Source organism: Neorhizobium sp. LMR1-1-1.1 (assembly GCF_040675795.1).
Taxonomy (GTDB): Bacteria; Pseudomonadota; Alphaproteobacteria; order Rhizobiales; family Rhizobiaceae; genus Neorhizobium; species Neorhizobium cellulosilyticum.
Map to the genome: position 1 here is coordinate 1 of NZ_JBEGHE010000027.1, position 48,026 is coordinate 48,026.

Here is a 48,026-nt window from a genome sequence, read left to right on the forward strand (position 1 = left end):
CAATCGCATCAAACAGATGCGGGGCTTGGCAACCCGATACGACAGACGTGCCGACAACTATCTCGCCGCCCTCAAACTTGCAGCGACAAGGATATGGATCGCATCAGCTAATGAGTCCGCGTCCTAGTCCCATGACGCAGGCGCAGGTCGGAGAAATGTGGATCGCCGACCGACCCGCGCTGTCCTGCTATCGCCGGCATCTGGCGCTGCGTAACTTCATCATCGAGCGCGACGATGCGCTGCCAAGCGCCTATGACTGGGCCGGAAATCATGGCCGTAGGGGTTCTTCCTGATGCTGTCAGCTACGCTTTAGAGCATCTGGTGGCGCATCGAAGGCAGCACCAAACACCACCTCGTAGACCGCCTAAACATTGCAATCGCGCGTAGAAACTGGAGGGCTTTGTGGCTCTCCGCTAGTTCCTTTCGCAGAAAAAAGCTTACACGGCGATAGCCAGATCTAAATTTTTCCGGTCTACGCAACATTCGAAACGTCACAAAAAAATACCACGTCATCCCGCCCGCCGCCCTGCCGAGGAGGAGGGGTGAAAGTTGCGCTACCGTGCGTACTCAGCGAGGGAACAAGAACGCGCCTATTCGTCGGTATCTTGCATCGGTCAGTTTCTCAAAAAATGCTGCCGGATTTTGATCAAATTCTTCAACATCCTTAGCATTGCCCATCTTTTTCACAAATGGGCGTACAAGGGGCATCACAGCACGATGCAGTGATGTGGTGCCTATACTGCCGCGCCCTGATCGTGAGCCACCGCCAAGTGCTCCCCATTCCCGAATGGCTGTCTCTCCGGCCCGCCAATAGGAAGTGGTTGTGGGTCGGCCTTTTTCAAACGGCGACAGCAGGTACCGCACTTGCGCTCCGCTGAAGGCGTCCTCGATTTCGTGTCCTTCGAACAACCGCGCGTCCTCATAATGAGGATTTATCAAAAACTCATCGAGTATAGGTAAGGCAATGTCTGGCCTTAGCTCAGTAGTTCCAGCTTGAGAGCCGAGGACTCGACATAGATCATCGGCAAAGCTTCGCACTCCGTCTTGCACGGCTCTTATCAACTGCATGCGGTTGGGCAAGACAGCGCCGGCGTATCTAGGGAAAAACCTGCCATCTTCATCGACACCAACCCCCACGATGGTTGGGGTAACATCACAGAGCAAATTCTCTATCATCAGCCGTTCCGAGAGAACTGGCTTGTTCGCCGTTATCGTGCACCCTTCCAGATAGTAGGCGTGAATTCTGTGGCCCACAGCCGTCCAGCGCGAAGCCGGATCTAGAGTGGAGAAGTAATAGCCAGTAATAGGCTTTCCCAACATCTGTCCTAGGCTGCCTTGCATATTTGCGTGCCAGCCGACATCAACAACGGCGAAATCATCGCTGTCAAATAGTCCCTCCGACATGAGATAAGACCTATAGGCTTTGCGCTCTTTTGCGCTTATCTCAAGAATGTCTTCTTGGAACTCAGCGAGCAGTTTGAGAAGTTTCGTTTTGTCAGTTGTGTTAGAAAAACCCTTGTGCTGGAGGCTTTCAAACCCAACTTCCCGGATCTTTGCGACGTCGATTTTTGAGAGATCAAGTCCAAACCGACTAGAGAGCAGAGTGGCCAATGACGCGGTGCGGTCGACTGTCTGCCTGCCGACTTCGAGGATATCTTGCAAACTCTGCATCTGAGCGGTTCGAATTGCTCGCCGTGAACCCCAAAGATAATTCGAGCGTATGCCCGTTGGAGAAGCAAGCTCAATCCTGTCGAATACATCTTTGAAAATCCGCCCTTCGCGAGACAGAAAATGCAAAGTCTTTATATCTTGATCTACGGCGATCGTTCTTAACCAAACAACGAAGCCATAAACAAGTGGGCCGAGCGTTGCGTAGCCTAGACGCCAAGGATCACCTCCAGAGAGGCTTCTGTCATTCGATGGATCATCGTCGAACAAAGTTCGCGCGATTGCTGCTACAGTCACGCTACGCCCCAGGCTTGTAATCGGCTGCCTTTTGCCAAAACTGTTTGCAAGACGGTCATGCTTCCAGAGCGTCTCAACTGCACGAGGCACATGGAATGCGGTAACACCGGCTGCAACAGCGGATTCGATATCGGTGATTTGGTTGTCCCCGACGTGAACAATATCGCCTGTCCGAATCCGGTTCTGCTTGGCAATGTAGCTGAATAGGGAGCCAGATTTCTTGGTAAGCCCGACCTCACTTGACAGGTGTATTTGATCCGTGTCCCCGTAGCCGTTAGCACGAAGGATAGTGTCGATCGTGGCGCGCGGCAAATACATATCGCTTGTGACGCAGGTTGTGATGCCGCTGTCCTTCGCTATTGAGTACAATTCTCTTCCAATGGGCCTGACTTGGCAGGCGTTTGACTCGATCTCAAGCTCACGGTCCCGGAATTGCCTTACCTCCGCGAAGTTAAGACCTTCTGCCTGCGCAAATTCCTTGTAAATATCATCCAACGAGATCTCTTCGCTCTTTGCGTTGAGGCGAGCCATAAGTTCTGCAGCTCTTCGTTTTTCCGCAAAATCAAAGGGTGTAACTACGCCTGACTGCCGAATATCCTTCTCGAGAAAAGCGTACAAATCAGCCGGCTGCTCGAACCCTCGAGCAACAAGTGTATCGAAAAGATCAAACGATATGAGTTTCGGCTTCTTCGTCGTAAGGATCTCAGAGAACTTTCTCTGTTGGGAGCCGGAACGATCACTGAAACCCATTTTGAAGAATGTTTTTTTAGTTTCTTGCGGACGAAATTCTCGCATAAGTCTCGCAGAATAGTTGGGATCAATAACGGAAAAGTCTGGAAGCCGCTCCAGAATTGGGCGCTCACGCCGTCCTCGTATTTCTTCTAGTAGACCCGTAAGAAATTTTCCGTCTGAAAGGACCAATTTGCTCATTGGTTGATGACGAGTGAGAATGTAGCTGAGGACTTTTTCCCTTTTTTCCGGCGTATCGACAATGGCTTTGTCGAAGCCGATGAGGTGGGTGTTCCCAACGACATTCACAGGAATATCCCAGGCCATCGCTTGAAAGCAGAGGCCGGACGTAGCGGTAACGACCTCGTCGACGAATTGCAGGACGTGCTGAGATACCGATGGTACCTCTGAAGTTTGAGCGTCAAAAACTAAGTCTGATCTCCGCCGCTGCAAAAATGCTACGAATTCAGGAGTCATCACCTGATCTTTATACAGCCTAGAGACATATTCCGTAACATAGATCGCGGTGTCATCACTTACTCGCGTGATCGCTTCCGTGCAAAACTCTGCCTGCGATGAGAAGCCTGTTTCAGCGTTGAAGGCGTAATGGTCTGTGATTTGAAGAGGCAACAACGCTAAGCGCTTCCTGCCAGTGCGACTGAGGATTGCGTTTTTTGATGAATACGGGAATCGATAAAATACCTCACGAACTTTGGTCGTAAAGGATTTCGCAAGAGCGGATGGACTATGCGAAACTAGAATATCGCTCGTCGCACACACAAGAGAGCTGTCCCGATACAATCCTACGGGATCAAAAACCGTGGTCTGTGGGTAGGGAGCTCTAGCAAATGCACCGGGCATCTGACTAATGATGGTCGCTTCGGGATACAGGATGCGAAGATATGGGACAGGAGTTTCCCATAGCAGTACGAAGTCAACACTTTTCGGTAGTTTGGGTTGCAACCACTCGGCGATCAAGGAAGATAAGTTCGATGCAGGCTCGCGATATAGAGAAGCCGACGGATCATTCCAGCCACCAACGACGTCGATCGCTTCGAACGAATCGATTTCGACAACATTCAAACTAGCCAGGTGATCGCCAAGCCGGGGCTTGTAGGCGCTCGGGCACACTACTGTGACCTTCCAGCCCTGGGAACGCAGGGTCGAAGCCTGGACTACGAGGTGTTTGGAAAAAGAGTTGAAACCGAAAAAGAGGTCACCACCCTGGCCTGCCCATGGCGGGCACCAAATCAAAGCATGCATGCTTCTGTGTCCTAAGATATAACTTGAGGGGTAGGAATAGCACGTGCACTACGCTGTAGGCAGGCTGCGAATCTGATGATCTGTTGCCTAGTGCAGAACATCGACATTTCCTCTATTGCCGCGCTTTGGGGCGATTCAATCCGTGTCATCTCATCCCCTTCTATTCGCGCGCCTTGGATCAGATGCGCTCTCCTGATATAGCGATTTTGAATTTTGGAGCCGACATGAACATCCTTTTCTTTATAGAACCTAAAATTGAGCGGAATGACCCCTATTTCCGCTTGGCCACCATACGCAATTCTCTTATTCCACAGATCGAGGCCGCACGGGCTGAAGGTCATAGTACATTTCTGGTGTTCGGCGCCCATCTTCTGGGACGTATGATCAGAGAGGGCCTTGAAAGCAGGGTTGGCGATTATGGCATGGTTAGCGACGCTCAACTTTCTCGCATTGTCCCCCATCATAGAGCTTTCGCATCCAAGGGACGTCGGAACGACTTCACACCGGACCAGCGTAACCTTCTAAACGACATCATTAATAGCGCCATACCCGACGGCTTTGAACCTGATCTGATTGTAGTTTGGGAAAGTGCCGCAGAGTATCTCAGGACTGCATTTCCTAAGGCCAAGATTGTATACGAGCTGCCGGGACCGTTTTCTCGAGCTCCATATCCGGATTGCACTCTGTTTCTTCCAAATTTGCTGACCGATACCATGCGGCGGCCAAGAAGGGGGGCACACGGAAACTTTGACGCCGTTCGGCGGCAGCTTTCCCGCGGCGGCATGATTAAACCCGGCATTACGAGAAGAATCTCGGTGCTTCGTGAGAAGTTTAGTCAGTTAATTCTCTATCCGCTTCAAATCGACGATTATTTTATGGTTGATGAAGTCGTAGCGGGCTATGGCAATCAATTTGGGGCCATAGAGGCACTTCTTTCTCAACTGCCTGCTGACATCGGTCTTGTTACGACGCTGTATAAGTCACGAAGCGTGTCAACTGATACAATGACCGACGGGAACGTTCGGTACCTACGCGAAAGCTATCCGAATTTCATTTTGGATGATGACCTAAATTCCTACGATAATGTCTCGCAAGCTCTGACGCCCTTGGTTGACGGGGTAGTTGTAGCGTCTTCCTCGGTTGGTTTCCAGGCTGCTCTCTGGAGGAAGCCTTTGATGACCTTAGGCGTGTCTCATCTGAACCTGATGAGCACCGCGAAAACAGTAGATGATTTGGTTTCGCAGGTCCGGTCCGGATCCGAGATCGACCGCGATGCGTTTCTGGCACATTCCATCTCGACCTATTCTCTCCCTACCTCGTCAATCAAGTCTCAGCCGGATCGCTTCATTCGGCAGCTGTTGGACGTAGCCGAAAATGACGCTGAAAAGCTAAGTAAGCCTGCGGATGTCCTGCAGGCAGCGGACTTTTTGATTGCAGGAATTAGGCCCGAACCCCCGAAGAGAGGGGCGAACAGCAATGGCATCGATACAACCCCGTTCCAAGGTATCAGGGAGGTTGCTCGCCGGCGAAAAGTCATATCATTCGATATTTTCGACACCCTTCTAGTTCGACCACTCGCTGCTCCCTCTGATCTTTTCAGGTTGATGCACGAATTCGTTGAGCAGACTACCGGAAAGCGTCATATCAACTTTGTCGACGTTCGCCGCGCAGCGGAGAAAAAGGCTTTTAAAAAGGCTATTGATTCCGGTCGGCGAGAAATAATGATCTCGGAAATATATGCAGAGGTTGCCGAGTTTCTGGATATATCTCAAGATGTTGCAGAGAAAATTATGAGAGAAGAAGAGCGGCTTGAAGCTAAGCTGCTCTATCCTCGCCGAAGCATATCAGACCTTTTCCATGAATTGCGTTCAGATGGTAAGGAATTGCATCTGATCAGCGACATGTATCTCCGTGAGGAAACGCTTTCCTCGGTCCTGAAAGACAATGGCATTTCGGGCTACAATTCGCTGCTTCTCTCTTCCACGCACAACGCAAAAAAACAGTCTGGAGCGTTGTTTGACGTTTACAAAGCAAGCGTCGCCCATCCCGTGGACACGATGCTACATATCGGTGACAACGAGATTGGTGACCTAAAGCGTCCGCTTGAGCACGGTATAAAGGCTGCACACCTCAACAGGCCGTGGGATACATTCAAGGAAAGCTGGCATTATAAGCGGGTCTGGCAGAAGGATGACGATCGGCATTCTCTAGCGCTCCGCTCTATGCTCGCGGTCATTGCCAACGAGTGCTACGACAACAGGGAAGCTGGTGAAGTCGAGTGCCTGTTCCCACGTGGTCGATTCGATCTTGGTTTCGCGGGCTTCGGGCCGTTGTTGTTGTCATACAGTCATTGGTTGCTCAAGCGCGCGAAAAAGGACGGTATAAAGAGGCTGTTCTTCCTCTCGCGCGATGGTCTCATTATGAAAAAGGCCTATGACATCGTGGCGCGATACGATGAAGACGCGCCGGAATCGATCTACCTCCTTTGCTCCCGTAGAAGCGCGAACGTCGCCAAATTGAAGGATTTCGACGACATCATCGATTTGTTGATGGTAGATATCAGCAGTATGACGATTGAGCGTCTTCTGGAGGTTCGGTTCGGTTTGAGTCCTGCATCGATTATGCAGGCCGGAGTTTTTCCCGAATATGAGCGCGTGCGTCATGAGCGGATTAACAACGAAAGCCGCACTCTTGCGGTTCCGGCTTTGAAGGAACTTGAGCATTTAATCCTCGACAATGCACGTGATGAGCGCCGTGACTATGTTGGATACCTCGACAGCGTTGGCTTCACGGATTCTACGTCAAAGGCGATCGTGGATATCGGTTACGCCGGAACGATGCAGGAATCACTCTATGAACTGACCGACAAGAGAAGACCAATCTCTGGATACTATCTGGTAACCTTCCGGCCTGCGTTGGATAGATGCGAAAAGAATGGACTACCGACCGCTGGTTTCTTTGGTGATTTTATCGATCGACACGACACGCACTTGCCATTTTGCAGGCATGTACCCGTCTATGAGTCATTCTTCTCAAATGACGAACCTTCACTTCAGAGGATTAGAGCTACATCCGACGGTAGGTTCATTTCTGTGTTTCAGCCTGAAACGCCGGGTGAAGCTGATCGCAGAGTATTTTCGCGCCAAGTTCATCAAGGCGCGCTCAATTTCGTCGATCGTTTTGCCAGCGTGTTTGGAGAAATGCAGTTCCAGTTCGACCTGGAGCCAATGAAATCTCTGCGGGTACTCCGGGAGTATTTCGCAAGACCTACTGCGCAAGATGCAGAGCTGATGTTGGGCCTTGTCTTCGAGGATAACTATGGCGGTGGAGCAGATAAAGTCATTCTGAAGTCTGACCGAAACAGCCAAGTGCGATCTAACTGGGTTCAGGGCGAGGAGATACTATACTCTCCGAAGTCGACAGCGGCGCCTCAGGCCACGAAGAACGCTCCCGGGCTGAAACCTTTAGGGTGGAGAAAATTATTCAAAAAACCATTGCGTCCAGCAGTTAAGGCTCTTGGAAATGCCAAGGACTTAGCGAAATATGACGCACATCCGGCCCAATTCTTCGATGGTTTAACATCAACGAAGTATCGTGTAATAGGGCAGCTATTTTTCGGAAAACCGAAATATAAGAAAAGGAAGTAAATCTTGAATCACGATCGTGCCGCTTTCAATTTGTTCACTGTCGCGATGGAGCGAATGAGCGGCGCGATCAAAGCGCTGGGCGCGCGTGGAACTGGAGATCCAAACTTTGACATAGTTGTCGATGTCGGATCCTATAATCTGGCAATGCCTGATATTCTTTGTGACCGTATTCAAAGCTACAGTCAGCATGGCGAGGACGTGATTCTGGCGGGCCTCTTGCGAGCAATGGGTATTGAAGCCGGCGAGAAGCCGGTTATTCTGGAGTTGGGCTCCAACCATCCGGTCAATATGAGTAACACGTGGCTCCTGTACAAGCAGGGCTACCGAAGTGTTCTTGTTGAAGCCAACCCTCGATATGAGCGAGATACGGTTAAGGCCCGCCCGGAAGATACATTTCTGTGTGCTGGCGTGACCCCCGGAAACGAGCGAGAGGCTATCCTCTTTGTACCTCAACATGCTGAGGTCGCCAGCTTTTCCCTGCCTTTCGTATCATCGTGGTACAAGAGACGAGGATGGAAGGCTGAGATAATAGAAGTTAAGGTGCCGCTTCACAACATCAACCAGATTTTCGAGACATATTTCGATCGGCTTGGCCCCGCGATCCTTACATTAGATCTGGAAGGGTTGGATTTCCAGATAATACAGTCGATCGATTGGGAGCGTTGGAAGCCGCGTATCATCTGTCTTGAGAGAGATCGGAGGGCTCGGTCGAGCGCCGTGGCCAAACGTTACTTGGAAGAGAAGGACTATGAGCTGATCGCTGCCACTGACGTGAACGATATATTTAAGGCGCGCGATTAGCGCCCTTGCGACCTAATCGCTTCATCTAAGAAGGTTGTCAGGGCCGCGCCACATAATGCAATTGCTTCCGTGGCGCCAAAGCAGATCGGCCCGTCGTTAATGCGCGCGCTTGCTTGTTCCTCAAAGCCCCAGCTTACCGCGGCTACGTGCCGAGGTAGGAGGCGTTCAGCGAGCATTCTTGCAGCGTCAATGGAATGGGTGAACAGTGGTAAACGAGTAGGGGATCCGCCGGGATCTAACCAAAGAACTGTCCCGCCTGAATTCTGATCGTGCGTAGTCGTCGTGTAACCAATAAGCCGTCCTAATTCGATATTTAGGTCGGCAGTGGCGCTTCGGGCAGAAGCAAGGCGTGCCGCAAGTTCTCTTAGGTATTGCACATCCATTCGCATTTCTCCTAGCGTGGGATCGATAACATTGCCAAACCGCGGCGTCCACCTCCCGATTTAGGCTAGTTCATCCACACCCTCTTTTTCACTCGCCTTCTCGGTGCTAAATGTTATTGGTCCTGCTCCCTCGATCCGGTTACGAGGCGGTGGCGACGGTTTCGAGCCAATCGACAAAGCTAACAGCGGATGCTTAGGTGCCACGGATAATTGACAAGGGTTCAAACAACATACTGTTAGTTGATAAGCATGCTGTCATCGACGAAACGGTGAAGATCGAATTTAATGGCAGCAATAATCGCGTTTCAATCGGTCGCAAAACGCACATTCGGGCACCCAATGTAATCTCGTTCGTCGGCGACGGCCATTCCGTTAATATTGGGGAAGGTTGCAATCTTCGCGGAAGCATCCACATGCGTCAGCGACGATCCACCATATCCATTGGTGACGGTACCACGGCTGTTGCAGCGCATTTTTTTGCTATGGAGGGTCGTTCCATCAAAATTGGAACTGATTGCATGTTTTCGTCTGGCATATATGTGCGAACCTCCGACGAACATTCCATTTATGACGGCGAGACGGGGCAACGCATAAACCGAGCCCGAGACGTGACTATCGATAATCATGTCTGGATCGGAGAGGGTGCCACGATTGGAAAGGGAGTAGTCATCCCGCAGGGATGCATCGTCGCTGCCAGGTCCGTCGTCACTAAATCGTTGATCGTAGAGAACGCGATTTACGCGGGCTCTCCACCTCGTATGGTCCGTGCGGGAATAACCTGGGATCGAAGACTTCGCGAAGAGGACATGTAACCGCGGCGGTACGGCTTCAAGCCATTTAGATATGCAATACCTGCGGCGGACCTTGTTCAATTTTGTCTATGACTACCACGCCCCGCGCAAATCGAATGCTCGCGAGAGATTTTGCAATTTCGAAAACCGAGAATTCATTACGTCCACTCGGTTTGTGAACGATAAAATCTTGATAGTCGTATTGTTCAAAGATGCTATTCTGTATGTCTATCAGATACTTAAAAAAATCTACGGATGTTATCTCCGTGTCTCTGTATCCATCGGCGTTGCGCCAAAACATGCACTCGAGGTCTTCAACAAAGTATATTCCGTTGTCTTTTAACCCCGGCATGAAAAGTTCGTTAAAAGAGGCTATTTGATGCGAAGCAACATGGCTTCCATCGTCAATTATCAGATCGAACGGGCCATATTTCTCAACGACCATCCGGAGAAAATCGGGGTCACTTTGATCGCCAATTTCAACATGGATGTTGAAATCTGGATTATTGGACTTCGAGCATGCCGGGTTCAGGTCAATGCCCACTATGGTGGAGCCCGGACCGAAAAAACGACTCCATAAACGTAGAGATGCTCCGCGATAGACTCCGATTTCAAGAATCCTGGGCCTCTTTCCTCTTAGTCGAGAAAATTCGCGATCATAAATCGGGAAATAGCCGAGCCATTTGTGGCCGCCCGGAATGGTCGACCACATCTTACCGGATACAGTCGTCTCGATGCTTTCGTATGGAGGATTCTTATCCCCCTTCCAAATCGCTTTCTGTAGCATTTCGGGAGAAAACATTTTGTAAGTTTGATCGGTCGCCATAATTCTCTCGAGTAGCGGTCATTGGCGTTTTCTTTGCATGGCCCGACTTCGATGTCGAGCACCAACACGTATCGTTTTTGAAAGACGGACCCACTTGCTTTTTGAGGCGCCCGACGTCGTGGCAAATATAAAGGCTTAATCTACTGTCGTATCTAGGTGCCACCTCAAAACTCAATGATGGAGAATGACACCGAAGTGGTTATTGAGCTCGCTAACGCGGTGATGCATCTCGCGGCATCGGGTTTATAGTATTATACGTCACCATCAACCAGCATCGCGAATTGTGAATTTGAGGTGAGGCATAATGATCAGGTTCATCGAGACAAGAATACGCGCTGGCAGGCTCGCACTCAGTTCACCGACACGGAAGGGTATTTCGTGTCAGAGGCTTCGGGCTACCGCCTGCTCAAGGCCCATGACCTGATTACGTCACCAGCCTATATCGTCATCAAGGCCAACGACGAGTTCAAGGACGAGATCACGCGGCCGAACGGTATGTGGCAAAGCGACTTCACTTACCTAAAGGTCATCGGCTGGGGATGGTTTTACCTGTCGACCATCCTCGACGATTATTCTCGTTACATAATCGCCTAGAAGCTGTGCACCAGCATGAAGGTGGAAGATGTCACCGACACGCTCGATCTGGCACTGGCCGCCTCAGGCTGCGACAAGGTCAAGGTCGACACCGACCGCGACTGCTGTCGGACAATGGCCGTGTTACGTCGCCTCCGATCTCGGCGAATGGCTGGAGAAGTACAAGATCGACCAGGTCCATGGCGCTCCCGGTCATCCGCAAACGCAGGGCAAGATCGAACGCTGGCACCAAACGCTGAAGAACCGCATCCTCTTGGAAAACTACTTCTTCCAGGAAGACCTCGAAGCCCAGATCGCGGCCTTCGTCGAGCATTAGAATCATCGACGATACCACGAGAGCCTCGACAATCTCACTCCGGCCGACGTCTACTTCGGACGCGGCCAGACTATCCTGCTCGAACGCGAAAGGATCAAACGAGATACGATCAAACAGCGCCGCTTGAACCACCAAGCCAAAGCGGCTTAAATCGACCCGCAGACCGAGCCGGAAACTCCATTCTTCCAGCGCCCCAAAAGTCAAATCATCTGATGATGGACAATCGTACCCTGCGTCCGGTTCGCCAGTCGCGTGTTCCAAAAAATTTGGGAAGCGAAAGGAACTTCATTCGCAATCTTTAGTTTAGTGGAAGAAACCGGGGTTACCATATATGTCCGCTGAAGATGTCTTGCACTCGCACTGTTTTAATCAGGGGAGAAGAGCCGCTTGCATAGGCATGCCGCGCCACACCAATCCCTACATAGACTGCAGTGGTATAAAGCTGGACGCTTGGGTCGAAGGCTTCGAGACAGTGAACAATTCCGAGATCATACCGGTGGAGCGTATCCATCTATTTCATCTGGGCAGAGAAGCCGCGGAACGTGGCGATCCGGCATCTGTTTGCCCTTTTACCGAGGACGAAAACCCAGAGCGGATGGAAATTTGGCTCATCGGCTATGCTCCCCACATCGATCTGGAACTGGTCGCCAACGATAACGTTGCGCCCTGATGAGATTTCTGGAACGACGCCCGTTAGTTACGACCTTTCTCTTCTCTGCCGCGATAATCTTGTCGGTCTTTGTGGTGCAGACATGGATGACCGACCGGTTTGGCGCTGTAGACGGCAAAGCGCCTATCACCGACCCGCCAGGTTGAGATCCGGGTCCAGCGTGGTGATCACGAGCCAACCATGTGCACCATCCTGCAAGTGGAGCTGCCGATCGCCCAAACCGCATCGAGCATGTCGGCAGCTTCCATTGCTCCACTACATGAGCCGACAATTTCTGACGAGCCTCTAAAGATACTGAGGCGATACCGTATCCCTCTTACTTTCTCCGTTACAGCAGGGATCAAGCAAAGAAACATCCGCGCCGGGCACGGGCGCCTCTGCCTTACGGCATGCGCTGGCCCGGGCGGCTGTCGAGCGCGTCGTACAAGTCACCCAGAGCGTCGTCGAAGAGGATCATGGTGAAACTTGGCTCAACCTCGAGGCAAGACAAAGACACGATCGAGCGCTTATCGGCTGTGATTGGGGAGCTACGATCAAGGGACGCAGGAGCGCGGTCAGGCCAGGCTTGAGAAGTTGACTTTCGCGCTGGGCCTCATCGAGAGTAACGATCCCGCTGACGTAAAGGGGATCCCGTTTGCGCTCGGTGAATACGACGCTTTTCGGCAGATCTCATGCGGATGAATAGGGGTCGGCTACCAGGCCGGCTGCAGCCTATGGGATACTGCTCGTAAACGTGTAATCGATAGACGTTGGGCGCTCCCAAAGAATGGAAGCGCCCAACGCAACCAATGCCATCAAGGGTATTACGAAGAGGACAGCGCCGTTAATACGCATCATAAACTCCAGCAAAGTCGTCCCCTATCGGTGACTATGCTGGCAGTATCTTTAATGATCAGTTACCGCCGTGCCCCATATTGGTTCAGGCTTCGGGGCCCTTGCCGATCTTGTGAGCGTTTTCAGCTTCGCGGTAGATCCAGTCGTAGGTTGGCTCTTCCGGCGGAACCTGCTTACTGGGAGCTCGGCTCCGCCTCCAGCGGCTGTAGACCGCAATTGCTGCTGCGGCGAGAGCACAAACGAGTATCGCGGCAAGGATGCTCATGGGCAGATAAGTCGACATGCGGCCTCCAGTGGTTGCTGCACTGCAAACGGCGGACCGCGGCACAAGTTCCGAATTGGTCCATCAGAGCGGTCGCTTCCCGTTAGCGGCTTCGCGCTTCAGCCATTCGGCGGTCGGCTTGTCGGGATCGACCTGGCTAGGATTCCTCTCTCGCAGCTTTCCGCGACGGAGGATGATGAACGTGAAAATTCCGAGGGCAGCGATGAGAAAGATCGCAAGCGCCAGCATGGGAAGAAAGGTGAGGGATGTCACGGCCTAACCCGCCAGCTTGTAGTCAAAGGTGGTTACCAGCGCAGCTGAATGAAGGGCTGCCTCAAAGAGCTCCCGCGCCTCATCAGGTGAGGCTCGGCCATCCAGCGCGCGGAGGATGCACGCATCAGCTGCAGCGAAGTTCGAATCCTTCTTGTGCGGCCAGTCGGTCATCAGAAACCGTCGGGCCTCAAGAGGACCAAAAACCAACTTGCCGCCCACGACGACTGGCTTGTCCCAAATAACGTTTTGCATAGCCGGCTCCTTCACGCGGTGTTTCAGACATTAGTCTGCCGTCACCAAACTCGTGCGAAGGTCAATGGTTCCCAGACAACATGCCCGCATGAGGGCCGGAGCCGCTCCAGCAGCAAGAGGAGAAACATGAGGCCAGCCAGCAATATCTTTGAACACCATCTTGGCTACATCCCACACCTCGTCGGGGGGAAGCGGACGTCGACTGATACGCGTGAGCACTGCAATCTCTCCTCCACCAATATGATGGCGAGATCTTCGGAGATGGGATCATCGGAGCTGTGAAAGATGCAGTCAAGTTTGTCGGTCACGATGTCTCCGCAGCTTCGAGGCGTCAGGCAAAAAGCCACTATCGATGGATGGTCAAAGCGGAGGATTCTGAGCCGCTAAGCTGAACCTTCGGAAAGGTGAGCGCGTAAAAATCAGTAAAGCCGAGGCTAGGAAAATACTCGCTGCGGCCTACACTAACCCAACAGGCGTATCGGGAGTGCAGCGATGCGAAGACGGCTTTCCGTATGGCCCAAGCAACCTTCGCCAGCTCTTGATCGGTCGCCGAGAGGGAGCGAATGTTGAGAGCGGTTCGCAAGCTTAGCAGGAAATCTTCAACGAGCACGAAAACCGCGACACGTTCGGTCGTGCGCTCGATGTGATGCAGGATGAATACGTCCGCGTGCTGACCGAGGCGGCCACGACAAAGAGCATGGGCAGCTCGGAGAGGTCCGCGAAGGGCGACATGCGATCTACGCCGGGAGGCGACTGCTGATCGCGGCCAAAACAACTTCGAGGAGGCTAGGAGGCTGGCGGATTATCGGCGAAGACTCAAGGGAGGTTTCCGGCAACTGGTGCCCCTTTATGGGTGAAGGGGTCGCGCACTTAGCGCGATCCCAATCATCCATGCGCCCTGAACTCGGACCGGACGCCCCGTTATGCTGCACGTTGTTGAAGCTTCTGAACGCGGGCGTAAGTTTTACCGCAGCCCGAAGAAGCCCAAGATAGCAAGTACGATGACGACGGCTCCAACGAGCCAAACAATGTTGTTCATAATCATTTCCTTTGAAATGTAAGTGGCTAACGGAAGCGAGAATGCAGCAGCACAGCTTCTGTTCCATCGTAACTACAATCTGCAATGTCGAGCCGCGCTGCGGACAATGGCGGCACCGCCAACGGTACGCCGGACGCCTCATACCAATGCGCACCTGCTGGCGTCTTCCATCGCCTGGCGCTGCCTCCTCTCAGCAACGGGTAATCCTGCGGCGGTCTCCCCATTGGGTCGAGATCGCCGCTTTTGTTTTTAGGCCGCAATACGGCGGGCAGCTTTGTCGATGGCCTTACGGTCTGAGCCATATTGGTCAATGATCTTGGCCGCGTCTTCGACAGGTATCCTAAACTTCTTGGCTAGAACTTTTGGTTCATAGGCGGGCTCTGCCGCCGAAGCGACTCCTTGGTCTGTCATGGGTTGTCTCCTTGAGATGGAGCGGCCAGATGATGGCCACGCACCGTGGCGGCCGCTTGTAGTGACCATATGGGAATTAGAGGCGGTCATTCCAAGTGATGCGGTAGAGCTGCGTGGTAGCTCGCTTGGCTCCTGACCCGAATGCCGCAGGTTCAAATCCTGCCCCCGCACTGCGCTGCGGTACTCCATAAACGCCGAAGCTACGATCCGGTGCGATGCGTTTCAAAAAATACCCACCGGACTTGAATCTGCTTGTGCCCAATGTAAGGTAATCAGCTTGCTCCGGCGCGTATGACTTGGGTCACGCGCTCCGCCCTGCGAAATCTCCCCTTGAATCAACTCGGTCGGAATTATCATGTGGCGGGATGCGCCATCAGCGCCTCCCGGATCGCTACCAGCTTGCGATGGCACGAAACCGCGAGCCTCAGTCCGCCTGTCGGCATCCCCTCCAGTCCGCCAAAAGGACCTTTGTTACGCGGTGTTTGTGGTGTTCGCTTCGCTCCCTGTGTTTCGGCGGGGGACAATGAGCGTCGATTGAAAGCCCATCGCCCTTCCCCGACTTCGGCACGACGATGGCACTGCGCTCTGTGGAGTTGATCAAGCTGCCGGTAGACGAAGGAGTGCGTCGGCATTGCCGTGGGCGATGCGCTCCCGGTCTGCGGGAGAAACCGGCAGGCTGCTGAGAAATGCCGTGCCTGCGCGGTTCGTGGCGTACGGATAGTCGACCGAGAACAGGATGAGATCCGCATTGAAAGCGGTCAGCGCGGCGAGAAATGCGGACGTGTCGAAGAAGCCAACTGGTCGTGATCCAAACTTGATCCAGAATAGTTTGCGATACGGTCCGCTGCCGTCCCGCTTCTGCTCCCGTCCCGAAGGTCTCCTCAACGCGTTTGAGCAGCATTGGGAGTAACTCACCCAAGTGACCGATGATGAGCTTCAGGCCCGGGTTCCGATCGAGCGTGCCGGACAGGACGAGGCGCAAAATGTGAATGGCCGTTTCGGCATGCCAGCCGAAGCCTGCATTGGACAGTAGATATGATGAGATATCGCCCGGCAGTCCGTCATAGTAAGCATCCCGCACTGAACGGGGCGGGGTCCGGGATGAATATAAAGCGGGCACCCGAGCGCCTCGGCACACGACAGGATAGGTGCGAACCGCGGTTCGTGCAGGAACAGTCCATCCGTGGTCCCATTGATAGAGGCCCCGCGAAAACCGAGGTGTTTCACGCACCGTTCCAGTTCGTCCGCCGCCGCCGCAGGTTCTTTCATAGGCAAGTGGGCGAATGCCGCGAAACGATCGGGATGTCTTTCTACCGCAACAGCAAGTCGATCGACCTCCTTTATAACAATGTTCCGTAAGGCGTTGGGAACAACGCCGTCGCGATACTTCGACCGCACAGTTACCGATCCGCGAAGGCTTAGAAGGAAAAGTCAGCAAGCCGAATAGTTCGGTAAGTCGCTCAAAAGTTTGTCTCTCTGTTATCGATGCCCCTTGCTGCAAGGGCGTCTACAAGGCGATTTCCTACACTGAGAGGCGAGTGGCGGCGTCGCGATCAATGACCTTGAGAAGGATTGAGGACCAATTCACTTCAAATCGGCGTCTGTCTCTACTTAAATTGAGGCGTCCATCTTGCTCGATTCAGAGATTTCCGCCGCTGGCATTCCCGGTGCTGCTGTTTCCCTTGATCGGACCACCCAATGTGGCCTTGAACCACTCGACCACCCGGTCGATGATCGGCGGCTGATACCAGGTGAGATCGCCATGACCTGCGCCCTCGACAAGAACGTACTCAACCTTGTCGCCCTTCTTCTTCAGGGCCTCAAAGAGCTGCAGGCTCTGGAGGGGCGAAACGAGCGTGTCGGCGCTTCCATGCATGATGAGGAACGGCGGCTTGCTGCCTTCGACATGGCCCATGGGACTTGCCTGTAAGGCCTTCTCGGGGTCGCTACCGATCGATGCACCGGGGAAATCCCCAAACGCCGTGCCGTTCACCAGCAGCGCCTCGGTCACCGCCGGTGATTGATGCACCTTTGCGATATCATCCGGAAAGCCGTCGCCAATTTCCAGAACGTTCGAGATCCCATACATCGTCACGGCCGCCTGGACGTCGGAGGATTTGTCGAGGAACTGACCTTTGTCGAAGGCCTTTTCGCCATTCGTCATGCCCATCATCTGCGACACGTATCCGCCGGCTGAATCGCCAAGCACACCGATGCGTGCGGGGTCAATGCCATATTCACCAGCATGTTCGCGCAGATAGCGGATAACCGCCTTGCCGTCCTCGACAAGTGACGGATACTTGTCAGGAACCGTGCGGTATTGCGCGGCCGCGACCACGAAACCCGTTTTCGCGAGCGCCATGCGCAGATCGATGAATTTCTCATGATCCGCCGAGATAAAGCCGCCGCCCGGGAAATAAACGATCGCCGGCTTCAACTCGTTGGTCCGGGGGACCAGCAGCGACATTTCGAGCTGGGTAACGGCACGAACTTGCTTGATCTGCGTAAAAACCACGCCGCCGATCTCATCGATCTGGCCTTGCGTCTTTTCCACGCGAACCACCTGCGCACCCTCGGCGTAGCCAGGAAGCGAGGTCTTATCTTCAGCTTGGGCAAGATTGCTGGCCACTATGGTTGCTCCAAAATATAAGGTGCCAGAAGTATTCTCTGCTTCGTCTTCATTTCGATTTTCTCCCAGGGAATGTGGATTAGATCACCCGTTAGACGGTCGTTAATATATTGCAGAACAAGAGCGTGCCTAGCCGGCGGGCTCAGTCACGCTCATCGCTATGCCGGCTTTCGCTTGGATGCACTTTCGACGGTCGTCCAGAATTTCTCGGCCAATTCTGCCATGCGTGACCGGGATCGGATCAACACGATCTTGACCGGGACCATCCACTTCTCGTCGCCGGCGATTGCGAGCGTTCCTTCAGGCTCCAGCTCGGATTTGGCAAGGCTGCGTGGTATCCAGGCGACACCCTTCCCCTCGAGTGCCAACGCTTTCAACACCATGGCCAGATGAGATGTGAACACACGAGCGAGATGCAGTTCGCTCCCGACGTGGGGCAGATTAGCCGCCAGGATCCGCCCCATGCCTGATTTCTCGTCAAACGATATATGAGCGATGGGCTCGGATGGTGTGCCTGGCAGTTTATGGATCGGCGTTCCATTTTTATCTTTTTGCGCCACCGGGAGAAGAACGTCGCTGGCCAGTTCCACGTGCTTGAAATCGGCTTCATGCAACCGGATTTCGCTGTTCGGATGGAAGTGGCAGAGAAGAAACTGGGCTCGGCCTTCCGCCATCATCTTCTCACACTCGTTCATATTGTCCGAAAGGAGCCGGATCGGCACGGTAGCCACCGACGAGCCGAGGCTTTGGATCCAACCCGGGAAAAACGTGAAGGACAGAGCGTGCGTTGCCGCAAAGGTCAGGGTCGCGGTGGCGGATCGTTCCTGGCTCAAGTCGTGGACGGCCCGTTCGATCCTTTGAAGAATATCGTTTGCGGCATCCAGCATGATTTCGCCAGCAGGCGTGATCCTGATGCGGTGCGTCGACCGGTCGACCAGAACGGATCCGCTCCAGTCCTCGAAAGCCTTGATCCGACGGCCAAACGCGGGCTGGGTAATGTTGCGCACCTCCGCCGCTCTCGAGAAATTCAGCGTATCGGCGAGTGCCCGCAAATCCAGAAGCCAGGCTGTATCCATCTCTTTTCCTCACTTGCGGCACCAATTGAAGCCGAAACGGCATTGGACCGTCAATCGCTTGTTCGCGAATGTTGCATTGAGGAGTGCCGTTGCTGGAGACGACGGCAAATGGGAGGAAGACATGAAGCTACTTTCAACAATAGCTGCCTTTACGCTAGCAGTCACCCCGGTTTTTGCGGCAGACTATCCGGAACGCAACATATTTATGGTCGTTCCCTATGCGGCGGGTGGGCCAACTGACACTATTGCCCGACTCACCGCAGACGCAATGTCCAAGTCGCTCGGTAAGCAAATCATCGTTGAAAACGTCCCAGGCGCCGGCGGAACGATCGGTGCCCGACGCGTCGCGGACGCAGATCCGGACGGCTATACGATCCTCGTACACCATATCGGAATGGCGACGGCCCCAGCACTTTACCGGCAATTGCCCTATAAACCCATGGAGGCGTTTGAACCGATCGGGCTCGTCAGCGACGCCGCGATGACGGTCATCGCGCGCAATGAGTTCCCGGCGTCGACGTTTCAGGAACTCGTCGCCTACATCAAGCAGAACGGTAACAAGGTCACGTATGCTCATGCTGGCATTGGAGCCGCATCCCATCTGTGCGGCACGTTGTTCATGTCAACGATCGGGACGCAGATGACAACCGTTCCCTACAAGGGAAATGGCCCGATCATGACGGATTTGCTTGGTGGCCAGATCGATATGACCTGTGACCAGGCCACAAATACCGTCGGTCCGATCACGCAGAAGCAAGTCAAGGCATACGCGATTACCAGTGAAGCACGCGCTGCCACACTGCCTGACGTGCCGACGACCACCGAGGCCGGATTGCCGGAATTCAAAGTGGGCGTCTGGCATGGCGTATACGCGCCCAAGGGCACTCCGAAAGACGTCCTCGACAAGCTGACGTCGGCGCTCCAGGCTGCAATGGACGACGCTACTTTGAAGGAACGCTTCGCGCAGATCGCCACCATGCCCGCGACGAAGGAACAGGCGACGCAGGAGGCGCTTCGCACCAAACTCGATAGCGAAATCAAACGCTGGGACCCCATCATCAAGGCTGCCGGTCAGTTTGCAGATTAACGGTGATGGTTCGGTTGGGGGATGACGTCCCCTAACCGAACGGAGGTCTTTCATGGATATCAAAAACATTGCCGCTTCCGGCACGCTGCTGGCCGTCGGGCTAGCGTTCGGCATTTCGTCCATATTTACGATGGACGTCGGATCGGCGCTCAGGATGGGGCCGGGCTATTTTCCCCTAATTCTGTCGACCGTCATCACAGTGATTGGCGTCGTTATCGGAATCAAAGCCCTGAAGGACATCGAAGTTTTTCGCCCGCAAATTGCACCCTTGCGTGCTCTGGCCGCGATCATCGTTGCGCCGATCCTGTTCGGCCTGACAGTCCGCGCCTTGGGGTTTGTACCAGCGGTTGCGCTCACCTCGTTGTCTGCTGCAGCCGCGGCGAGCGGGCAAAGACCGCTTGTCGTTCTTGCCATCACACTCGGCATTACCGTGTTCTGTCTGGGCGTTTTCTACTATGGCCTCGGGCTGCCCGTCCGTCTTATCGGTCCCTGGTTGGGAGTTTAGGCTATGATGGACATCATCGGTAATCTTGGGCTCGGTCTCAGCGCTGCGCTTACGCCCTACAACATTCTCTTCTGCTTCGTCGGCACACTGCTTGGAACGTTGGTGGGCGTACTGCCGGGAATCGGACCGACGGCAACGATCGCCATGCTTTTGCCGATCACCCTGTCGCTCTCGCCGGAAACGTCGCTGATCATGCTCGCCGGCATCTATTACGGTGCACAGTATGGGGGCTCAACGACGGCGATCCTGATCAATCTGCCAGGCGAGTCCTCGTCGGCCGTGACCGCTCTGGATGGATACCAGTTGGCGCGGCAGGGGAGGGCGGGGCCGGCGCTTGCCGCCGCGGCGCTGAGTTCATTTTTTGCCGGGACAATCGCCACCGTGGTCGTCGCCGCCCTTGCGCCGCCGCTGACGACGGTCGCGCTCAAATTCGGCTCGCCGGAATATTTCGGCCTGATGGTGCTCGGCCTCGCCGCCTCCATCGTTCTGGCGCGCGGCTCGGTGCTCAAGACCATCGCAATGGTCTCGATGGGTCTCGTCTTCGGGCTTGTCGGAACGGACATCAATACAGGGGCGATGCGCTTCACGCTCGGCCGGCCCGAACTGGCGGACGGTCTGAACTTCGTCGCCGTTGCCGTCGGTCTCTTCGGGATCGCCGAGATCCTGCGCAACCTGGAAACGACGATCGAGCGAACGGCCGTCGTTAGCCGCGTGGCGGGTCTATGGCCAAGTCGCTCAGATTTCAAAGCGATGATTGCCCCGGCGTGCCGGGGCACTTTGCTTGGTTCCGCTCTGGGCGTTCTTCCAGGCGGCGGGGCGATACTAGCGTCCTTCGCATCCTATGCGCTTGAGAAGAAGATCTCAAAGACGCCGGAGCGCTTCGGCAATGGTGCGATCGAGGGCGTCGCGGGACCGGAGGCTGCAAACAATGCAGGGGCGCAGACATCGTTCATCCCCATGCTGACCCTTGGCGTGCCCGCCAACCCCGTCATGGCGCTGATGATCGGCGCGATGATCATCCAGGGCATCGTCCCCGGCCCGCAGGTGGCGACCGAACAACCCGTACTGTTCTGGGGATTGATCGCCTCGATGTGGATCGGCAACTTTTTGCTCGTCATCCTCAACTTGCCACTGATCGGCCTGTGGGTGAAGCTTCTGACTGTTCCCTACACGGTGCTGTTTCCGGCGATCCTCGCCTTCGCCTCGATTGGCGTCTACAGCGTGAACTCCAACACGTTCGATCTCTATGTGATGGCCGCGTTCGGTGTGTTCGGTTACGTATTGTCGAAGCTGGATTTCGAGCCCGCGCCCATGCTGCTGGGCTTCGTCCTCGGGCCCCTGCTGGAGGAGCATCTGCGCAGGGCGATGACGATTTCGCACGGCGACGTTTCCGTCTTCTTTACCCGGCCCATCAGCGCAGGACTTCTGACGGTCGCCCTCATCGTGCTGATCGTCGCCTTTCTCCCCAATATCGCGAGACGTCGCAACGAGGTCTTCGTCGAGGAAGACTGATCCAACAGGAGCATGACTTTGGAAAATAGAACAAACCGCGTCTACAGGATCGCCTCCATCGCCGGCGATGGCATCGGGAAGGAAGTCGTTCCCGAAGGCCTCCGGGTGCTGGAAGCGGCATCGAAAAAGTTCGGCTTCGAGCTGCGGATCGACGGCTTTGACTTCGCCTCCTGCGATTACTATGTGAAGCACGGTCAGATGATGCCGGAGGACTGGAAGGCGCAGATCGGCAGCCATGATGCCATCTTCTTCGGCGCGGTCGGCTGGCCGGAGGTCGTTCCCGATCATATCTCGCTCTGGGGCTCGCTGATTCAATTCCGCCGGGAATTCGACCAGTATGTCAGCCTGCGGCCCGTGCGGCTGATGCCGGGCGTGACCTCGCCGCTCGCCGGGCGCGGCCCCGGCGATATCGACTTCTACGTCGTCCGGGAAAACACCGAGGGTGAATATTCCTCGGTCGGCGGGCGCATCTTCCCGGGAACCGAGCGGGAAACGGTTCTCCAGGAAACGGTGATGACGCGGATCGGCGTCGATCGGATTCTGAAATTCGCTTTCGATCTCGCGCAGACCCGCCCCCGCAAGCGCCTGACCTCCGCCACCAAGTCGAACGGCATCTCCATCTCGATGCCCTATTGGGACGAGCGGGTCGAGGAAATGGCAAAGTCCTATCCGGATATCACCTGGGACAAATATCATATCGATATTCTCTGCGCCCATTTCGTGCTGAACCCGGACCGCTTCGATGTGGTCGTGGCATCGAACCTGTTTGGCGACATCCTCTCGGATCTGGGGCCGGCCTGCACGGGTACGATCGGCATCGCGCCGTCGGGAAACATCAATCCGGAGCGGAAATTTCCCTCCCTGTTCGAACCCGTTCACGGATCAGCGCCGGACATTGCGGGACAGGGCATTGCCAACCCTATCGGACAGATATGGTCGGCAGCGATGATGCTGGACCATCTCGGAGAGTATGAAGCCAGCGCTGCCGTGATGGCTGGCATCGAGACCGTTCTCGCGGACCAAAGGCTGCGGACACGCGACCTGGGCGGAGATGCGGACACCGTCACTTGCGGAAAGGCCGTTGCGGAAACCCTTTGATGACATGCCGTGGCGCTGAATATGCCGGCAGCCGCTCAATGAAGCCGAATTGGCATCGCCGGGTATTCGATTCTATGGAGGCGGATAGAGCAATTCAGTCAAGCATCCTTATCGTCCGCCCAGGTTCTCATTCTATTTCATCAAATTGCGAGAACTGGCAATGCTGAAACGGCACTAATACAAATCGTCAGAGCATTGGAATGCGTGGCCTCGCTCGGCTACCAAGGCATTAGTGCTCTCGTCTGATCGCTGCGAAGGTGCGGCAGAGAGACAACATTCGCTACCTACCTAAAAACTGAACCGGAGATTCAAATGCGTATCGTCGACGTCTGCGAAGTCACTAAGCCCATCGCTTCGCCCATCCGCAATGCCTATATCGACTTCTCGAAGATGACAGCCAGCCTCGTCGCCGTCGTCACCGATGTTGTCAAGGACGGCCGTCGCGTCGTCGGCTATGGCTTCAACTCGAACGGCCGTTATGGCCAGGGCGGCCTGATCCGCGAACGGTTCAAGGACCGCATCCTGCAGGCAGACCCGAACAGCCTGATCAACGACGCCGGCACCAACCTCGATCCGCACAAGATCTGGTCGACTATGATGATGAATGAAAAGCCTGGCGGTCACGGCGAGCGCTCGGTTGCGGTCGGAACGCTCGACATGGCGGTCTGGGATGCGGTCGCCAAGATCGAGGACAAGCCGCTGTTCCGCCATCTCGCCGACATGAAGGGCCGGGAAGCCAATCCGAAGGTTTTCGTCTACGCCGCCGGCGGCTACTACTATCCGGGCAAGGACAACAGCGCGCTCCGCAAGGAGATGCGCGGCTATCTCGACCGCGGCTACAATGTCGTGAAGATGAAGATCGGCGGCGCCTCGATCGACGAGGACCGCGGCCGCATCGAATCCGTGCTGGAGGAAATCGGATCCGAGGCGAAGCTTGCGGTGGATGCGAACGGCCGCTTCGATCTGGAGACCGGCATCGCCTACGCCAAGATGCTGCGAGACTATCCGCTCTTTTGGTACGAAGAAATCGGCGACCCGCTGGACTACGCGCTGCAGGCCGCCATCTCGGAATTCTACGATGCCCCGATGGCGACCGGAGAGAACCTCTTCTCCCATCAGGATGCCCGTAACCTGCTGCGCTACGGCGGCATGCGGTCTGACCGCGACTTCCTGCAGTTTGACTGCGCCCTGTCATACGGTCTCGTCGAGTACCTGCGTACGCTAGACGTGCTGCGCCAGTTCGGTTGGTCACCGTCGCGTTGTATCCCTCATGGCGGCCACCAGATGTCGCTCAATATCGCCGCCGGCCTTGGGCTGGGCGGCAACGAGAGCTATCCAGATCTCTTCCAGCCCTATGGCGGCTTCCCGGACGGCGTCAAGGTCATCGACGGCCACATCACCATGCCGGAACTGCCGGGCATCGGATTCGAAGGCAAATCCGACCTGATCAAGGTCATGCGCGAACTCGCCGAATAGTGGTATCGGACGTTAGGAGCGTTCATGAAGCTCCTGACGCTTTCTCTTCAAGGGTTTCCTGCTCTCCCAAGGATTCAAAGCCATGATCTGTGACGTCGGACAAGCCGCTCTCGACCATCATCGTCTGGAGTCGGGGAAACCCGGCATTCAGACGACCAAGCAAATTGATACGCAAAGCGATCTGGCGCTCGCCTATTTTCGGTTCACAGCATGATACGCGTATCAAGCCCGTACTGGGGCGGTGCGCCGAGATGGTCGCGCAGGGTCGTTCCCTCATAATCCCGATGAAATAGTCCGCGATCCTGAAGGAGAGGGACCACCTCATCGACGAGCGCATCGATGCCGTCCTCGTAGACGTCGGGCGACAGCCAGAAGCCATCGGCCGCACCCGCCTCGAACCAGGTCTGCATATGGTCGGCAGCTTCGACCGCGGGGCCGGCGATGACCGGGTGATAGTCGATCACGCCATGCGCCAGAATATCCCGCAGGCTCCAGCCCTCTCTTGCGATATTCAGGGCATGGGCTGAGCGGGGATCGCGCGGAGACGGACGAGCAGCCGCGAGTTGAGCCGTTGACAGCGGCTCGTCGAGCCGTGCCGCGTACAGCTGCAATCCCAGCATCTGCCCGAGATATTCTACGCGCTGCGGGAAGGTTTCCCCGCTGACCGCAATCCGGCGATCAAGCCCGCTTCGTCTGTCGGGCGTGATCGTCGTCATGAGGCCGGGGAAAAACTTTATCTCGTCAGGATCGCGACCAACACGTTCCGCAGCGTTGCGGAGCGCCATGCGCTGGGCACGGGCGGCCTCGATGGTGTAGACCGCCCCGATCACGCCGCTTGCATAACGGGCCGCGACCTCCAATCCCTGGTCGCCCCCGCCTGCCTGGAAGATGACGGGCTGCCCCTGTTCTGACGGCGGGAGGGGCAGCGGACCGCTTGAACCGACATGATTTCCTCGTAGATTGATGGGCTGGATCCTGAAAGGGTCCGCGAAGCGCCCCGATGCGGCGTCGTGCAGCCATGCTCCCTTTTCCCAGCTGCCCCACAGTGCTTGAACGATCTGGATCGACTCGTGAAGCCGCTGATACTTTTCGCTGCGGGACGGCAAGTCGCGACCGTAATTGGCCGCGATCGCGGGATCGCTGGTCGGAACCGCGTTCCATCCCGCCCGGCCGTGGCTCATCAGGTCGAGGGCCTTGAATTGGCGCGCCAGATTATAGGGCTCGTTGAAGGTGGTCGAACCGGTCGCGACCAATCCGATCCGTTCGGTCCCGCGCGCGACGGCCGCGAGCGTCATCATCGGATCGATGTTAATCATCGGCGCTTCGGTTTCGACATTGCCGGTCAACACCGGAAAGTCCGGCATGAACAGGAACTGAAACTTGCCCCGTTCCGCTGCCTGGGCGTAGCGCACCTGGCTGTCGAAGTTCGTGTAGTTCCGGGGATCGACCCCGGCCATGCGCCATGCGCCCGGCTGGGAGCCATAACCGTTTCCGAAATGCATTCCAATCATCATTTTACGCGACATTATCGATCCCATGTTCCGGCGCCCCCGCGGCTTACGGGCCGCGGGTCATCAGTTTTTTACCGGGGACTATATCCATTGCTACCAAGTGGCGATCTACAGGAACAGGGCCCTGTTCAAACGCACGAGAAAGCCCGCGTCGGGATTGCTCTTCGTATCGCCAAGCCTCTCCTGAACCGCAGCGACGGAAAGGTCTCGCCGCTTTGGCAACCGGGATCTTTCCGCGGCGGCGAGTGCATCGGGAATCTCGATGGCCGTGAGGTCTGTGCAGTAAACCGGAGATCCAGGCTGCTGGCGCCATGACTCCGAAAGCGGTCCGGCATCGACCGCGTCGAAGCCCGTATCACCCACAAGCGCCATAGCGACAAGTCGGTCGCGTTCATTGTCTGCAGCGACCGGTATGGCGATCCGATCCGGGTGACCCGCAGGTTTTCCCAGTCGGGCGAAAGAATCGGAACCGATTGCATTCCAAGCCTTTGCGACTGGTCGGCCGAGTTGTCCGGATACCCAGACGCTCTCGGCTTCGCCCGCCTCGATGTCGGCGATCTCGGTGTCGCGCATCGGATAGTAGTTGGACGTGTCGATAACGACGACGTCCTTTGGAAGAGCGGCAAGTTTGGCAGCGATTTCGGGCAGGCGGTTGAGAGGGATCGAGAGAATCAAGACGTCCACGTCCTCGACGGCCTGTTCGAGCGTTACGGCGCGTCCGCCAAATGCAAGCACTGATGGCGCGATCGTCTCAGGACCACGTGAGTTTGCTACCTTCACATCGTACCCAGTTCTGCTGAGTTGACGGACCAGCGTTTTTCCGATGTGGCCTGCGCCAAGAATACCAACTTTCATGATGTTTCCTGTCCTGCTCACGCTGTTACGGCGCGGTTGCGGGCGACGATGTCGTCGTGGGTCAGGCTCTCGCCCCCTTCCATGAAATCCTTGATCAGAGTCTCGCGGTTGTCCGCCGAGCGGTTCGGGTCTGCTTTTCCAAGAGCCGTTTTCAGCTCGTCAGCCGTCAGTTCCGTGCAATAGGCAGGCGTGCCCGGCTGCTGTCGCCATGAGGTCGCGAGGCCCCCGGCATCGAAGGCGTCGAAGCCTGTCGCCTCGACCAGTTCCAGCACGCGCGATTTCTTTTCAGGATCGTCGCCCGCGACCGGAAGGGCGATGCGGCCGGGTTGCGTCTTGTCTGCGCCTTTCTTGGCAAGGGTCTCGGCAAGCACTGCGTTCCACGCCTTGATGATGGGCCGCTCGATCTGCTCGGTGACCCAGACCGCTTCCGGCTTGCCGTCATCGATCTCGGCGATCGCACCGTCGCGGAACGGATAATAGTTGGATGTGTCGATAACGACGACGTTCTCGGGAACGGTCTGAAACAACGCGGCGAGATCGCGATGCGCTGCGAACGGGATGGAGAGGATCACCGCATCCACACCTGTTACGGCATCTTCCCGGGTCGTTGCCGTCGCACTAACTTCGGCGGCAAGGTCGCGGATCGATTCCGGCCCCTTGGAATTGGCAAGCTTGATCTCGTGCCCTGCCGCCGCGAGCTTGCGTGCCAGTGTCGAACCGATGTTGCCTGCGCCAATGATTCCGACCTTCATTGTCATTCCCTTGCTGAGAGTATTGAACTCAACGCACTCCGACGGAGACGTGACTTTTCGTACTCCGAAGAATAGGTATAGCTAGATGATACGGCAAGAACCTACTCGAAAGTGGGTAACCCACCCGGAGGTAAGTATGGCTATAGAGAGAGACTGGCGCTGCGACGATCCCAAGCAGCAGTTGATCTGGGCAGCAGCGACCAGGGACGCTCTTCAGGTCCTTGAGGGCAAGTGGAAAATTGTCATCATCTGCCAGCTGTTTGGTGCGAAGGGGCCGCTAAGATTTTCGGAACTTGAGAAGCGTGTAGAGGGCGTGAACCAGAAAATGCTCATCCAGCAACTCAAAGAACTGGAGAAAGACGGTATCGTCACGCGAACCGTGTTTCCTCAGGTTCCGCCCAGGGTAGAGTATGCGCTCAGTGAGATGGGGATCGCCCTTGGTCCATCCATGGCGGAACTGATTGACTGGGCTTTTATGCGACGTGACGCACGTGCTGCGGTGTCGCAGGATCCCGCGTAAGCGGCAATACCACTCCCAGCGACCCGGGCGTCGCGCATTGATTTTTAGCAGGCTGTTCGAAGGTTTGCGGCTCGAAGAGAGGGGAGACGCCAACAGGCGCTTGCCCGAAGGAATTAATCGGACAACCCATGCTCCAACAGGAGTCTGGCTGCATCGCGGTTTGCTTTAACAATTCCACCGTTAGGAATGGATTGTGCCATAACAAACGAACCCTGGACGAGTGACAGGATTTGGATGACGGCTTGCTCAGGCTTATCTAAAGCGAGGGGCTTAATCAGCGATGCAACGAATTCATGCAGTTCCGTGAAATACTCGGCAATTGTCGCCTGCACCTCTGGAGTGTTTGCCTCGGGTCCGAATTCTGCCAATCCTCTCGCAAACGAACAACCGCGGAAAGTTTTTGCCCTGAGAGGTTCATCTATCGCGTCGAAAATCGCGAGCACCCGCTCAGGCGGCGATAGGCCAGGCTTTTCGGTCGCGGTCGCGAGCATCTGGAACCAGATGACTCTCTTGTGGCGCAGATAGGTAGCGATGAGGGTGGCCTTCGAGGGGAAGTGCTTGTAAAAAGTCATCTTCGCCACGCCGCTCTCGGCGATGATCCGGTCTATCCCGACAGAGTTGATGCTAAGCCGGTAAAACAGGTCAGACGCAGTCTTCAATATGCGTTCTCGCGGGGCGAGGGCATCGAGCGATTTTCCATCCACATCTACAAACTCAAGCACGCTGCGCGTCTGCATTTCCGTCACCTCAGATCCTTGGCCGACATATAGACAGACTATTCTGTAAATTTTGCGATTGCAAATACATACAGGTCTGTCTATTGGTGGTTTACGGCCAAAGGATTTCAAAGAGAGAGAACTGAAGATGAGCGGAAAAGTCGTTGTTGTCACAGGCGCAAGCAGTGGTTTCGGAAACCTCACGGTGCTGGAACTCGCAAGGCGGGGCCATACGGTGGTTGCGACCATGCGGGACGTCGAGGGAAGAAATGCCAAGGTCCGAAAGGACCTTATCGACGCGGCGAAGGCCGAGGGACATGTGCTGCAAGTCCTTGAAATGGACGTCGCCGACGAGGCCTCGGTCAATTCCACGATCGACCAGATCTTCAAGCAGCACGGAAAGATCGATGTTCTGGTCAACAACGCCGGACTTATGCCCGTCGGGGTCACCGAAGCCTACACGGTGGCAGACATCGAACGGCTGTTTGCGGTGAATTTCTTCGGCGCCGTACGGGCAGACCGCGCCGTTCTCCCGCATATGCGTGCCGCCGGCAGCGGACTCCTCGTGCACGTGACATCCCTGATGGGTCGGGTGGTTTTTCCGTTCTTCGGCACCTACTCCGCGAGCAAGTTTGCGCTCGAGGGGCTTGCCGAAGCGTATCGTTACGAACTAAAGGGCTTTGGAATCGACTCCGTCATCGTCGAGCCGGGGCCATTCCCGAGCAACCTCAATTCGTCGAGCCCTGAGCCATCCGACCAGACGGTGCTTGCATCCTACGGAGAGGTCGCCGCAATCCCGGGCCAGATCAAGGCGCACGCCAATGACGGACAAGATGAGGCCAATCCCGCGCGGCCCCAGCGCGTGGCCGATGCCATCGCGGAGCTGGTCGAGGCCACGGAGCGGCGTCCATTGCGCACGGTCGTCATGCCCGAAGGTCTGGACTTCGGCGTTCATCGACTGAACGAGGCCGTACGCCCGATTCAGAACGAGATGCTGACTTCGTTTGGCATGTCAGAGATGCTGTGACAGGAGCCCGAGGATGAGCGCACTCTACAGCACTAAAGTCACCGCGATCGGTGGCCGCAGCGGTACCGTCCGCAGCGAAGACGGCCTTCTTGATCTTCCGCTGGCGCTGCCCACGACGATGGGCGGCAAGGGCGGTGCGACTAATCCCGAGCAACTGTTCGCGGCCGGCTATGCGGCCTGCTTCGAAAATGCGGTGATCGACGTCACCCGCAACAAGGCGACCAGGGTGAAGGATACCGACATCGTGGTGGTGGCCGAAGTGGGCTTGTCACCCAATGGGAGCGGTGGTTTCGTGCTTTCAGTGACGCTCGACGTCGCGATTACCGGTCTCGATCAGGCAACGGCTGAGGAGATCGTACAGGCGGCGCATGCGACGTGCCCCTATTCGAACGCGGTAAGGGGCAATATCGACGTCGCCATCACCGTTAAGACGACCTGATGTCGATGCGGGAGGCGGATAGGACGGAAGGGCAACAACGCGTCGATCCCTGACCTGCAGATCCGGCTCCCCCATATCCCCCGTCAACGGCTAGCGTAGCTCGAAATCCTCCCTGCGATCGATATCGTCTTCGACCTCGACAAGCCCGCGCAGCCTTCAAACGACCCGTCGTAAGCAAGGTCGTCAATTGCAACCGACCGGGTCCGGAACTCTTAAGGAGATTTAACATGACCGCTTATGCCATTTTCATTCAAGAACGTAGCCGCGATGCAGCTGAACTGCAGACTTATGCGGAAATGTTGAGGCCATTGCTGGGGGAATCGGGAGGAACCGTACTCGCCGCCCACGGCCCTCAGGACGTTCTGGAGGGGGCAGCTCCCGACGGTGTGGTGATGGTCAGTTTTCCCACTATGGAGGCGGCACGCGCCTTTTACGACAGTCCCGGGTACCAAGCTGCCGTGAAACACCGGTTTCTCGGGGCGGACTATCGGTCCTTTATCATAGACGGGATCAAGTAGTTTGCCTCGCTTCCGATCCCGTAAACGTCATCAATAGTCCCCGGCCTTCTGGGCGGGCGCCAGTCCATCAACAAGATGCTCTCCGAAGAAAGAGTGCAGCTTTTTCGAAGGGTATCTCGTCATCCCGTCCACTCAGATCTTCCTTTTCAATGTTGGGAAGAAACGGCAGACAAGGCCGCCCAGCGTACGATGTGCACCTATCATCAATGAATGGAGGTAGTCGTGGGACCAAGCACGGCAGGTTTGCCGGTGGCTGGGATGCCAGCCAATTTCGGTGCAACCGCGGTTGTATGTGGGGGAGAATAGGCGGGCCACAGCATAAAATAGGTGGGCGGGTAAACAGGTAGTTGAACTGGCGAAGTCGCGAGCCTAGGCCGCTAGCTTTGGAAGACGCTTTTCAACCAGCCGCAGGAATGGTTGGTTGTGAGCCCCCGCAACCACTGATAACGACAAACCCGCAGCATCCGATGCGGGTTTTGTTGTTTTTACGGACTTTCCAATGACTTGCCGCTCCGTCCAATTGAGAATTGTGCCCAGTTCGCCGTGCAGCGTTGCATAAATCTCGCCGCGTTCTGGCCCCGGCGTCAGCGAAATCTTCTCGATCAGGCCGCGCAATGTCTCCGCCGCTTCCTGCCGCTCCTCCTTGCGATTGAGCGCCTTCGTCAGGGCAGAAACCTTCTTTGCATAGATCGCCGAGGCGCTCGGCAGAATGTCCGGTGTGTCCTCTGGCGCGTCGGCCAGGAGGGTGTTCAGTTCGGTCTTGCGCGCCTCCAGTGTGTCCATCTCTGCCTTCATGCTCTCATGGAACATGCCGGCCTTGATCGCCTCAATGATGCCGCGGATCTGCATCTCGATCTTTACCAGTTCCGCTTTCCAAGCATCGCCGCTGGAGCGGCGTTCCCGGTTCAGCCGGTTGGTCTCCTCCGCATAGGCGCGCATCGCTTCCTCAACGATCTCAGGCGCCATCATCTGGTCCTTCAGGCCGGAGAGCACGCGGGCTTCCAGATCCTCACGCGGGATCGTGCGGCTGTTAGAGCACGCGCCCTTGCTGATGTGGTTCGAGCAGGCGAACCGATCAGCGCCGCGAAGCGAGTAGGGGCCTCCGCAGCAGCCACAGAAGACCAGGCCGGACAGAAGGGACTTCGGCCGACGTGTGCCGTTCAGGCGATTCTTTTTCTGGTGCTTTCGCACGGCTTCGGTAACGTTGGCAAACTTCTCGGCGATCTCGCCCTGCCGGACACGGACCGAATGCCAGAGTTCGTCATCGACAATACGCAGCTCCGGCACATCCTTGATGATCCATTCCGCTTCCGGGTTCAGGCGTGAGACGCGCTTTCCGGTCGATGGATCCTTGATGTAACGAAGCCGGTTCCAGATCAGACGACCGATATAAAGTTCATTATTCACCAGCCCCGTGCCGCGCTTCACATGGCCCCGGATGGTTGTGTCGCTCCAGAGCTTGCCAGCCGGACCGGGGACACCTTCCTCGTTCAATGTGCGGGCGATTGTGCGCGGACCCACGCCGACGGCGAACTCGCGGAAGATGCGGCGGACAACATTCGCTTCGGCTTCGTTGATTTCCCGGTCGCCGCGAATGGGATCGCCGCGCGCATCAAGCTGCTTGACGACATTGTAGCCAAAGCACAGTCCGCCGCCTGACTTGCCGTCCTCGACGCGGCCACGGATGCCGCGATGGGTTTTGGCGGCAAGGTCTTTCAGGAACAGCGCGTTCATTGTGCCCTTGAGGCCGACATGAAGCTCGCTGATCTCGCCCTCGGATAGCGTGACAATCGGAACGCCGGCGAACTTGAGGTGCTTGTAGAAGGTGGCGACGTCAGCCTGGTCACGACTGATGCGATCGAGCGCTTCTGCCAGCACGATATCGAACTGTCCTGCCTGTGCGTCCTGCAGAAGCGCCTGGATGCCGGGGCGCAGGATCATACTCGCGCCGGAGATGCCCGCATCCTTGTAGGTTCCGACGATCTTCCACTTCTCGCGCTTCACTTGTTCGCGGCAGATGCGCAACTGGTCCTCAATCGACGCTTCGCGCTGATTGTCGGAAGAATATCGGGCATAGAGCGCAACGCGGGTCATATCGGCAGTCCTTTCAAGCTCCGTGTCCGGGGGAGAGGTTAATTCCGTTCACGTTCGGAGGCGGCTTCGACGGATTTGCCGCTGCGCTGCGCCGCTGACAGTAGCTGGTCATATTGGGCGGCCGACATCAGCACAAACTCGCGCCGTCCATGTCGCGTGATCTCCACCGGTTCACGATGAGACTCGTTCAGGTACTGTCCGAACTTGCGCTGGAATTCGAGGGAGGTTGTGGTTGGCATCGCAGACTCCAGGAGAATAGGTCTGCTTATATAATACGTGTTACACGTATAAATGCAAGAGAATTTGCAGGTCAGCTACGCAGGTGGCGTTGTGCTTTGCGTTCTGCTTTCAGTTTGCGCTCGAACTGCTCGCGGGCGATCTGGCGACCGATCAGGCGAGCCAGTGACATCACGGCGGCGTCTTTGCGCGCAGGATCGTGCCGGTCCGTTTCCGGGCCGGTCGAGGGTATAACCTCGATATTGATCCTGTTCCGCTTGACTGCCATCGTCTCCAATATCCCATGCCCGGAAAGGGGTGGAGCAATGGAAACGCGGAATGACATCGCAGGGAAGGGCTCGGGCACGTCTGTGCGGTGAATAGGATACTGTGGTGTGGAAAAAGGACGGGGTAGCAATGGACAGTCTCGCATGTTTGAATCCTGCATGCTCCGCCAGTTCACTAAGATATAAATAGCGGAGCATTGGGGACTCGAACAGACTTGAAGTAGGGGTATAGCGTGAATGTAATTCTCATCATTCTAATTTTAACAGTATATTGGCTCTGAAACCTTTTATGCACAATGGTGGCGAATATCTCTGAGTAGCGACCAAGTCGCTACGATTCTATTGGCGGAGCGACGAGTTTCAAATTCTCTATCGCTAAAATACGACGTATTCGCTTTCGATCAATAGCCTGTCGAATATGCACGCTTCCTCCGAAACGCAGAATAGCACAATCCACTCGAGCGCCCTCATTAGATCGCTGCCAACCCTTTGGAACAATTCTGGATCGTTGATTGCCGCTAAGCAATTTGTGCTTGCATTAGACCACCTTATGGGGATGATATCCTAATGGTGGGGGATGCAACTAGCTTAGAAGAAGTTCTGCAGCGGATCTGGATAGGGCGTCATTCCACGCCGTATCCTGGACAAATCGAGCCGTTAGACGCTTCCGAAGCGCGCGCGATGGCTCGAGCTGTTGCGGCAAATGGCCGATTTGGTGTTTCTCGACTTTTCAGTAGCTCTCCGTGCCTTGGTGTTTGGGCGACGCTCGCCCCTTTGGCGGAGAATTATGGATCAGGCACGTCCGAGGTCTATCGCCACATATCAGATGCTCTTGGCGTCGATTTACTCGACCCCGCCAGGCGCCAAGCGTTCAAACTGAGTTACAGAAATGCGGCAGCTCGAATCGGGGTGGCGTTGTCGGGGAATGATCCTACGCCATTGTTCTTCGCCCCGTTGGGCGTGGCTGATTCTCAAATTCAGCCCTTAGCTGATGCTATCATCGCGACTATGGCCCGTCTTGGTCCGCCTGCTACAGAAGACACACCAATGGCAGTCGCGTGGCAGCGTCGCGCACTCCAATGGTGCCCGGAGACCTTAAGTCGGCTACGCGCTGCGGTTCTTTTCGACAAAGTGGGGCACTACGCCGTCCGGTCGAATAGGTGGAGGATAGGAGAACGGGCAGAAACAGGTCGTGACGAGGTCCTGTACGCGGCGCTCGACCGGGCTGCTCGCGCGCAGGGGGTAAGAAAAGAGCAGATAGTAAGCCCTCCAACTGTCATCTGGTTTCGTGACGGCCTAGCAGTTTTGCCGGAGCCTGCGAAAATTGCTCAAACAGTCAAAATTGGTGCGTTCCCAACTCGATTATCCGGCGGAGTGCCGCAAGTATTGCCGACACCATGGCCTGAGAATTTGATCTGGAGCGCTGGGCGCCATCAGGAAATTTTCGTGGCACCGAAGGTAAACGAGATCCTCCTTTTTGATGCCGATACTGGCGCGCTTGAGCTGCGAGCGGACGTTGGCGATGGCTCCATTACGCTCAATTCTCCAAGGCATATTGCCTTGGCGGCGCGTGATTTTCAGACATCTTCATTTGGACCTGCAGAGCCAGCAAAGGATACCCGCTATTGGTTGGCATGGATTGACCTTGATGAAGACACCAAGCTGGAGTTTGCAAGTGGCGAACAGATAGAGCTTTCACGTGGTGTCGAGCCGTCATTGCGACTGGACGCTCGCGTCTTGGGTCATGCGGGGACGCGCCCGCTATACGCCGGTGAAGGATTTCTAGATATCCAGCTCAATCCGGCGCTTCCTGGATCGCGGCTGCTTCGACTATCCACCGAAACAGGCATCCGACATTTCCCAATTGTGCCGGACCAAAACGGATGCGCGCGGGTCAGTTTCGAATCTCTCGGTCTTGCTAAGTCGGGTGATCCGGTGCTCGCCAAATTCGAAGTGCTGGTAATCGGTGCCAAGAAGGAGGCGGATGCACGGGCGGAGCTTCGGACCACCGCATTCGTATGGCCAGGTGTTAGCCGTCACTCGAGCGGCGATATTGATGATGCTCCAATGCCGTCCACATACGATGTTGCCCGTTCAGCTGGCTTTGATTGCGCAAAAGGTCGCATTTGGATGAACCCTGAAGCCGCTGTCGAAGCGGCGGTACTTGCGGTCCGCATCAAGAGCAACCTTGTGGAATTCCTCTGCCCGTTTCGAGGGATCAGGCTTTGGCGAAACAAAGTGGCCACAAGCGATCGAGAACGAGTTCCACGAGGAACGCATCTGATCCTCTCTAATAACAGCAGAAATGACACGCTAACCCTGCATGCGCCGGGATGCCGAGCGGATGTTCGTGTTTTGGGGGCTTTAAAACGTTCCCCACTCGTCAACCGAACCGAGTTTACAATTGGAGCAGAGCTACTAGAGAAAAGTTCAGACGATCGTATTCTACTTGAGTTCCCGAATGGTTCATCGGAACTTATGGCGCGGATCACTCGAGTAGACGACCCAATTGAGCTTGGGGTAGAAGACGACGGTTCAGTTCTGCGAATTACGTTCAAGCCTCAGAGTCGCATCGATGCGGTCGGCATCCGGATCGAAACAGTCAGCGGGGACTCTCATCAAGGCTTTGCCGCCCTAGGCGGACGCTCCGTCACCGCTCGACTTCCTGAGGGAGTGTCAGTCCAAGTAGATGAAAGACACCTGGTTCAGATCACGGTGTCCTGGCGGAACACGTATCCGCCGGCGAGAATGGAAATTTCTACCCGACGTTCAGGCTTTGATCATTTCGATCCCGTTTGTGGTGCCGATGGCCACCTTGCGGCAGTGGGCCTGAAAGGGGCTAAGGTCGCAGTGAACGCCGCCAATCTGCTTTCGCTTGCAAAATTGTTGGTAGAGCCGACGACCGTATCTACAAGTGTTCAAGTATCTGAAACACTAGGGCTTTATCTTCAGGAAATCATCACTGAGACTGGGCGAGAGCGTATTGCATCACGCATTCTGCCCGCGCTTGCGGTTGAGCGGTCATCTGGTGGACTGCCAAGGGCAAACATTCTCAGCGGGGCGCCGTGGCTTTTCGAGTCTGCTCTGCCCGTTTTCAGCCGGTTAGGCACACATCCCGATCTATCGCCTTTGGCTAGAATGGCAGATATCGAGGCTCCGAGCGACCTACCCGATCCCTCAGGTGAAGCCCCACTTCTCGCTTGGTTGAATAGAATTGCGAGCGGTGAAGGATTACCTCGTGAACTCAGCGCCGGAGGTTTAGATGCCGCGTTTGTGGCAATTCGAACCAGATTAGCACGGCCCGACTTAGCCGAAATGACTAATGATAGTCCGGTCGGTAACGCGGTCCGGCTTCTCAGTTTTGTGGATGTACCGGAGCTGGACCGTCTGAGAGCTTTCGATCGTACAATGGGACACGACTTGCTAGGCGCACGATTAGTATCGCTTATTGAAAGGTTCGCTCGAGCTTCGCGCCTTAACAATGCAGAGGCCGCTTTCAACGAGATGGTTCGTCGGACAGGGCTTTCTCATGTCGAGGTTGGCGGCACTCTCACCCTAATTTGCCGCGTCGGCGTAGAAGCTCTGGCGCATTTCTTGACCGTTTGGGACCATGCAGCCCGAGAACACGCAAAGCAGAAACTAGACGCATGAATGACCTTGATCCAAATCGATTTCGCGATTCGTTGAATTCTGCGCTTGGCCGTTTTGTGGCCACCTCGTCGCCCGTGAATGAAGTGCGAGCACCCCATCTCGCGGCCAAGGTTAGAGAGGCCGTGCGCTCCAGAGATCTTGTCAAAGGCCCATACGTCGAAACTCTTCCAGATTTCGTAAAAGGCCGATCCCTGGCTGGACTGCACGAAGACGGCTTTTTGCACGATGGATGGGACGTGATGTCTCATTCGAGACCTGGTCTCTGGCAACGTCAGCTTCACGCCCACCAGGAAGCCGCGTTGCTTAGAAGCGACAACTATCTAGTTGCTACGGGTACAGGATCTGGCAAGACTGAGAGCTTCCTCTATCCATTGGTGGATGACATCCTAAAGCAGGGTGATCTGGAGACTCCCGGCGTCCGGGCAATCCTTGTCTATCCTTTGAACGCTCTTGCCAACGATCAACTTACGCGGATCGCGACGCTGCTTTTCCGAGATCTCGAAAATCCTGGAATCACGTTGGGTCGTTATACTGGCCAAGTCAGCTCTCGTTCGACACGGGGGGAGGAAGAGAACAGGCTTAAGGCAAGCCCGACATTTGCTGAAGCATTCGGCGAAGATGCTGATGTGCCGGCTGAATGGCTTCTTTCTCGAGAGGAGATGAAAGCAAGTCCGCCTCATATTTTGATCACAAATTATGCAATGCTCGAGCATATTCTGCTGCTGCCGACAAACCGCAATATTTTGCGCGGGGCCGAATTAAGATGGATTGTACTTGACGAAATCCATACTTACGCCGGGGCGCAGGCAATTGAAGTCGCATTTCTTCTTCGCCGGCTGAAGGCTTACTTGGAAAACACCGCCGGTGGGATGCGTTGTGTAGGAACCTCTGCTTCTCTAGATCCTGCGCGCACGGCGGAACTAGCAGATTTTGCTCAACGGCTGTTTGGTGAACCGTTCGCTGGAGAGAGCTCGGTAATTACCTCTCAGAGACGTCGTCACCCGGCGTTTATCTCATGTGACCAAAGATCCAGCGGATTATCGACAGGGCAGTGGGCACAGGCATTGAGTTTGGCGTCTATGGTGCGAGACCAGACGCTCAGCGGAAATCCCATATTAGCAGAAGATTGGAACTTCGAGTGTAACCTTGAGGGGTTGGATGCTCTCCAGGTAGCGTCAGGCGAAAGTCTAGGCGATGCGCTCATTTATTTGCTGTGCCAGTTCGACGAAGTTCATGCGCTTGCCGTCGCTTTGGATAGGGGGGCTGCCACGCTAGACGAGTTAGCTTCGATAGTTTTTCCTCACGCTGAGCCCGATGAAGCGAAAGAGGCTCTCGTTGGACTGATCTCGGTAGCGGTCTTGGCGGTCAGTCGTGACGGATCGGTTTTTCCGCTTCTTCCTGCGCGTTATCACATGATTGCCTCGTCAGTTGATCGAGTGGGAGCGGCCCTCGATGCTAGTGATCCGGAGGGTGTGGGACAAGTTCATGTCGGGTCGTCAAGGGACACTGACGGGCGACCCGTTTATCCGTTAATGGTATGCAGGAACTGTGGTGAGCCATATTTTGAAGCCTGGGAAAGTGCATCTTCATTAGGTTCCGAGAATATTGGGCCAAACGCGCGTCGTCTGCTGCGGATCATGCCTGGAACTTTCGCAGAGGAAGACGATCGCGAGGAAGGGGACGAAGCTGACGCTCCGCACTTAGTTTTTCTGGACCCGAACACTGGCGAACCGCTTGAGCAAGACGAGATTGGAGCTCTAGCGGTTGAACTAATACAGCCTCAACCGAGCGCCGATGAAGATATGCCGCACTTGCGGGCGTGCGTAGCGTGCGGGCACCAGTCGGCGCGCTATCTGGAGCCTATCACGGCTGTCCATCCGGGAGACGAAGCTTTCTCCGCTGTGGCCGCACAGTCCCTCCTCGAAGCGCTTCCTGCCCGCGATGTCGGCGAGGGACAACCTATGGGTGGCCGAAACCTATTGGTTTTTTCGGATAACCGCCAGGATGCTGCATTCTTCGCACCCTTCTTTGAACGTACTGCTAGGGACATGGCAGTCAGAGGCGCTCTGCTACGGACCCTTGAACGAGGTCGTACTGAAGTCGATCTTGATAATCTTGTCACAGCAGTCAGAGCAGAATTGCGAGAGGACGGTCTACGTCTCTATTCAGCTGGCGTGGACCCGGCGCGCCAAGAGGGGCCCAACGAAGAGCGCCGCTTGAAGGCACACATTGCGGCTGAACTTAGCGTCTTCGGTCGCGGGCGCCTTTCATTGGAAGGCTTTGGTTTGATCAAAGTAACCTATGAACACGTCGACAGGCCAATCCGTGCTGTTGAGCAAGTGCTACCCGAAGAGCTTAAACCGTTTGCCGGGGCATATGTAGGCTATCTGCTCAAGTGTGCGCGAGAGCATCGCGCTTTCGCTGTCCCTGGATCTGGTGGAATCGATTTCGTTGATGAGTCGATCTGGAACCGCGTAAATGCACAGGAGGGAAGACGTATCAGTCGTGACCGAATTGCAAATGCCTCCCTTGCGCTGAACTATGTACCCTCGGGGAACCGCGATAATCGGTTCACAACCCTACTGAAAAAAATGGGCGATGCCGTTGGCGTCATCATGGATGGGAACGCGTGCAGAGATGTACTCGTCGCGTTCTGGCGGGCGTTGCAGGGTTCACGCTCTATGATGGCTCCACATCACGGTGGTCTCGGTTTCAAACTGGATCGCTCACTTCGTGTCGCCCCAGGTATGGACAGCCCACTGTATAGGTGCAGCGCCTGCGGAACCCGAACACAGTTGAATACAGCTGGAATTTGCCAGTCGAGAAGGTGCACAGGTCAACTGCAAATGATGACGGTTGAGGACAGGGAGGCACTTTCTGATCAAAACCATTATGTGGCTAGATATCGCGACAAGCCTAAGCTCGCTATAGCTAGGGAGCACACAGCTGCAATTGCCACTCACGTACGGAATAACATTGAAGAAGATTTCAAACGAGGTGAGGTAAATCTTCTTTCTTGTACGACAACAATGGAAATGGGTGTAGATCTAGGCGATCTAGAGGCCGTTTTATGCAAGAATGTTCCGCCCTCCATTGCTAACTATCAGCAGCGTGCCGGCCGTGCCGGTCGCAGGGCGCAAGTTGCGCCAATCGTAGTCACCACAGCTAGGTCAGGACGTTTTGATCAAGCTGTCTTCGCTGAGTTCGGAGATTACTTAGCTGAGCGTCCGCGAGTACCTTACCTTTCGTTAGACAACGCGGGGTTCTTTCATCGCCATCAAATGTCTTTGGTATTAGCGAGCTTTTTAGACCACAAGCTTGCCGGAAACACTCGGTCTGGTGCTGCGCGTATTCGTGATGTGTTTGGAGCCGTCCTCACAGACGAAGAAAGAACTCGTTTTGACGACGATCTAACTTTTTGGTTAGCTGGGCCCGCTGCGAGTGAAGCATTCACTAATGGAGCCGAACTGTCATCATCGTTACCGGCCGAGATCCAAAACATCGGTCTCTCGCGAGATGAGCTTGTTACGACCTTTCGTTCGCGCGTTTCCGATTTTACTGACTCAATTTTCGGCCGTTGGCAGATTATGCAGGAGGGAATTGATGAACTTGAAGAGCGGCGTCGCACTTTTGCCGCGACCGACGCAGAGCAAATAACCCGGATAGATCGCTCACTTGCAAGCCTGCGTACCCAGCAAGCTCTTTATCTCAACCAGTTCTTGATTGAGCAGCTGTCGCGCCGCGCCGTTATTCCGACTTACGCCTTTCCAGTCCACTCTGTTTCGCTTGAGGTTCTGACCGGTGCACGTCAGACACGGGATGCGGCGCCTTTGGAGCTTGATCGTGACGGCGGTATCGGCATCACGGAATATGCGCCTGGTTCGGAGGTTGTCGCCGGCGGCAGAGTATGGACGTCTGCTGGTATTTCTAAGCGTTCACGTTTCACGGGCGACGACGCATTCGTTGAACGACAGCAACTGAGGTTATGCTTAAGCTGCGGGTGCCCTCAGATCACCGAAGGAGCGGTTGAGCCGAGTCTGAACTGTGCACAATGCGACACGTTGTTTGAACCATCGAACAGAACACGACGCTTTCTTCGTCCTCGCGGATTTTTGACATCGTGCGTAGATTCGGATGGGCGCGATCCGGGCGCATCGCGGTTAAGACCCACGATTGCAGATGATGCAAGGCTCCTTACTCATGCCCCGCGTAGTCGTTACCAGGCGACAGATGTGTCCTCGATACTTAGCTTTCATGCGCCCGGATCCAACCGTCCCGATCATGAGTTAGGGCGGATAATCACTGTAAATACAGGCAAAAAGAAAGGTGGCTTTGCGTGGTGCAGGAATTGCGAACACGCTGCTCCCGCAGAGGGGGATGGACCGGGATTGCGCTGGCAGAAGCCTAGAGGCGTACAGCTCTCCCCTCACAGAAATCCGCGCACTGGCATTGATTGCCGCTTCGATCCGAACCAGCGAGTTCCTGCGGTGGACTTGGCTCATGTCTTTGAGACAGATGTCCGCGGCTTTCTATTCGTTGGAGGAGCTCGCGACAGTGGCGGACGTCACATTGAGGAAACTCCAGAGCTTTACAGAACGATGCAGGAAGCGATGAGGCTTGGTGCATCGCGACTTCTAGAGACAGACCCTCGAGATATACGCGCGCTACTTCAGTACTTGGACAATCAGCCGATTGTCGTACTCTACGATGCTGTGTCCGGTGGTGCCGGTTACGCAGGACGCCTCGCTCGCGACGTAGGTTTTGGATTACAGGATCTCCTAACATCAGCGCGATCTATATTGGATTGCAGCAACCCGGATTGTTTAAGAGCTTGCGTGAGATGTCTCCACGATTATTCAAATCAACGAATTTGGCATGAGCTTAATCGTCATCCAGTATTGGCGTGGATCGACGGAATACTTGCTGAACATGGTCATAGCGGGCGGTATCAATGCTCTTGAATTCAATTCAGATTGGGCGCGAAGGCGAGGCTAAGGTTGTCCCTTCAACCTTCGAATTTCTACTGGTGATTAAGAAGCTAGTAGATGGAGAGGAACTGGGAAAAGCCCTCGAAGCAATTGCAGCGTGGCCAAAGTTCCCGTTGCGATCACTCGCTCCAGACGTATTGGAATTCTTAGTTAGTGAGGGTCGTTTTAGCGTACGCGAGCGGAAAGCAATAATCGCCGAAATGGGAGAGGACATCGATCCTTTCGAACCTGTTTCATTTTATGAAGCGTACCTGGATCGGGTAGAGGCGAAACCCTATGCGGCGTGCTTTTTTGAACAGTTGCTTTTCTCGGCTCTATCGCCGAACAAAGTGCGCAGAAAGCTGGAGAAAAAGCCCGTGGGGGCTATGCGGCTCGCGAGTCGCCCGGCGCTTAAAAAGCAACTGACAAACATCCTTGAGAACGAATTATCACCCCTGCCAGTCGAGATTGTGCTCGCTGTGTTTTATGAAAGCGCAATACTGTCGTTTCAGGATTTGAAGGATACTAAGAGCGGGAGTGAATTTCTTTCAGAGCGGCAATCATGCTTTCTAGGTGACGCGAATGCCTCGCAAGTGAATTGTCAACCGGATGAAGGTAGAGCCGACCTGGCTAGCGTAGGAGACGACGCTGCCGTGCTGAACGATGTGGATGCTCTGCTCGCGCGTGTACCTTTTGATGCCGACGCCTTTGATGACGCCGTAACGCTTCTCTATCAAATGCTGGAAGCGCTGGAACCCGAAGCATCGTCCGAAATTTTTGACCGTTTTGCCATGCTGGCAAGTCAGCTTCCAGTGTTAGCGAAAGCAGCATCTGAGGACCCTGAGCCGGATGCTTTGGCCAGAAGGTTGGAAGATGTGTGCGGCCTATCCGTCCAAGAAGTAAGTGCTTGGATTCGATTAAGCGGGGCCAAAGTGATCGTTACAGAACTTCTTTCTGCGTTGGACACGCAGAAGGACGCCATTGCTGTCTCACAACAGCTCTCTGCTGAGGCTAAGGGGTTGGCCTCAGAACTGCTTGCGAAGGATGATTTCGCAGGTGCCCACCTTGCTCTGGCAACAGCGACTAGGGAAAAGGCAAAATTTGATCGGCTTGAATCGCTGCGTAGCAAAGTCGTTGAGGAGCTCATTAACACCGTCAGTAACGCTGGAGGAAATGACGAGCTGTGGTCTGCTATCACAGAGCTTGTCGATAAGGCCGCTGACAATACGCCAAATATCATCGAGGGCGGTTCCGCGGATGAGATCGAAGCTGGTGAGGACTCGGGGCAGTCGAACGACGATGTCCAGCCTTGGGTAGGCTCTAGGTCGCCAACCCCAGAGATTAAAGAACATAAAGGCCTAATTCAGCATAAAAAAAGTGAGCCGGTCATTGAACAGATGCCGCCGGTCGCCGCTCTGGAAGGGAAGCAGAACGATGGCGCCGCCGCGGACGTTTTCGCTAACAGAACAACGATCCGAGAAATTGAGCCTGAGGAAGAGCGGAGTGAGATCGTAAGCCAGGCTGCACCTGAGAATTTGGTAGATCCGCTTTATTCTAATCTTATAGCGGACTTGGTTGAGGCGAACTGCCTTAACGTTGCGGCTGAAATCACACCATCACTTAATCCATCTCCAATCGACGGGCGGGTGCTGAGGGCGGCGGCTTTAGCACGTTCGCCTAACGTGGGATTCACTCCGGCAGCTCAGCTAGGTGCATCGCTCTCGGAGGTAATCACCGAAGAGCTTAATTCTACTAGCAGCGCCCTGCTTTTCGCGGGAGCACTTCATGTGGCAATTTTTGTTCCCTCCGCCTTTCCAAGAACACCGCTGAGTGAGATTAATTTCGGGACGTTCGGCCCAGCGCTGAACGATCTGCGAAATTTTGTGGTGGAAATGGATTATCAGTTTCCACCAGCCGGGGATGTATTAGCCAGACTAGTTGGCAAACCAGTGGAGCTGAAACGCACGCAAATTCTCCGTGAGCTCGAGGAGTGGGCGTCGGAAATTTCGCAGAGAACCGGTCCGTGTCAGCCATCCACAAAGTTTATGCATAGGGTAGCTAGCTCGCGAGGTGGGATAGGAGCCGCAATTGAGGCTATAAAAAGCGGCACCCCCGACGCAGATGCAGTCGTGCAGCAGGCGATTGATCGATACGGTAGCTATGATTCCGTCGACGAAAGCTTAGCTGACGAGAACGCTGCATTGGGATCGCGATCTGCGGTTCGTTTGCCTCGTGCAACAATCGACTACCTCGTTCGTAGGCTAGGTATAGCAACGGACCTTCTCAGCTCGTGGCAAATATCACGGATCCCTCCAGCAAAATACGATCCCCGCCATGATGAGAACGTCAAGAGAACTGCTGAGACACTCAGGTCGCATCTACGCAAGGCATCAGACGGCTTGCGTGATTTTTCGAGGGAACAAGACAGCAAACTAGATGCTGCAGTGGCTCTTTGGATTAGTGCACGCATCGCTGACGTTGAGACAAGTCTCTCTGGGCGTGATGTCCTCACCTCACCAATCGGTGAAATAGAGCTAGGTGAGCTCGATCGACTTACTCCTGCAATGCGTAGCGCCCTTATTTCCGGCAATTCGTCAGAAGTGTTCAAGATATTGTGCGATGCCGGCGTACCAAGTACTGAAGAGGCTATAGAGGCCAACCGAGCTGCTGCCGCCTTCGCTACAGCGGGGCGCCTCTCTGGGAATGGAATGGCCCTGCTGCGAGAGCAGTTAGAGTTCGCAACCAGCCAATTGAAAAAAACTCGAGATTTATCTCGGCGCGTCATTACACTTTCTAAGCTAGATTTGCGTCAGCAAGAGCATTACCCGGCTTTGGCACTGACTCTGGAAGGCAGCACATCGGCATTTCTCGAAGCTGAAGATGCCGCAGCTGGTGGCATTCAAGGTTTGCGTGACCTGGATAAGTGGTTGCGCAGCGTAAAGATGGCTGAGAAGTTTGTTGAGCACGCTGAGATCTCGGTTCGCGAGGGACAGGAAGCGCGTGTACGTGAGCTGATAAACTCAGTTAATAGTGAAGACGCGACAACTATACTTCAAAAGATTGCCGAGGGTATGACCCTCGAGGCGACTGAGAACCGCATCGCATTGTTACGTGATGGTCGGTCCATCGGCTTTCTGGATGGAAGTGATGATGGGCCTATGGGGGCGTTTTCTCCTACCTTCGTTGATGCAGCTGTAGCGGATGCGTGGCCTTCTTCCGTCGAAGAATATGCTCGATCGTTTTCTTCAGATGGGATTCTCGCGACTGAGCCAGACCGAAGGGAGCCCGCCGTCGAATTAATGAGGCTCATGTCGGAGATACAACGATCTGTTGCGGCAAATTCCCCAGCTGTCACAAAAGTTCGCAAGTTGTTTGAGGACCTCGGTTTCCTGAACCCCACACTCGACGAAATGTCGCGCGTTCAAAGTGCAAAAGCGTGGACTTTTGCATTGCGAGCCGAAGTTCGTACAGAGCCCGACAACTGGTTTTTGCCACCAGTCTTTGGTTCTCGCGCGAAGGGCAGGTATCGGCTCGTGATGGCTGACTCCTCCGTGCTTCCTGAAACGCTGGTACCTACTCTTGATCAAGATGAACCCGCGTTCATCGTTATAACCTCGCGCTTAGATGCGGGCCGTAGGCGCGAACTTGCAAGCCGACTTCGTGGGGCGGGACAGCCGGCGGTTTTGATCGACGAAACTCTCCTGGCCTTTGTTGCGACGCGGCGTGAAACTCGCCTAGAAGTGATCTTTGCTTGCGGTCTACCATACGGCCGCGTTGAACCGTATCTGACAGATGCCACCGTCTTGCCCCCGGAAATGTTCTTTGGGCGGGAGGACGAAATCCGAACGATCATGCGACGCAGCTCGGACGGATGCTTGGTATATGGGGGGCGGCAACTGGGTAAATCAGCGTTGTTAAGTCACGTCGAGAGCACCCGTCATAATCCGTCTGAAGGGCAGATCGTCGTCCGAGACCAGGTAACCGATCTAGGCCTTCCTAATGATCCGGCCAAGAATATCTGGGCCCGTCTCCACGCAAAATTAAGTCTAACCCCCGGAATTGTGAGGCAAGAAAGCCGCCGCGACCGAGACCAGATTGCTGACAATATTAAACTTTGGCTCAGCCAAGATACCCGTCGCCGTATTATCGCGCTGTTCGATGAAACGGATGAATTCATGTCAGCAGAAAGCACGACAGGATTCAGGGAGATTACAAAGCTCAAAGACCTTATGGAAAGTACAGATCGTGCCTTCAAGGTGGTGTTCGCTGGGCTTCACAATGTACAGCGTCTGCACAATGTATCGAACTCACCGCTCGCTCATTTGGGTGAGCCGATCGTGATTGGCCCCCTCAATCGGACGCTAGAAGACAAGCGTGCGGCCCATGAGTTGGTCGTTGCGCCAATGCGATCTGCAGGTTTTCGCTATGAGACGGAGGAGACGCCGGACAAAATCCTGGCTTTTGCAAATGACTATCCGTCTCTCGTCCAGGAGTATTCAAAAGGGCTTCTTTCGCAATTGCACCGTACTGGTTCGGGTCGCGGATATACTGTGGGGTCTGATGGACCCCTTTGGACAATACCAGACGCTACGCTTTTCGATCACGAGAATTTCGGCCGAATACAAGAGAACATTCGCAAGAAATTTCGTTGGACACTCGATCTCGACGTACGTTACGCGCTTATCGCTTACACACTTGCTCTGCTGTCGGCGGAAGGTCGGGAGCGCGAAGTCCTTCATGATGGACTTTCACCACGGGATATTTTGGAAGAAGCAACCCCGCACTGGCCACATACCTCTGAGATGCTCGATGCCGCCGCTTTTGAGGTGATTTTGGATGAGATGTGGGATCTTGGGATCTTGGGGCGCCGACTGATCCCTAACACAAGTCGCCATCTTTACTGCCTACGCTCTCCACAAGTTGCCGCCGTCCTCGGCAGTTGGGATGACGCGGTCGATGAACTTGGAAAGATTAAGGACCGCGAAGGCAAGCCAAATTACGATAAGGCCACGTACCGACGCAGCGTCACTCCCAAAAATAGTCGACGGCTCTACATGCCCTTGACAGACCTGCAAGTTGAAAGATTGCTTGAGCAGGGTGCACCTGGAGTGAAAATTGTTTGCGGTCTCAAGCTTCTGGGCTTGGACAAAGTTGGCAAAGCGTTTGTCCGGATCCAAGAGGAAATGGGGCTTCCCGGGCCTGTTGCTGGCGCTAGTATCCAAATTGAACAGACGGGCACTACGAAAGAATTCAGGCGATTGCTCGATGCTCCGGTAAGCCGAGGTGTCGACATGGTGGTCGTCGTTCACGAAGGCAGTGACCCAGAAGAAACTGGGCGGCTCGTAGAGTTCGCAGAGCGACATTCGAACGTTATCGGCGGCGGCGTTCGGCCGGTCTTTCCCGTCGACGCATCCCACCAGAGCATGCGTCACCTCGCGGCACGTCGCAAAGAAAGTTCAGCTCACGTTGCGCCCTGGGGGGTCGAAATGCTGCGAATGCATATGCGACAGATCGAGGGGCCAGCAACTCTTGATACCAGGGAGGTGAGGCAAATGATTCTCGACGCTACCGGAGGGGTTCCTGATCAAGTTATTCTTGCGGTCGAAAACTTGATCAATGCGGACGATCGATCATCGGCGATCGAGGCGTTGCGCGATAAGTTTGGACCGTCGAATTCATTGATCGACAAGAAAATGCTGTCCTATCTCGCACCCTTGACGGCGACGGATAGCTTAGAGTTCTACGCCATGCTCGACGAAGATGTCAGAGGCCGCTTCGGCCTAGATTTGGAAAGCATTGTACCGGATCTTCAAGCCATGGGACTCGTGGAACGGTGGGTTCCGAAGAGAGGTATCTTCGCGCCTTCGGCCTTAGGTGACCTACTACGGGAGAGAATACAGGAAGAGGGTACGCATCCGAGTTGGGCCGCATTGTGCAGTGAGTGAGAGTGTGGATGCTCTGTCTATATAGACGGCAATATAGACGGTGCTTCACACATGGACTTGACGAATGATCTCACCGGGCATTTCAGCCG

Annotated in this window: 34 protein-coding genes and 1 pseudogene; 17 read left to right on the plus strand and 18 right to left on the minus strand. The window is 55.2% G+C overall.

The features are described 5' to 3' along the window. Window positions 1-131 precede the first annotated feature (131 nt). Window positions 132-293, plus strand: a complete 162-nt coding sequence (locus MRBLMR1_RS18730) for a hypothetical protein (RefSeq protein ID WP_500065608.1) — start codon at window positions 132-134, stop codon at window positions 291-293. A 274-nt stretch (window positions 294-567) separates the two neighbouring features. Here the strand turns inward: MRBLMR1_RS18730 and MRBLMR1_RS18735 are convergent, their stop codons facing one another. After that, window positions 568-3,957, minus strand: a complete 3,390-nt coding sequence (locus tag MRBLMR1_RS18735) for an HAD family hydrolase (RefSeq protein ID WP_500065610.1) — start codon at window positions 3,955-3,957, stop codon at window positions 568-570. A gap of 224 nt (window positions 3,958-4,181) precedes the next feature. Between MRBLMR1_RS18735 and MRBLMR1_RS18740 the strand changes: the two genes are divergently transcribed. Further along, window positions 4,182-7,604, plus strand: a complete 3,423-nt coding sequence (locus tag MRBLMR1_RS18740) for a hypothetical protein (RefSeq protein WP_500065612.1) — start codon at window positions 4,182-4,184, stop codon at window positions 7,602-7,604. 3 nt (window positions 7,605-7,607) lie between these two features. Then, window positions 7,608-8,405 carry an FkbM family methyltransferase gene (locus MRBLMR1_RS18745; protein ID WP_500065614.1) on the plus strand — a complete coding sequence of 266 codons (798 nt, stop codon included), beginning with the start codon at window positions 7,608-7,610 and terminating at the stop codon, window positions 8,403-8,405. A gap of 688 nt (window positions 8,406-9,093) precedes the next feature. On the opposite strand, the gene MRBLMR1_RS18750 is transcribed toward MRBLMR1_RS18745, so the two are convergent. Both MRBLMR1_RS18750 and MRBLMR1_RS18755 read right to left on the minus strand, forming a co-directional pair. Then, complete coding sequence (locus tag MRBLMR1_RS18750) at window positions 9,094-9,414, minus strand: hypothetical protein (protein WP_500065616.1); 321 nt, start codon at window positions 9,412-9,414, stop codon at window positions 9,094-9,096. Window positions 9,415-9,625: 211 nt separating this feature from the next. Then, on the minus strand, window positions 9,626-10,405 hold the full coding sequence (locus MRBLMR1_RS18755; RefSeq protein ID WP_500065618.1) for a class I SAM-dependent methyltransferase: 780 nt from the start codon (window positions 10,403-10,405) through the stop codon (window positions 9,626-9,628). Between the two features lie 351 nt (window positions 10,406-10,756). Here MRBLMR1_RS18755 and MRBLMR1_RS18760 point away from each other — a divergent pair. Both MRBLMR1_RS18760 and MRBLMR1_RS18765 read left to right on the plus strand, forming a co-directional pair. Beyond that, a pseudogene (locus MRBLMR1_RS18760) lies at window positions 10,757-11,465 on the plus strand (transposase); the annotation flags it as partial. A 181-nt stretch (window positions 11,466-11,646) separates the two neighbouring features. Then, window positions 11,647-11,985 (plus strand): Rmf/CrpP family protein, encoded by a 339-nt coding sequence (locus MRBLMR1_RS18765; protein WP_404946163.1) that lies wholly within the window; start codon window positions 11,647-11,649, stop codon window positions 11,983-11,985. Window positions 11,986-12,904: 919 nt separating this feature from the next. On the opposite strand, the gene MRBLMR1_RS18770 is transcribed toward MRBLMR1_RS18765, so the two are convergent. The 8 genes from MRBLMR1_RS18770 to MRBLMR1_RS18805 form a co-directional block, all read right to left on the minus strand. Further along, entirely contained in the window at window positions 12,905-13,102 is a 198-nt protein-coding gene (locus MRBLMR1_RS18770; protein ID WP_148144901.1) for a hypothetical protein, read from the minus strand. Window positions 13,103-13,165: 63 nt separating this feature from the next. Further along, window positions 13,166-13,354 carry a hypothetical protein gene (locus MRBLMR1_RS18775; RefSeq protein WP_148144902.1) on the minus strand — a complete coding sequence of 63 codons (189 nt, stop codon included), beginning with the start codon at window positions 13,352-13,354 and terminating at the stop codon, window positions 13,166-13,168. A 3-nt stretch (window positions 13,355-13,357) separates the two neighbouring features. After that, window positions 13,358-13,606 (minus strand): DUF982 domain-containing protein, encoded by a 249-nt coding sequence (locus MRBLMR1_RS18780; RefSeq protein ID WP_148144903.1) that lies wholly within the window; start codon window positions 13,604-13,606, stop codon window positions 13,358-13,360. Window positions 13,607-14,894: 1,288 nt separating this feature from the next. Then, window positions 14,895-15,056, minus strand: coding sequence for a hypothetical protein (locus MRBLMR1_RS18785; protein WP_183687939.1), 162 nt, complete (start codon window positions 15,054-15,056; stop codon window positions 14,895-14,897). A gap of 597 nt (window positions 15,057-15,653) precedes the next feature. Beyond that, window positions 15,654-15,971, minus strand: a complete 318-nt coding sequence (locus MRBLMR1_RS18790) for an amidohydrolase family protein (RefSeq protein ID WP_404946164.1) — start codon at window positions 15,969-15,971, stop codon at window positions 15,654-15,656. Window positions 15,972-15,992: 21 nt separating this feature from the next. After that, window positions 15,993-16,454 carry an amidohydrolase family protein gene (locus tag MRBLMR1_RS18795; RefSeq protein ID WP_500065620.1) on the minus strand — a complete coding sequence of 154 codons (462 nt, stop codon included), beginning with the start codon at window positions 16,452-16,454 and terminating at the stop codon, window positions 15,993-15,995. Window positions 16,455-16,695: 241 nt separating this feature from the next. Then, the gene (locus MRBLMR1_RS18800) at window positions 16,696-17,685 is read right to left on the minus strand and encodes an alpha/beta hydrolase fold domain-containing protein (protein ID WP_500065622.1); all 990 of its coding nucleotides are present in this window, start codon (window positions 17,683-17,685) and stop codon (window positions 16,696-16,698) included. A 158-nt stretch (window positions 17,686-17,843) separates the two neighbouring features. Beyond that, window positions 17,844-18,761: a LysR substrate-binding domain-containing protein gene (locus MRBLMR1_RS18805; protein WP_404946167.1), complete on the minus strand. Its 918-nt coding sequence runs from the start codon at window positions 18,759-18,761 to the stop codon at window positions 17,844-17,846. A gap of 121 nt (window positions 18,762-18,882) precedes the next feature. On the opposite strand from MRBLMR1_RS18805, the gene MRBLMR1_RS18810 reads away from it, so the two are divergent. The 5 genes from MRBLMR1_RS18810 (at window position 18,883) to MRBLMR1_RS18830 (ending at window position 24,439) form a co-directional block, all read left to right on the plus strand. After that, a complete protein-coding gene (locus tag MRBLMR1_RS18810) occupies window positions 18,883-19,848 on the plus strand; it encodes a tripartite tricarboxylate transporter substrate-binding protein (protein WP_500065624.1) in 966 nt (321 codons plus the stop codon). A 52-nt stretch (window positions 19,849-19,900) separates the two neighbouring features. Next, complete coding sequence (locus tag MRBLMR1_RS18815) at window positions 19,901-20,353, plus strand: tripartite tricarboxylate transporter TctB family protein (RefSeq protein WP_500065626.1); 453 nt, start codon at window positions 19,901-19,903, stop codon at window positions 20,351-20,353. Window positions 20,354-20,359: 6 nt separating this feature from the next. Continuing rightward, on the plus strand, window positions 20,360-21,865 hold the full coding sequence (locus tag MRBLMR1_RS18820) for a tripartite tricarboxylate transporter permease (protein ID WP_500065650.1): 1,506 nt from the start codon (window positions 20,360-20,362) through the stop codon (window positions 21,863-21,865). A 12-nt stretch (window positions 21,866-21,877) separates the two neighbouring features. Further along, window positions 21,878-22,963: a tartrate dehydrogenase gene (locus MRBLMR1_RS18825; RefSeq protein WP_500065628.1), complete on the plus strand. Its 1,086-nt coding sequence runs from the start codon at window positions 21,878-21,880 to the stop codon at window positions 22,961-22,963. 312 nt (window positions 22,964-23,275) lie between these two features. Continuing rightward, the gene (locus MRBLMR1_RS18830; RefSeq protein WP_500065630.1) at window positions 23,276-24,439 is read left to right on the plus strand and encodes a mandelate racemase/muconate lactonizing enzyme family protein; all 1,164 of its coding nucleotides are present in this window, start codon (window positions 23,276-23,278) and stop codon (window positions 24,437-24,439) included. Window positions 24,440-24,642: 203 nt separating this feature from the next. Here MRBLMR1_RS18830 and MRBLMR1_RS18835 read toward each other — a convergent pair whose 3' ends face one another. The 3 genes from MRBLMR1_RS18835 to MRBLMR1_RS18845 form a co-directional block, all read right to left on the minus strand. Continuing rightward, complete coding sequence (locus MRBLMR1_RS18835) at window positions 24,643-25,941, minus strand: NtaA/DmoA family FMN-dependent monooxygenase (RefSeq protein WP_255743183.1); 1,299 nt, start codon at window positions 25,939-25,941, stop codon at window positions 24,643-24,645. 117 nt (window positions 25,942-26,058) lie between these two features. Further along, complete coding sequence (locus MRBLMR1_RS18840; protein WP_500065652.1) at window positions 26,059-26,808, minus strand: NADPH-dependent F420 reductase; 750 nt, start codon at window positions 26,806-26,808, stop codon at window positions 26,059-26,061. Between the two features lie 14 nt (window positions 26,809-26,822). Continuing rightward, window positions 26,823-27,557: an NADPH-dependent F420 reductase gene (locus tag MRBLMR1_RS18845; protein ID WP_500065632.1), complete on the minus strand. Its 735-nt coding sequence runs from the start codon at window positions 27,555-27,557 to the stop codon at window positions 26,823-26,825. A 136-nt stretch (window positions 27,558-27,693) separates the two neighbouring features. Here MRBLMR1_RS18845 and MRBLMR1_RS18850 point away from each other — a divergent pair, with 136 nt between their 5' ends. Continuing rightward, window positions 27,694-28,077 (plus strand): winged helix-turn-helix transcriptional regulator, encoded by a 384-nt coding sequence (locus MRBLMR1_RS18850; RefSeq protein WP_037078318.1) that lies wholly within the window; start codon window positions 27,694-27,696, stop codon window positions 28,075-28,077. Window positions 28,078-28,190: 113 nt separating this feature from the next. Here the strand turns inward: MRBLMR1_RS18850 and MRBLMR1_RS18855 are convergent, their stop codons facing one another. Further along, window positions 28,191-28,814 (minus strand): TetR/AcrR family transcriptional regulator, encoded by a 624-nt coding sequence (locus tag MRBLMR1_RS18855; protein WP_500065635.1) that lies wholly within the window; start codon window positions 28,812-28,814, stop codon window positions 28,191-28,193. 127 nt (window positions 28,815-28,941) lie between these two features. Here MRBLMR1_RS18855 and MRBLMR1_RS18860 point away from each other — a divergent pair, with 127 nt between their 5' ends. The 3 genes from MRBLMR1_RS18860 to MRBLMR1_RS18870 all read left to right on the plus strand — a co-directional run bounded on the left by MRBLMR1_RS18860 (window position 28,942) and on the right by MRBLMR1_RS18870 (window position 30,777). Then, a complete protein-coding gene (locus MRBLMR1_RS18860) occupies window positions 28,942-29,820 on the plus strand; it encodes an SDR family oxidoreductase (protein ID WP_500065637.1) in 879 nt (292 codons plus the stop codon). Between the two features lie 13 nt (window positions 29,821-29,833). Continuing rightward, the gene (locus tag MRBLMR1_RS18865) at window positions 29,834-30,259 is read left to right on the plus strand and encodes an organic hydroperoxide resistance protein (RefSeq protein WP_500065638.1); all 426 of its coding nucleotides are present in this window, start codon (window positions 29,834-29,836) and stop codon (window positions 30,257-30,259) included. A gap of 227 nt (window positions 30,260-30,486) precedes the next feature. Continuing rightward, on the plus strand, window positions 30,487-30,777 hold the full coding sequence (locus tag MRBLMR1_RS18870) for a DUF1330 domain-containing protein (RefSeq protein WP_404946178.1): 291 nt from the start codon (window positions 30,487-30,489) through the stop codon (window positions 30,775-30,777). 369 nt (window positions 30,778-31,146) lie between these two features. Here the strand turns inward: MRBLMR1_RS18870 and MRBLMR1_RS18875 are convergent, their stop codons facing one another. The 3 genes from MRBLMR1_RS18875 to MRBLMR1_RS18885 all read right to left on the minus strand — a co-directional run bounded on the left by MRBLMR1_RS18875 (window position 31,147) and on the right by MRBLMR1_RS18885 (window position 33,376). Continuing rightward, window positions 31,147-32,871 carry a recombinase family protein gene (locus MRBLMR1_RS18875; RefSeq protein ID WP_500065640.1) on the minus strand — a complete coding sequence of 575 codons (1,725 nt, stop codon included), beginning with the start codon at window positions 32,869-32,871 and terminating at the stop codon, window positions 31,147-31,149. 38 nt (window positions 32,872-32,909) lie between these two features. Then, the gene (locus MRBLMR1_RS18880; protein WP_112201122.1) at window positions 32,910-33,110 is read right to left on the minus strand and encodes a type II toxin-antitoxin system prevent-host-death family antitoxin; all 201 of its coding nucleotides are present in this window, start codon (window positions 33,108-33,110) and stop codon (window positions 32,910-32,912) included. A gap of 71 nt (window positions 33,111-33,181) precedes the next feature. Further along, window positions 33,182-33,376: a hypothetical protein gene (locus tag MRBLMR1_RS18885; protein ID WP_500065642.1), complete on the minus strand. Its 195-nt coding sequence runs from the start codon at window positions 33,374-33,376 to the stop codon at window positions 33,182-33,184. Between the two features lie 565 nt (window positions 33,377-33,941). On the opposite strand from MRBLMR1_RS18885, the gene MRBLMR1_RS18890 reads away from it, so the two are divergent. From MRBLMR1_RS18890 to MRBLMR1_RS18900, 3 genes are read left to right on the plus strand one after another with little or no spacing between them, the layout of a single operon-like run. Continuing rightward, window positions 33,942-37,025 carry a hypothetical protein gene (locus tag MRBLMR1_RS18890; protein WP_500065644.1) on the plus strand — a complete coding sequence of 1,028 codons (3,084 nt, stop codon included), beginning with the start codon at window positions 33,942-33,944 and terminating at the stop codon, window positions 37,023-37,025. Then, entirely contained in the window at window positions 37,022-41,986 is a 4,965-nt protein-coding gene (locus tag MRBLMR1_RS18895; RefSeq protein ID WP_500065646.1) for a DEAD/DEAH box helicase, read from the plus strand. Before MRBLMR1_RS18890 ends, MRBLMR1_RS18895 begins: the two co-directional genes overlap by 4 nt. Then, window positions 41,977-47,937: a hypothetical protein gene (locus MRBLMR1_RS18900; protein WP_500065648.1), complete on the plus strand. Its 5,961-nt coding sequence runs from the start codon at window positions 41,977-41,979 to the stop codon at window positions 47,935-47,937. Before MRBLMR1_RS18895 ends, MRBLMR1_RS18900 begins: the two co-directional genes overlap by 10 nt. Window positions 47,938-48,026 lie beyond the last annotated feature (89 nt).

Coding starts and splice junctions, on each gene's coding strand:
- MRBLMR1_RS18865 (WP_500065638.1), top strand. CDS start 29,834: ATGAGCGCACTCTACAGCACTAAAGTCACCGCGATCGGTGGCCGCAGC.
- MRBLMR1_RS18885 (WP_500065642.1), bottom strand. CDS start 33,376: ATGGCAGTCAAGCGGAACAGGATCAATATCGAGGTTATACCCTCGACC.
- MRBLMR1_RS18780 (WP_148144903.1), bottom strand. CDS start 13,606: ATGCAAAACGTTATTTGGGACAAGCCAGTCGTCGTGGGCGGCAAGTTG.
- MRBLMR1_RS18730 (WP_500065608.1), top strand. CDS start 132: ATGACGCAGGCGCAGGTCGGAGAAATGTGGATCGCCGACCGACCCGCG.
- MRBLMR1_RS18825 (WP_500065628.1), top strand. CDS start 21,878: ATGACTTTGGAAAATAGAACAAACCGCGTCTACAGGATCGCCTCCATC.
- MRBLMR1_RS18855 (WP_500065635.1), bottom strand. CDS start 28,814: ATGCAGACGCGCAGCGTGCTTGAGTTTGTAGATGTGGATGGAAAATCG.
- MRBLMR1_RS18870 (WP_404946178.1), top strand. CDS start 30,487: ATGACCGCTTATGCCATTTTCATTCAAGAACGTAGCCGCGATGCAGCT.
- MRBLMR1_RS18850 (WP_037078318.1), top strand. CDS start 27,694: ATGGCTATAGAGAGAGACTGGCGCTGCGACGATCCCAAGCAGCAGTTG.
- MRBLMR1_RS18845 (WP_500065632.1), bottom strand. CDS start 27,557: ATGAAGGTCGGAATCATTGGCGCAGGCAACATCGGTTCGACACTGGCA.
- MRBLMR1_RS18805 (WP_404946167.1), bottom strand. CDS start 18,761: ATGGATACAGCCTGGCTTCTGGATTTGCGGGCACTCGCCGATACGCTG.
- MRBLMR1_RS18900 (WP_500065648.1), top strand. CDS start 41,977: ATGCTCTTGAATTCAATTCAGATTGGGCGCGAAGGCGAGGCTAAGGTT.
- MRBLMR1_RS18860 (WP_500065637.1), top strand. CDS start 28,942: ATGAGCGGAAAAGTCGTTGTTGTCACAGGCGCAAGCAGTGGTTTCGGA.
- MRBLMR1_RS18750 (WP_500065616.1), bottom strand. CDS start 9,414: ATGATTATCGATAGTCACGTCTCGGGCTCGGTTTATGCGTTGCCCCGT.
- MRBLMR1_RS18895 (WP_500065646.1), top strand. CDS start 37,022: ATGAATGACCTTGATCCAAATCGATTTCGCGATTCGTTGAATTCTGCG.
- MRBLMR1_RS18765 (WP_404946163.1), top strand. CDS start 11,647: ATGTCCGCTGAAGATGTCTTGCACTCGCACTGTTTTAATCAGGGGAGA.
- MRBLMR1_RS18820 (WP_500065650.1), top strand. CDS start 20,360: ATGGACATCATCGGTAATCTTGGGCTCGGTCTCAGCGCTGCGCTTACG.
- MRBLMR1_RS18830 (WP_500065630.1), top strand. CDS start 23,276: ATGCGTATCGTCGACGTCTGCGAAGTCACTAAGCCCATCGCTTCGCCC.
- MRBLMR1_RS18880 (WP_112201122.1), bottom strand. CDS start 33,110: ATGCCAACCACAACCTCCCTCGAATTCCAGCGCAAGTTCGGACAGTAC.
- MRBLMR1_RS18755 (WP_500065618.1), bottom strand. CDS start 10,405: ATGGCGACCGATCAAACTTACAAAATGTTTTCTCCCGAAATGCTACAG.
- MRBLMR1_RS18890 (WP_500065644.1), top strand. CDS start 33,942: ATGGTGGGGGATGCAACTAGCTTAGAAGAAGTTCTGCAGCGGATCTGG.
- MRBLMR1_RS18835 (WP_255743183.1), bottom strand. CDS start 25,941: ATGCATTTCGGAAACGGTTATGGCTCCCAGCCGGGCGCATGGCGCATG.
- MRBLMR1_RS18815 (WP_500065626.1), top strand. CDS start 19,901: ATGGATATCAAAAACATTGCCGCTTCCGGCACGCTGCTGGCCGTCGGG.
- MRBLMR1_RS18770 (WP_148144901.1), bottom strand. CDS start 13,102: ATGTCGACTTATCTGCCCATGAGCATCCTTGCCGCGATACTCGTTTGT.
- MRBLMR1_RS18810 (WP_500065624.1), top strand. CDS start 18,883: ATGAAGCTACTTTCAACAATAGCTGCCTTTACGCTAGCAGTCACCCCG.
- MRBLMR1_RS18735 (WP_500065610.1), bottom strand. CDS start 3,957: ATGCATGCTTTGATTTGGTGCCCGCCATGGGCAGGCCAGGGTGGTGAC.
- MRBLMR1_RS18875 (WP_500065640.1), bottom strand. CDS start 32,871: ATGACCCGCGTTGCGCTCTATGCCCGATATTCTTCCGACAATCAGCGC.
- MRBLMR1_RS18785 (WP_183687939.1), bottom strand. CDS start 15,056: ATGACAGACCAAGGAGTCGCTTCGGCGGCAGAGCCCGCCTATGAACCA.
- MRBLMR1_RS18740 (WP_500065612.1), top strand. CDS start 4,182: ATGAACATCCTTTTCTTTATAGAACCTAAAATTGAGCGGAATGACCCC.